Source organism: Paenibacillus sp. RS8 (assembly GCF_041956825.1).
In the GTDB taxonomy this organism is placed as follows: Bacteria; Bacillota; Bacilli; order Paenibacillales; family Paenibacillaceae; genus Paenibacillus_AQ.
Genome location: NZ_CP168131.1, coordinates 6,735,834 through 6,791,772, shown reverse-complemented (window position 1 = coordinate 6,791,772; position 55,939 = coordinate 6,735,834). Strand labels below are relative to the sequence as shown.

Genomic DNA, 55,939 nt, shown 5'->3' with positions numbered 1-55,939 from the left:
AGAACAAATACATGCTAAACTTGAAAGAAATGAATCGACGCATTATGATTAAAGCAGGAATCTTGCCGACTCATATCGAATGTACATCTTGGTGTACAAGCTGTAATCAGGATTTGTTCTTTTCTTATCGTAAAGAAAATGGGGTTACAGGTAGGATGACGAGCTGGATCGGAATAAAGGAGAGTTGAAAGTTGGCTTTAACACTGCAGGAGAGAATTGCTGAGGTAGAGGAACGTGTAGCACGTGCCTGCGCGGCAAGCGGCCGGGATCGAAATGACGTCAAGGTAATCGCAGTGACGAAATATGTTTCTCTGGAAATGGTGTCCTCCGTACTTACGGCAGGCCTAGAGCATATTGCCGAGAGTCGCTGGCAGGATGCTGAGCATAAATGGAAGGTTTTAGGGGACCAAGGGACATGGCATTTTATCGGGCATTTGCAAACCAATAAGGTTAAAGACGTTATTGGCAAGTTTCAATATATACACTCTTTGGACCGGATATCCCTGGCACAAGAATTACACAAAAAGGCGATTGCCGCAGATCAAGAAGTGAATGTCTTTCTTCAAGTGAACATCTCTGGAGAAGATACGAAATTTGGTCTGTCGCCTGAGGCAGTACCTGGATTTTTACGTGAAATTGCTAGTCTCGACCGTGTAAAAGTAATTGGACTAATGACAATGGCGCCTTTAGAAGGTGATCCGGAGCTTACCCGTCCTGTATTTCGCGGACTTCGTGAGCTGCGCGATGAGCTCAATCAACTTGCTTTGACACCTGAGCCGATTACGGAGCTATCGATGGGAATGTCGAATGATTTTGAGGTAGCGATACAGGAAGGAGCTACCTGGGTACGCCTAGGTACGGTGTTAGTAGGCCATTAGGAGGGATCGTGATGAGCGTTATGAACCGATTTATGAGTTTTTTGGGCTTGCAGGAGGAAGAAGAAGTTGTGGAGCGGGAGCAAATCCACGAAGAGGATGAGTATGAGCCAGCCCCTGTCGAAACCCGCAAAAATCAAAGGGGCAACGTTGTCAGTATCCATTCGCAGAAGAATGTAAAAGTTGTACTTTATGAGCCACGTTCGTACGATGAGGCTCAGGAAATTGCGGACCATCTCCGTTCTCACCGGACGGTAGTGATCAATCTTCAGCGTGTTCGCAATGATCAAGCGATGAGAATTATTGACTTTTTAAGTGGAACTGTTTATGCCCTTGGGGGAGGAATCTCTAAAATTGGGGGCAATATATTTATGTGCACGCCAGATACCGTTGAAATTCAAGGTGCTATCACGGAAATCCTCGGTGACGATCCAGAATATAACAGAATGAGGTGAATGAGCTTTGCTCCAAATTGATTCGATTATTGATATGCTTTTCAATATTTATTTTTACATGATTATTTTCTATGTACTGATGTCGTGGTTGCCAAACGTTCGTGATAATTTTATTGGTGAACTGCTAAGCAAGCTTGTTGAACCGTATTTAACACCATTTCGTCGGTTTATTCCGCCACTCTTCGGTACGCTTGATATTTCCCCGATCATTGCACTACTCGTCTTGGAATTTGCGGCAGGTGGACTCAAATCCATTTTGCACTTAATTTTTTAGGCAGAAGTGATGAAGACGGAAGTTTACGGGCATTTTCATCCCGATGAAAGACAATTTGTGGACAAGGCTTGGGAATGGGTTACCCATGCCGGAGAATATCATGAGACGAAACTGACCGAATTTCTAGACCCGCGCCAAGGCTTTATTCTGCAAAGTCTCGTCAACCGCCATCCTGATGTAATTGTCAGATGGGAGGGGGGGCATGCAGAGGCAGAACGAAAGCGAGCGCTCGTTGCTCCCGATTATCGTGATCTGGATCAAGAGGATATGGAGCTGAAGGTTCTTGCGATAACCTCTGGTGAACAGAAGTTTCTGGCGCTTGAGCATGGGGATTACATGGGTGCTATTCTAGGGCTCGGAGTAAAACGCGGTAAAATCGGGGACATTCATGTTCTGGATGATGGCTGTCATGTGGTGGTAGCTGCAGATATTGCGGATTATCTAGCTATGAATTTAACTGGAGTACACCGGATACAGGTGAGTACGGAGGTATTGCCACTTTCTTCCTTGCGTAATAGTGAGGTGAAGCTGGAAATGATGGATTTGACTGTAGCGTCCCTACGATTGGATGGCATTGCCGCAGATGTAACACGGCTTAGCCGCAGCAAAATTCTTGCTCCCATCAAGGCTGGACGCGTTCGGGTAAATTGGAAAGTGGAGGAAGACCCTTCCTGCGGACTTAAAGATGGTGACATGGTATCTATTCAAGGATTCGGTCGTTTCAAGGTTTTAGAAGTCGGTAGTTTGACGAAAAAGGGCCGATACCGTGTTCGAATTGGTAAATTTGTGTGAATCCCTTGCAGGAATCCGGCTTTACTTGTCGAAATTGATTATTTCGAGGGAATCAAACATTTTTAAAGCAGGACGCCGATATTTTATAGAAGAGGCGAACCATGAATGGCAGTTGGATCGTCGATATATATCCTCTGCCTTTACTTGAAGTACAGTCTTTCTTCTTTGTCTGCTGCACAGGTATGGTTCAGAGACTTAGAAGGTCCGAAATTTCTAGGAGGTGCACAGCATGCCATTAACACCGCTCGATATACATAACAAGGAGTTCTCTCGGAGACTTCGCGGTTATGATGAGGACGAGGTCAACGAATTTCTGGATCAAGTAATTAAAGATTACGAAAGTGTTATCCGTGAGAACAAAGAGCTGCAGAATCAGCTTTTGTCCATTCAAGAGCGTTTGGATCATTTTGTGAACATTGAAGAGAGTTTATCGAAGACGATCTTAGTCGCTCAGGAAGCGGCAGATGATGTGAAGAACAACTCCAAGAAGGAATCGCAGCTTATTATCAAGGAAGCGGAAAAGAACGCAGATCGGATTATTAACGAAGCGTTATCCAAATCCCGTAAAGTTGCTATTGAGACTGAAGAGTTGCGCAAGCAAGCTTCAATCTATCGTACTCGTTTCCGGACATTGGTGGAAGCTCAGCTGGAGCTGTTGTCACAGGATGACTGGAATGCCTTGGAGAGTCGTGAGGCGAGCGAGAACGTAACTTTTAAGGATGATGTTCTACATCGTATCTAATCATTGTGATGAATGCTGATTTGGTTTGTGAGTAGGAAGGATTTTGGACTTTTATAATTTCAAACCAGAATTGGCTAAATAGAGGGGGTTATTCCCTCTATTTTTATTTTCCGTTAAAATCGATCATAATAAAGGATCTTCCGCCATCGCAGGTATGCTCCTATTTGCGGATTTGGCAAGCGGTTGTTGACATTTAGACTCAAAAAGTCTATAAATAGAACATATCTGTATAATGTTTATATGTATTCGATGACGGGACAAGTACGACAAGGTAACGTTCTCCAGAGAGTCGGCGATTGCTGAGAGCCGATTGTTCGAACCCTGCCGGAAGATCTTCCCCTAGAAGTTAAGCTGAAGCGTTGATCGTGCGTAAGCTTAGCCGTCTGCCGGACGTTACACCGGACCTGTGCATGAGATTTACGCGCGGGACTGAGATTGTGCTGAATACACTCCCCTTAAGGATGTGCTCATGCGCAGAATTAGGGTGGTATCGCGAGCGTCGTCTCGCCCCTTTGGGGGTGGGATGACGCTTATTTTGTTGTTCCGGGGCGGGCCATCCCCCTAAATCCCCCTTGCTAAGGGGGACCCCAAGGGCTGCCGCCCTCTGGACACCCGCAAAGTAAAGCCTCGTGCAAATGGGTACGGTGGTGGAAGCGAACGGACTCATGTGGCTGAAGGAGCGGCCCTTCTTAGGCTCCCCTGGCGGGTTCGCCTGCGGGGCCTTCACGGCAAAAGCGGTGAGCGACCAGCTGCGCAAGATCGCGAATTGGCCCCCCGAGCCCCTGCTGCCCTGCGGGATCGCGGCTCGGGTGCCAAGAACAAAAGCACGTGCGACCAGCTGTGCAAGGTCGCTCAGAGACTAAATCATGAAAGGATTGACCATCACATGCAAAAAGTAGATGTCAGAGAAAAAGCGCGGGCAAGAGATGTCCGCATACTGAAGAAATGGAGCGACGAAAATACGTTCCGCAAATCCATGGAGAACCGTGAAGGACGTCCGAACTATGTATTTTACGAAGGTCCTCCTACAGCGAACGGTGCACCGCATATCGGGCACGTGCTGGGCCGTGTAATCAAGGATTTCATCGGTCGTTACCAAACGATGAAAGGCTATCGTGTGGTACGTAAAGCGGGCTGGGATACACATGGTCTTCCAGTAGAGCTAGGCGTGCAAAAGAAGCTTGGGATCTCCGGTAAACAAGAGATCGAAGAATATGGTGTAGAGAAATTCATTCAGGAATGTAAAGACAGCGTCTTCGGCTACGAGAAGCAATGGCGCGAGTTTACAGAGGGTATCGGATACTGGACGGATTTAGATAATCCTTACGTAACCTTGGATAACACATATATCGAAAGCGTGTGGAACATCTTGGCTACGGTGCATGACAAAGGGTTGCTCTATCGCGGACACCGCGTTAGCCCTTACTGCCCAAGCTGCCAGACTACCCTAAGCTCCCACGAAGTAGCTCAAGGCTACAAAACCGTCAAGGATCTTAGTGCGACTGCAAAGTTCAAACTGGATGACAGTGGAGACTACGTACTAGCTTGGACGACTACACCTTGGACATTGCCAGCGCACATGGCTTTAGCCATGAACCCTGACATGGATTATGTACGTGTACAACAAGAAGATGGTGTGTACATCGTTGCTAAGAATTTGGTGGAAGAAGTAATGAAAGGCGAGCACACCGTCCTTTCGACACATAAAGGTTCCGAGTTTATCGGCAAAACTTACGCTCCTCCTTTCGGATACATCAAAGCAGAGAAAAGCAATGTCATCGTAGGTGCTTCCTTCGTTACAGATTCCAGCGGTACAGGGATCGTACACATGGCACCAGCGCATGGTGAAGATGACTACAAGACTTGCCGCGAGAACGGTATCAGCTTCGTAAACGTGGTTGATAATTCCGGTAAGTATACCGATGTAGTGTCTGATTTTGCCGGGCGCTTCGTAAAAGATTGCGATTTGGATATCGTTAAAGCTTTGTCTGAAAAAGGATTACTTTACGGTAAAGAAAAATACGAGCACAGCTATCCGTTCTGCTGGCGTTGTGATACACCGCTCTTGTATTACGCAACAGACAGCTGGTTCATCAACACTACAGCGATCAAGGATCAGCTCATTGCTAACAACAACAGCGTAAATTGGTACCCTGAGCATGTACGCGAAGGCCGTTTTGGTAAGTTCTTGGATGAACTGGTGGACTGGAATATCAGCCGTAATCGTTACTGGGGTACACCGCTTAATGTTTGGGTATGTCAAGAAACGGGCAAAGAGTTCGCTCCACACAGCATTGAAGAACTGAGAGCGATGGCAATTGGTGATGTGCCTGAGGATATCGAGCTGCATAAGCCTTTTGTAGATAAGATCAAGCTACGTAGTCCTTTCAGTGAAGGTGCAGAGATGGTTCGCACACCGGAAGTTATCGACGTTTGGTTTGACAGTGGTTCAATGCCTTTTGCCCAAAGCCACTATCCATTTGAGAACGAAGATAAGCTGAATGATCAGTATCCAGCGGATATGATCTGTGAAGGGATCGACCAGACCCGTGGATGGTTCTATAGCTTGCTAGCAGTATCTACCTTGTTTAAAGGTAAAGCACCATATAAAGCGGTAATCGCTACAGGCCATATCCTCGACGAGAACGGTCAAAAAATGTCCAAATCCAAAGGCAATGTTATTGATCCTTGGGAAATCATGAATGAATACGGAACGGATGCTTTCCGTTGGGCGATTCTGTCTGACAGTGCACCGTGGAACAACAAACGGTTCTCCCGTGGTCTTGTAGGGGAAACCAAATCTAAAGTTGTAGATACACTGGTGAATACACATGCGTTCTTGACGCTTTATGCAGGCATCGATGGTTACGATCCAGCCGATCATCCTTTTAAAGTATCCGAACATAAGCTGGACCGCTGGATTCTATCCCGTCTGAACAGCTTGATTCTTTTGGTAGATAAAGGACTTGCGGTAAATGACTTCGTAAACACGTCCAAAGCGATTGAGAACTTTGTGGATGAGCTCAGTAACTGGTATATCCGTCGTTCCCGTGACCGTTTCTGGGGGAGTGGTCTAGGTGAAGATAAGCTGGATGCTTATCGTACACTGACCCATGTGCTTTTGACGACAGCCTCTTTGATGGCTCCATTTACACCGATGTTGTCTGAAGATATCTTCACGAACCTTGGCGGCGGAGAAAGCGTGCATTTAGCAGATTATCCGGTTGCTGATGAGAACTTGATCGATAAAGAGCTGGAAGAGGATATGGAAAGTGCAAGACAGATCGTTGAGCTGGCGCGTAACGTGCGTAACGAAACAGGCATTAAGAATCGTCAACCACTGTCTGAACTGATCGTTTCGATGAACCGTGACTTCCATTTGTCTGAGTATGAAGAGATCATCAAAGAAGAGATCAACATCAAGAACATCGTGCTGGAGACTAGTGATAGCGGATTTGTGGATTTCACACTTAAGCTGAATCTTAAGGTTGCCGGTAAAAAATACGGTAAAAACGTTGGCTTCCTGCAAGGCTTCCTGAAAGCTCTGGATAGTGACTCTACCCGCAAAGCGGTACAAGATGGCTCAATCACGATTGCGTCGCCAGAGGGAGAAGAGCTTGTAATCACTTCCGAAGAGCTACTCGTTGAAAAACAAGCCAAAGCAGGTTTCGCCGCAGCTTCTGGATATGGAATTACGGTTGCGCTCAATACCGAAATCACGCCTGAGCTTGAACAAGAAGGCTGGGTTCGTGAGATCATTCGTGCGGTTCAAGACTACCGTAAACGTCTGGATCTGCCGATCGAGAAACGGATCGCACTCACGCTGAATGTAGACGATGAGCTTAAAGCAGCAGTTACAGCATTTGAGAATGTATTGCGAGACAATGTACTTGTGACTACGGTTGATTTTGGCGGAGAACACGCTTTTGAAACGGTAGATGTTGGTGGTAAATCTATCGGTATCCATATTGGAGCGTAAATCTGCATTACCTGTCCCAAAACAGCATATACTAGCGGCACAAGTGTAAACGGAGAACTTCTGTTTATGCGGGAAATATAGTCTTTATATTTCGCCCGCAAAAAATAACGAGCCTCGTGCTCAAGGAGATTCATTCTCTTTGACCGGGCTCGTTTACTTTGTGGGCGAGTATAGACGTATGAGAGGAGCTGTGGCTGTGGAGGATCAGAAGAACAGAATCTCCGTCAAGACATCCGGCAACAAGAACAGCCCAGACATGGGAGCGGAGAAAAAGGTTATTCCTGAGGCAAACCCTGAGCGTTTAACAGCAGATCATCGTAATCCGGAAGATATTCCACTGGAAGAAAAAATGAATACAATGTATCGATTAACCTTTGAATGGGCCCATATTTTAGAAAAATCACGAATTTATAAGTATACAGAGCTGCTATATTCACCTTGGAGTCTCATTTGGCGAAACATCTTATATGGAACGGCTCGTGGAGTTGGGATCGCGCTAGGCTTTACTTTTTTTGCGGCAACGATCATTTATGTCCTTCAGGGGCTTGGAGCCTTGAATCTACCGATCATCGGAGATTATATTGCGGATATTGTACGGATTGTACAGCGTCAGCTGGAATTCAAATAGCTTGTTAAGGCGAAGCCGTCTTTATTTGGGTTGTAGGAGAGATTAGAGTCCGTTCCATTTTCTTAGGTGGATTTACCCAACCTTGAGCTTCTATGTTTTTCCCCAGTCCTGACCTTTCCTTCTTTAATCTTTGGAGAGGGCTGCGCTGCTTATTTTCCTCGTGTATGATGCGTAAGCCTCTCATTAATAATAAATATCGTCGGTCATCTTCATGACTGAGTTGTTGTACATTTTTGAAATAATCGTGATTCACTACGGTACACTCCTTGTATGTCGATTTCATCATGCGTTAGATCAGTTTAACATCTGAATCTGAACATTTTCTTAACAAAATGACATAGAGCATAAAAAAACAAAAAAACAGCGGGCATTCCACAATAAAATTGGAACCGCACGCTGTTCATTTTTCTAGTAGGGATAATGCTTTTACTCTTCGCCTTCGAGTGGATCAAGCATGTAACTTCCCTCGCTACTATCCTTATAGCGTTCGTAGCTGCGTCCCGGTACTACAATTAAATGGTTCCCTGTAATATCGGTGGCGATAAAGTTCTCCCAAGGCTCTACACAGCCTTCCAGCTCATCCGCTTCAATCTCCATATCGTTATAAGAGTCAATATTGCTGCCCTCCGCCATAGCGGGGGAATCGGAGTTGCCATAGCTTTCTACTATCTGCCAGGCATCTTCACCGTCAAAGCCGTTTTGATCCTCTCGCTCATCGAGACTGGTACGCCCAAATGGAGGAGACAAAAATTCTTCTTCAATTGGCCGAGTAAAAGGTGCATTTTGACGTGGGGCGTGCTCCTTACAGTAAAGTGTAGAAGGAATGGCAGATAAACGCTCAAAAGGGATCGGTTTACCGCTAGCCTTACATATCCCGTAGGTGCCTTCATCCATTGCGGAGAGAGCAGCTTCGATATCATCCAGCTCATGCTCGTCCCGCTCAAGCAGTGAAATATCCATAGAGCGATTATACAAATCGGTGGCTGCGTCCCCCGGATGGTTGTCATTCTCGGAAAGTTCTCCGGTGCCATCTCGCATGGATTCCTGTAAGCCGTAATTTTCATTATTCTGAAGCCTTTGCTGAATAGTATCACGATCTTTTTCTAATCGGGCGCGTAGCTCTGAGAGCTGCTGTACTGTCAGGTGCGTCATGATGAGTAAGCTCCTTTCTGTACTTTTTTAAGAATCCTTCCGACTTACCGATTTGCACCGGATGGTTCTTTGTTAGGTTGACCTGAGAGGCGTTATTTTAGCGATGGAAAATAGTCCCCAAGATTAAGCACCCGAGAGGTGTCACGCAATAGACGATCTTCTAAGGGCTGTGCTACAATATACAAGTCTTATAACAGTATTCGTACCGCATTTGGCGGGAAAAATAAGAACGGAGTGACAACTTCTGTGGTGTACTATTTGATTGCTCTTATTGTATTTTTGGTGGATCAGGGAACGAAGTATCTCATTGCCACACGTCTGGAGATTGGGGAACAGATTTCGGTAATTGGTAATTTCTTCCTAATTACTTCACATCGTAATCGCGGGGCTGCTTTTGGGATTCTACAAGGTCAGCAATGGTTCTTCTTTTTAGTTACGGTTGTAGTGGTTGCAGGTATCGTTTGGTACTTGAACAAAACTAGACATTCGCGGAAGATGCTATCGGTTGCCCTTGGGCTTGTTCTGGGTGGGGCGATTGGTAACTTCCTAGACCGGATGATCAGTGGTGAGGTTGTCGATTTCCTTCTGTTTAATTTTGGAAGCTATAGCTTCCCGATTTTTAACGTTGCGGATTCATGTATCGTCATTGGGGTTGGGTTGATTCTTTTGGACTCCTTCCGCGATCTTAAGAATGGTGAAGAAATCACGGAAATCAAAGAAGTAAAAGAAGCAAAGGAAGTAAAAGAAGGGAATGAATGATTTGAGTAAAGACGTCAATCACCAAGCGGCATCTACGAGCGAAGAAGAGAGGGACGTCACGGAGTGGACCGTTTCGGCGGAGAACGCGCGGGAGCGAATTGATAAATATATTACGGAATCTTGGGAAGAGGATATTTCTCGTTCTCAGGTACAGCTGTGGATCAGTGGCGGGCATGTTACGGTTAATGGGGCACCGGTTAAAGCTAACTATAAGCTCTCAGAAGGCGATAAAGTTTCCATTGTCGTACCAGAAGCAGAAGTGACGGACTTGATCCCAGAGAATATTCCTCTTGAAGTTGTATACGAAGACAGCGATGTCATTGTGATTAATAAGCCACGTGGAATGGTTGTGCACCCAGCAGCTGGTCATCCGTCAGGCACTTTGGTGAATGCACTGATGTATCATTGCAAGGATCTGTCCGGTATTAACGGTGAGATTCGTCCGGGTATTGTCCACCGTATTGATAAAGATACCTCTGGTCTTATTATGGTGGCTAAGAATGATGCCAGTCACGCATCGCTCGCAGCACAGCTTAAAGAGCACAGTGTAACACGCCGCTATATAGCTGTTGTGCACGGCAACTTGTCGCATGACAAAGGAACGGTTGACGCTCCGATCGGTAGAGATCCACATGATCGCAAGCTATACACTGTAACGGAAAAGAACAGCAAGAAATCTGTGACCCATTTTACGGTGATGGAGCGTTTCGGCGAATGTACACTGCTGGAGTTGCAGCTAGAGACTGGTCGCACGCATCAGATCAGAGTGCACATGAAATTCATAGGTCATCCGCTTGTGGGCGATCCGGTTTACGGTCGCAGCAAGGGAACAACTATGAATGGACAGGCATTACATGCGGCGGTGCTTGGATTTATTCATCCTACGACAGGTGAATATAAAGAATTCAGCAGACCTATTCCGGAAGACATGGAAGAAGTTCTACTCGCATTGCGCAGCAGATAAGTACAAATGAAGTGATAAATAGTCTATGGTATTGAACTCTGCTTTCCATCATATTTAATAACATAAGGATAAAGAGAAGGTTATGCCTTATTCTTTATCCTTATTTTTTATCACAGAAACGGATCTCTAGAAACATAAGCCATCCAAGGGACGGCGAAGCCGTTTCTTCTGAAATTAGAATAGATAGCCAGGAGATGAGATGAAAGTATGAGCATTGAACAATACCAAGACAGCTTCATTCAGACTAATTTTGCAGACCGCATTGGTGGTGCGAACTATGGCAAAGATACCTCGATTTATAAATTCGAGAAAATCAAACGTGCCAAAGCATCCGCTAAACAGGATTTTCCTGATATTGAATTGATCGACATGGGCGTAGGCGAGCCGGATGAGATGGCTGATGCCGGTATCGTGGCTAAGCTTGCTGAAGAAGCAGCTAAGGAAGAAAACCGTGGTTATGCGGACAATGGAATTGCTGAGTTTAAGACAGCCGCTGCCGAATATTTGCGGGAAGTATTCCGTGTGGAAGGTATTGATCCTGTTACAGAGGTAGTTCACTCTATCGGATCTAAGCCTGCGCTGGCGATGTTGCCTTCTTGCTTTATCAATCCGGGAGATATTACGATCATGACGGTGCCAGGTTATCCAGTGCTGGGTACACATACTAAATACTTGGGTGGACAAGTGTTTACAGTAGAACTGAAGAAGGAGAATAAATTCCTTCCAGATCTCAACGAAATTCCAGAAGAAGTTGCTCATAAAGCTAAGCTTCTTTACTTGAACTATCCAAACAATCCAACGGGCGCTAGCGCGACTCCTGAATTTTTTGCTGAAGTCGTTGCATGGGCTAAAAAATATGATGTAGTCGTTATCCACGATGCGCCATATGCGGCTTTAACCTATGATGGTTTGAAGCCACTTAGCTTCCTCTCTGTGCCGGGTGCGAAGGATGTTGGCGTGGAACTGCATTCCTTGTCCAAATCCTACAATATGACAGGCTGGAGAATTGGCTTTGTTGCCGGGAATCCTTTAGTTGTTAAAGCCTTCAGTGATGTGAAGGATAATAATGATTCCGGTCAATTTATTGCGATTCAAAAAGCTGCGGCTTACGGTCTTGCTCATCCAGAGATTACTGAAGCGATTGCGGCCAAGTATTCTCGTCGTCATAACCTGTTGGTTGATGCACTGAACAGCCTCGGCTTCCAAGCTGAGAAACCAAAGGGTTCTTTCTTCCTTTATGTTGCTGCGCCAAAAGGTGTCAAAGGCGGCCGCCGTTTTGAATCTGGTGAAGATTTCTCGCAATTCCTGATCCGTGAGAAGCTAATCTCCACTGTGCCTTGGGATGATGCAGGTCCGTTTGTACGTTTCTCCGTTACCTTTATTGCTAAAGGGGAAGAGGAAGAAAGACGTGTCATTTCTGAAATCCAAAGACGCCTAAGCGATGTGGAATTTGAATTTTAATTAATTGTTAGAAATTGAAGCTGCCTGGGGTAACCTTGGGCGGCTTTTCTTTATGTTAGAAGTTAATCCAGGAAGAAAATACGGAAATAAAAGCAATATCCATCGTTATGGCTTCCTCTTGTTGTTAATAGAAGCAAGTTTGGAAAGTGTTGTAGTTTAGGCAGATAAAGTTGACATGCAGGGTTTGTTCTGTCATAATTCTCATTAAATGAATAGCGCCTTTAATTCAGTCCTGTGAGGCTGGCAAGGTAACGTGAATCGAGGTTCGCGACTCTTAGAAAGGTATCCGTGTGTATACACCGGACTGTCTTTTTATGCGCGCGGCCATCATCTTCTTCATCTGCGGATTTCACTCCTTGCCTGTTATAGGCAAGGAGTTTTTTGATTTCCGGGAACTTGAACAGGCGAAACAAGTGGAGGGTGACAAGATTATGGTTACTGAGAAAAATGTAATTATGGACGAAACGGCGATCCGCCGGGCATTATCCCGTATTGCTCATGAGATTTTGGAGAAAAACAAAGGAATTGAGAATTGTCTGCTGGTGGGTATCCGGACAAGAGGCGTATATCTGGCACAGCGCATCGCTGAGCGGATCAAGGAAATTGAAGGCGTCGAGATTCCTTACGGCGAACTCGACATCACGCATTATCGGGATGACCGTGAAGTAGGAGGCAGTGAAGCGGTAGTGAAGAGTAACGTCATTATTACTTCCGGCAGTGATGGCATCCATGATAAGAAGGTCATTTTGTTCGACGATGTGCTGTACACCGGACGCACGATCCGCGCGGCGATGGACGCTTTGATGGATTGCGGACGCCCACGAATGATTCAACTGGCAGTACTGGCTGACCGTGGACACCGCGAGCTGCCAATCCGGCCGGACTACATCGGTAAGAATGTACCTACCTCAAAGCATGAGCAGATTGAAGTGGCGCTGAAGGAATACGACGGCAAAGACGAGGTCTACATTATTTCAAACCGGGAGGAACGATAACATCATGACGCTTACCAAGGTAAAGGAACGTAGTCTGCTGGGTATAAAAGAGCTTGATCGGTCGGAAATCACCCAATTGCTGGATAGAACAGCATACTGGGACAATCAAAGTGAGAAGCTAACCCCCATTTTGAACTCGCATTTTATTTCTAACATGTTTTTTGAGAACAGCACACGCACACGCTTCTCTTTCGAAATGGCAGAGAAACGACTGGGTGCACAAGTACTTAATTTTACGGCTGCAGCTTCTAGTGTAGAAAAAGGGGAGTCGATCTACGATACAGTACGCACACTGGAATCGATGGGGATCGATGCCGGAGTTGTGCGTTTGAAGCCTGCAGGTGTGCTGCAGCAGTTAGCTGAGAAGGTGTCCATACCGCTTATTAATGCGGGCGATGGCAACAATGAACATCCAACACAAGCGCTGCTTGATCTTTACACCATGACTAAAACGTTTGGAGATTTAAAGGGTCTCACGGTTTCTATTATCGGGGACATCATGCATAGCCGGGTAGCGCGCTCCAATCTATGGGGACTCACAAAGCTGGGAGCTAAAGTGCAATTCTGTGCACCGGAGAATATGAAGGCTCCTGAGCTTATGGAATACGCGCCTTATGTGACTATAGAGGAAGCCCTTAAAGCAGATGTAGTCATGATGCTTCGTGTGCAGCTGGAACGCCATTCTTCCGGAATCGTACTTTCCGCAGAGGATTACCGCAGACATTATGGTTTAACGGAAGAACGCGCAGCTAAGCTTGCAAAAGATACAATCATTATGCATCCAGCACCGGTTAACCGGAATGTCGAGATTGATGATGCAGTTGTAGAGTGCAGTCAATCAAGGATTTTCCCGCAAATGTCTAATGGGGTGCCGGTTCGGATGGCAGTTCTCGAAAGAGCTTTACTATAAAGTTCTAAGAATGATGATGTATAAGGACTAATAAATATACACAAACATGAATTTTTATTATATAATGATGAGAGGGCCCGCAGCTGGGATCTGAGGGTAAAGGTAGAATCATGACAGCGATTATTAGAAACGCCAGTGTATTGAATGAGGAAGGCTTGTTAGAGCGGAAACATATTGTACTTGAAGAAGGTGTTATCTCGACCATAATCGACGGAAATGAAGCTGCTCCAGAAGCGGGAGAGATCATTGATGCAGAAGGCAAGCTGCTCATTCCAGGACTCATTGATATGCATGTGCACTTACGCGAACCGGGATTTGAACACAAGGAAACCGTAGAAACCGGAAGTCGCTCGGCTGCCAAAGGCGGATTTACTACCATCGCTTGTATGCCTAATACCCGTCCGGTAACAGATACGCCGGAAATCGTACAATTTGTGAAAGACAAAGCGCGTGAAGCAGGACTTGTTAAAGTACTTCCTTATGCAGCCATTACGAAAAACGAGCTCGGACGTGAGCTGACTGATTTTGCGGCGCTTAAAGAAGCTGGAGCTATCGGTTACACCGACGACGGCGTGGGCGTCCAAAGCGCTCAAATGATGAAAGATGCAATGAACATCGCAGCATCGCTCGATATGCCAGTCATTGCTCACTGCGAGGATAACTCACTGGTTGAAGGCTGCTGTGTAGCCGAAGGTGAGTTCGCAAGAAAGCATGGCCTCAAAGGAATTCCAAATGAGTCGGAAGCCATCCATGTTGGACGCGATATTTTGCTGGCTGAAGCGACAGGCGTTCATTACCATGTATGCCATGTAAGTACTGAACAATCGGTGCGATTGATTCGCCAAGCGAAAGAAATCGGCATTAAAGTAACTGCTGAGGTGTGTCCGCATCACTTGCTGCTCTCTGAAGAAGATATTCCAGGCCTAGATGCGAATTGGAAAATGAACCCGCCGCTACGCTCCCGCCGCGATGTTGAGGCGTGTATCGAAGGTTTGCTTGACGGCACACTAGATATGATCGTTACGGACCATGCGCCGCATAGTGAGGAAGAGAAGGCTAAAGGTATGCAACTTGCACCTTTTGGTATCGTAGGATTCGAAACAGCTTTCCCACTACTGTACACAGCGTTTGTAGCAACTGGAAAATGGGATTTATCCTTATTAGTACAAAGAATGACCGCTGACCCTGCACGGGTATTCAGACTGAACACCGGTGTGATGGATATCGGAGCTCCTGCAGATTTGACACTGATTGACCTGGAGCAAGAGAAAGAAGTAGACCCAGGATCTTTCGCAAGTAAAGGACGGAATACTCCTTTTGGTGGCTGGAAGCTTAAGGGCTGGCCAGTAATGACATGGGTAGACGGCAAAGCCGTATGGACTGAGAAAAACTAGCGGACCGGTGGGGCGGAGTTGCTGATCTTAATGGATGCAGCGATTGAATACACGTACACTCCGGAAGGCTTGTAAGGCATAAGCATTAGACTACAGAAACATGAAGGAGTGGAATGGAATGCAGGCGAGATTGCTGCTGCAAGACGGAACTTTATTTACAGGTACCGCATTTGGCGCTGAGGGCGAAAAGACAGGCGAGGTTGTTTTTAATACTGGAATTACAGGATATCAAGAGGTGCTGTCTGACCCTTCATATTGCGGACAAATCGTTACAATGACTTACCCATTGATCGGGAACTACGGGATTACACGGGATGACTTTGAATCGGTTCGACCTTTCGTACACGGTTTTGTAGTGCGTCGTCATGAAGAAGTTCCTAGTAACTGGCGTGCTGAATATAGTGTGGACGACTTGCTGAAAGAATACGATATTCCTGGGATCAGCGAGATTGATACTCGGATGTTGACTCGGATTATTCGCCACTACGGAACAATGAAAGCAATCTTGACTACCTCTAACAAACGTGTAGAGGAACTGATGGAAATGATGGGAAATACTACGATTGAGGAATTGCGCAATCAGGTAGCTCGTACATCAACTGCAAGTTCGTACAGCAGCCCAGGCAACAAAGAAAGAATTGTGCTTGTGGATTATGGTGCAAAAGCTGGTATCCTACGTGAACTTAACGACCGTGGTTGTGATGTTGTTGTTGTACCACATGATGTAAAAGCGGAAGAAGTTCGCCGTCTGAACCCAGATGGTATCCTACTGTCTAACGGCCCTGGGGACCCGAAAGATGTGCCTCATGCTGTCAAGACGATTTCCGAATTGCTTGGCGAATATCCGATCTTCGGTATCTGCCTAGGTCATCAGTTGTTTGCGCTGGCTTGCGGAGCAGATACAGAGAAGCTGAAATTCGGTCACCGCGGTGGGAACCACCCTGTGAAGGAACTGGAAAGCGGACGCTGCTTCATCACTTCCCAGAACCATGGTTATACCGTCAATGAGGAATCTGTGAAGAACACTGAACTAGAAGTTACTCACATTAATAATAATGATAAGACTGTTGAAGGAATTAAACATACCCGTTACCCTGCATTTTCGGTGCAATATCATCCGGAAGCAGCGCCAGGACCACATGACAGCAGCTACTTATTTGATCGTTTCCTGCAAATGATTGCAGATCATAAAGCTAAGACACCTGTTGTTTCACGTCAAGCACAACTTGCGGCAAACGCCAGAATCACGGCGCCAAAAACTAACTTACAGCTTGAAGCCGTGAAAGGAGCTCTATAACATGCCAAAGAACGATAAGCTTAAAAAAATTCTAGTGATCGGTTCCGGACCGATCGTCATCGGTCAAGCCGCGGAGTTTGACTACGCAGGAACTCAGGCTTGCCAAGCCCTTAAAGAAGAAGGCGTGGAAGTCGTACTGATTAACAGCAATCCAGCAACAATTATGACAGATACAAATATCGCAGATAAAGTGTACATCGAGCCTATTACGCTTGAATTCGTAACTGCGATTATTCGCCAGGAGCGTCCGGATGGCTTGCTTCCAACGCTGGGCGGTCAAACCGGCCTGAACATGGCTGTAGAATTGGCTCGTGCAGGTGTACTTGAGCAAGAGAATGTTAAGCTTCTTGGTACACAGCTTGATTCCATCGAGAAAGCAGAAGATCGCGATTTGTTCCGTGATCTAATGCGTGAATTGGAACAGCCTGTACCGGATAGCACGATTATTACTACTGTAGATGAAGCAATGAAATTCGCTGAGGAAATTGGTTTCCCTCTGATTGTACGTCCAGCCTATACACTTGGCGGCACAGGTGGCGGGATCTGCGATAACGAAGAAGAACTGCGTGAAACCGTCAAAGCAGGTATTCGTTATAGCCCGATCGGACAATGTCTGGTTGAGAAGAGTATTGCCGGCATGAAGGAAGTTGAATATGAGGTTATGCGTGATGCTAATGACAACTGTATCGTTGTCTGCAACATGGAAAACTTTGATCCTGTAGGCGTACATACAGGTGACAGTATTGTTGTGGCACCTAGCCAGACGTTGTCAGATCGCGAATATCAAATGCTGCGTACAGCTTCGCTCAAAATCATCCGCGCCCTGAATATTGAGGGTGGATGTAACGTACAGTTCGCACTTGATCCACAAAGCTATCAATATTATGTAATCGAAGTAAACCCACGTGTCAGCCGTTCCTCGGCCTTGGCTTCCAAAGCAACTGGATATCCAATTGCCAAAATGGCTGCCAAAATCGCAATGGGTTACACGCTGGATGAAATCATCAATCCGGTTACCGGACAGACCTATGCATGCTTCGAGCCTACACTTGACTATATCGTAAGTAAAATTCCACGCTGGCCGTTCGATAAGTTCATTCACGCGAACCGTAAGCTGGGTACGCAAATGAAAGCGACAGGCGAAGTAATGGCGATCGGCCGTACTTTTGAAGAGTCGATTCATAAAGCGATTCGTTCCTTGGAAATTGGTGTACACCGTTTCCGTCTGCCAGGTGCAGAGACATTGGAAGAGAGCGTGCTGCGTGAACGTCTTGCGAAGCCTGACGATGAGCGTCTGTTCCTGATTGCTGAAGCTTTCCGTCGTGGTTACGGCTTGCAAGAGATCCAAGATATTACGAACGTAGACTGGTGGTTCCTCTCCAAAATTGAAGGTTTGATTAACTTTGAAGATGTGATTCGCGGTGAAGAAACGTTGTCTGCGGAAACTCTATACCAAGCGAAACGCAAGGGCTTTACAGACCGTGCAATTGCTGAGATTCGTGCAGAAGGACAAGCGGACGGCAAGTTTACTAAAGAAGCTGATGTGCGCGCGCTACGTTTGGAGCAAGGTTTAACACCTGTATTCAAAATGGTAGATACTTGTGCGGCTGAGTTCGAAGCTACTACACCTTACTACTACTCGACTTATGAGACTGAGAACGAAGTCATTCATTCTGACAAGCAAAAGGTTATTGTGTTGGGATCTGGTCCAATCCGGATCGGTCAAGGGATTGAGTTCGATTACTCTACAGTGCATGCAGTATGGGCTATTCAGAAGGCTGGATATGAAGCGGTTATCATCAATAATAACCCTGAGACGGTATCTACAGACTTCAATACTTCGGACCGGTTGTATTTTGAACCACTATTCTTCGAAGATGTTATGAACGTAATTGCACAAGAGAATCCGATTGGAGTTATCGTTCAATTCGGTGGTCAGACTGCGATTAACCTTGCGGCACCTCTAAGTGCTGCTGGTGTGAAGATTCTTGGAACTAGTCTTGACAGCATTGATGAAGCTGAGAACCGTAAAAAATTCGAAGCATTGCTGGCACGTCTTGATATCGCTCAACCGAAGGGTAAGACAGTTACAGACGTGGATCAAGCCGTAGAAACTGCACAATCCCTTGGATATCCGGTGCTGGTTCGTCCTTCCTACGTACTAGGCGGACGTGCAATGGAAATTGTATATAACGATACTGAACTGCTCAGCTACATGGTAGAAGCGGTGAAAGTGAATCCAGAGCATCCGGTATTGATTGACCGTTACATGTTAGGTAAAGAGGTTGAGGTAGACGCGATTTGTGATGGTGAGACAGTAGTTATTCCAGGTATCATGGAACATGTCGAGCGTGCAGGTGTTCACTCCGGTGACTCCATCGCTGTATATCCTCCGCAATATCTGGATGAAGGTCTGAAAGCGAAAATCGCCGAAATCACTATCAAGATCGCTAAGGAACTGAAGACGATTGGACTGGTTAACATCCAGTTTGTTATCTATCAGAACGAAGTGTACGTAATCGAAGTGAATCCGCGCTCCTCGCGTACGGTTCCTTTCCTGAGCAAGGTGACAGGAATCCCAATGGCGCATTTGGCAACCAAGATCATTCTCGGCAGCAAGCTGAAGGATGACGGTTATACAGAAGGTTTGTGGCCGGAAAGCGATTATGTATCGGTTAAAGTGCCGGTGTTCTCTTTTGCTAAACTGCGCAGAGTAGAACCTACACTCGGACCTGAAATGAAATCAACCGGTGAAGTTATGGGCCGTGATAAATTGTACGCCAAAGCTTTATACAAAGGTCTGATCGGAGCAGGGATGAAAATTCCAGCTACAGGCGCTATCATCGTTACGGTGGCAGATAAGGATAAAGCAGAAGCTGTAGAACTTATGAAAGGCTTCCACTCCATGGGTTACAAAATCATTGCTACTGGAGGCACGGCACAAGCGCTTGAAGAAGCAGGCCTCAACGTAATGAATGTGAATAAACTGGATGAAGGTGCGCCAAACATTCTCGACTTGATTCGTGGCGGGCAAGCCAACTTCGTCTTTAATACACTGACTAAAGGCAAAACACCAGAACGTGACGGATTCCGTATCCGCCGTGAAGCGGTTGAGAATGGCGTCGTATGTATGACTTCACTGGATACAGTAACTGCACTTCTCAGAATGCTGCAGACGATTAACTTCTCGTCACAGTCCATGCCTGCTTTTGTCGGACAATTGAACTAATCTCATAAAGATGCATAGGGCGGTTTGCGTTTACGCAGACCGTTCCGCTATGCCTAGGGTCTAATAAATAAAGGGTGTGGATGTATTCTGCACTGGATAGGAGCATAGTTATGGGAGTTGGAGATGTAGAGTGGAAAGCAATGGCGAATCGACTGATGATCGCCTTGGATTATCCTGATGTGACTGGAGCTAGAGCCTTGATCGATAAGCTTGAAGGCATTCCTTGCTATATGAAGGTAGGCATGCAGTTGTTCTATGCGGCAGGACCTGAATTTATTCAAGAGCTGAAATCTCGTGGCTATTCTGTGTTCGTCGATGTGAAAATGCATGATATCCCTAACACGGTCAAAGGTGGCGCTCAAAGTCTTACTACTCTTGGCGCTGATATGTTTAACGTACATGCGGCAGGGGGCGCAGCTATGATGGCGGCAGCACGTGAAGGAGCGGCTTCAGCAATCAGTGCTAATGCTGCACTTAAGATGCCTTTGATTATTGCAGTTACCCAGCTAACCAGTACGAGTCAAGAAGTGATGAATAATGAAATTGGGATCGCAGGTGAGGTAGCGGATACTGTGGTAAGATACGCTAAGCTGGCAGCCGATGCAGGTCTAGATGGTGTAGTGGCTTCGCCACAAGAATCTGCAGCTATCGCAGAAGCTTGCGGTCCAGCATTTTGCACGGTTACACCAGGTATTCGACCTGCAGGTGCTTCTCTGGACGATCAGTCCCGGGTTATGACACCTGGAAAAGCCATTCGTCAGGGTAGCCACTACCTTGTTGTAGGACGGCCGATTACAGCTTCACCAGATCCACGTCAAGCAGCACTAAACATTATTGAGGAGATGACCCTAGCATGAGCACATTAAATAGAAGCGAACAAGTAGCAAGTTATCTGTTGGAGATTGGAGCAGTAGCACTGCGTCCTCAGGAGCCTTTTACATGGACCTCTGGTATCAAATCGCCGATCTATTGCGACAACCGTCTGACTATGGCCTATCCAGAAGTTCGCAGCTATATTGCAGATGCCTTTGCTCAGCTTATTAAGAGCGAGTATCCAGACGCTGAAGTGATCGCAGGTACAGCAACCGCAGGTATTCCACACGCGGCTTGGGTAGCAGATAAACTTAATCTGCCAATGGCTTATATCCGTGATAAAGCTAAAGGCCACGGTAAACAGAATCAGATCGAAGGACTGATTAAGCTGGGACAAAAGGTAGTTGTTATTGAAGATTTGATCTCCACTGGCGGAAGCTCCATTAAAGCCGCTCAGGCCGTGCAAGAAGCAGGCGCAGAAGTATTAGCAGTACTTGCAATCTTCAGCTATGAGCTGGATCGTGCAGTGGATGCTTTTGCTGCAGCTGAAATGCCATTACAAAGCTTGTCCAATTACAGCACATTGATTGATGTGGCTCTTGCACAAGGCAAAATTGAATCGACAGACGTAGAATTACTGAAGTCTTGGAGAAAAGATCCGTCATCATTTGGTCTTTAATTTTTGAATAAATTGAGTATAGTTTTGGCGAGCCTCTCACTTTATAGTGGGGGGCTTTTTTTAACTGCATAGAGTGAGACTAAAAAGAGAGACACAACATACTCAACTGTCATCACAGACAGCAATAGCTGTACTTCGTGCACTTAAACTAACTTTTCTTAGAGGAATTGGGATGGCGTAAAGTAAGTTGTGTACCAAGATTTGGAGCCTAGTCAGGCAACAAAAAAGTAGGGTATTCTCGGGATTGTCGAAGTCCACTAAGAAAGGAACCCTACTCGATGACTATTCTACCCGAAAACATGTTAAATAATCTATTTGAAAATCTTGTCACCCAATTTGTAAAAGATAATCTAGAGTCCATTATGAAAGCGGAAATCCAGCAATTCATGACCAGTGAAGAAGCCGGGAACCACAACAGCCGCAACGGATACTACACCCGGGATCTACACACGAAATACGGAAATGTAGAGGATCTGGCCGTTCCTAGGGACCGTCAAGGAGCCTTCCAAACGCAGTTGTTCGAGCCCTACCAGCGGCGAGATGGATGGCTAGAGGAGGCTGTCATCCAGATGTACAAAAGTGGTATGGGAACGCGAGATGTGGCCCGGTTCATTGAAAGTATGTTCGGCAGCCACTATTCACCCACGACCGTTAGCAACATTACAGCTACGGTACTTGACGACATTCATCAGTGGCAGAAGCGCCCGTTAAACAAACGCTACTCCGTTATCTACCTGGATGGCCTATATGTGAAACTCAAGCGCAGCACCGTTAGCGGAGAAGTCGTTTATTTCGCCATGGGGATCGACGAAGACGGTCACCGCCAGATCCTTGGCTTTTACGTAGGCGGCCAGGAGAGCGCAAACGGCTGGCGCGAGGTGCTCAAAGACCTCTACGACCGTGGTGTCCAGGAAGTCTTGCTGGGCGTGTTTGATGGGCTTCCGGGACTCGATGCAGCGTTCCGTGAAACTTATCCGAAGGCGGATGTGCAGCATTGTATCGTCCACAAAGTGCGTTCGACCTTCCCGAAAATTCGGATTCAGCACAAAACGGAAGTCATTGAAGATCTGAAGACGATCTACACGGCTGCAGACCACGATCTGGCTCGGGCTGCGTTTGACACGGTGAAGGCCAAATGGGGCAAGCTCTACCCGAAAGAAATGCGGTCTTGGGAAGAACAGTTGCCAACGCTGCTGACCTTTTACAAGTATCCTGCGCTCATAAAGGAAGCCATCTACACGTCCAATCCAATTGAACGAATGAACAAGGAAATCCGAAAGCGTCTGAAACCCATGAATAGCCTCACGAATATGGATGCAGCAGAGAAAATTGTTTACCTCGACGTGATGGACTACAACGAACGCTTTAGCGAACGGGTCATTCGCGGTTTCGGCGATCTAGAAGTAAAGAAGAAACTAAATGAGATGTTTGAAGCACGATATCCACCGCAGGCAGAGTAAAACAAGTAGCTCGAATTCCCTTTTCCCTTGGGGCGGGGCCCCCGCCCCAAGGAACATCTGCACTAACTAACGAACACCCGAGAAGTTACCTTCTACTCTCTTACACAAACTTCTTGACGCTGCCGGAATTGGCACTATAGTTGCACTTTATGCAATTATAATCAGCTAGTTATTCGCCGGAAGCTCTTAGTAACGTGTTTTAACTGCATAGAGTGCACTTAAAAGTAGAAACAGAACATAATCACCACTAATAGATGCAGAAAGTGCAACTATCCAGTCGCAGAGGATGGAATTTTGCCGGTAACTGCACCTTTTGAAACCTCCTAGTAACATTTTTATAGGAATAATATGAAGAAATCGTAGTATAACTTTAAACGACCTGTAACTTCCCCTCCGGATTAAAGCTTTATACTGTTACTAGCATTATGGATTATTTATCCATAAGTTGTAGAAGGATCAAGTATTTTATAGGAGGATACAATAATGAATCATATAAACAACAATAAGCGACTGTGGCGCCGCTGGTTAAGCCTTGGAGTATGCGCTGCGCTGTTACTACCATTAATATCAGATGGGTGGAATACAGCTTGGGCTGAGCCTTCTAAGGCTTCAACGGAGCAGCGTGTATTGCGTATTGGGAGTCTATGGTCTGGGGAGGACGATTCTTTTTTTCGTCAACAGTTTACGGATATGTATGAATTGCAGCATCCAGAGATCAAGTTGGAGATTATTCCGGCTATAGATACGAATGAGCTTCGGTACATTAACACCTCCACAGACGCAAGCTCTGATAATTTAGAAAATATCCGAGCGATTATGGGCGGGGATAAGCCTGTTGATGTGATTGTCGGTGATAGCGCATTAGTGAAGAGTTTGGTAGATCATAATCTTGTCCAATCGCTGGAGCCGCTTATAGCGCGTGATCAGTATGATTTAAGCAATATGGCGCCTACAACGCTGAATGGAGTTCGTGAGCTAGGAAGAGGAAGTCTTTTTGCGTTGGCGCCGACCTTCTCATCTAGTGCGCTTTTTTATAATAAGGGAATCTTTGATGCTGCTGGTGTCGGCTACCCAACGGACAAGATGACTTGGAATGAACTGTTTGCGCTGGCAGATAAGGTGACGAAGAGATCAACAAATAAAGAAACACAGATATATGGGTTCTCGATGAACCGTTACTTAAGTGATCCATTCTGGGATATGCAGAGCTATGTCGCACCGCTAGAACTTACAATGTACGATAATAAAGGTCAGCATATGACTGTAAATACTACACAATGGCATCAGGCTTGGGCTACTTACAGTCAGTTGGTTAAAAAGCAAATTGTACCTGGGTTAAATGGGTTGGATTTTGCAGGAACAGAAGGAGATACCTATAGTCCAATCCAAGGGGATTTATTCCTCGCAGGAAAAGCGGCAATGGTCGTTGGGGAATACGGCTATCTCAATGATCTGGCAGTAGTGGAGCGTAATGCTGCTAAGATCAAGAATTACCATCCTTTCAAATGGGGGGTTGTTACTGTACCCACTTATCAAGAGAAGCCTGGTGTTGCCATTGGAACATGGCTTGGGAATATGATGGCTATAAGTTCTACGGCTACTAATAAAGAAGATGCTTGGGATTTGATTAAATTCGTCAACAGTAATGAGGTTGCCAAAATTAAAGCCCATAACAAGAGTGAACTGACTTCCCGCAAGGATTATATTACCGCTCAGACCCCTTCTGTAAACTTGGAAGCTTTTTATACGCTCCGACCATTACCTGCAACGGATCCTTTATTGATTAGTTTACAGATGCAGAAGCCTGGGATTAGCCGAATAAGCGATGTTGGGCGGCAATTATTCATTGATGTCTATCAGGGTAAGAAAACCGTCGAGAATGCACTCAAAGCTTGGGAGAAGCAAGGGAATACCATGCTGGATACACTTGAAAAAGATCCCACGGTCTATTTCGACTCGATCGGTGAATGACTCTGGAATATGCCCTAAGCCACCAGTTTTCTGGTGGCTTATTTTGTGGAACTTGGGCATGATAAGTTCAGAGCGGTGTATCATAAATTTGCGAAAAGGAGAAGAGGGCATCATGAATTGGATATACTTCGCGAAACTGTTCAGGACCAGATTTCAAGCAGGTTGTTTGGCTAAAAGATTGGAGCAAGACGGCTGGATATACGGTTATCATGACCCGCGTTTTGTAGAAATTTATCGATCCCGTAAGGGAAGGTACGGGGTTAGATTTCTGCCTTAAGAACTTTTATAAATTCTTCCTTGACGTAGACCCAATTTGTAATGTATATTATTTATTGTCGCTGTTTGAATATTTTTTCTGACGCGGGGTGGAGCAGCCCGGTAGCTCGTCGGGCTCATAACCCGAAGGCCGCAGGTTCAAATCCTGCCCCCGCAACCAATTTATTTACAACAGCAATTGTACATTCGGATATTTTTAGATCCGGGCCCTTAGCTCAGTTGGTTAGAGCGGTCGGCTCATAACCGATTGGTCGGGGGTTCGAGTCCCTCAGGGCCCACTTAGAGAAAACCCTTACTTTGTAAGGGTTTTTTGCTGTCTATAGGCTTTGTGATATTAAGAAAATAGAATAGATAAAGACCGGAATTTTGAGCTTGCTAACGGATTTGCTAACGGGAATTATTTTTCTGCAGTTTCGAGCTGTTTTTCAGCGTATTATTCAGTTCTGCTTCAATTTTGTCAATGGCCTCTTCCTGCATGATTGGGAGTAGGTGTGAGTATCGTTCGTTGAACATCGCTGGAGTCATACCCAGTCGTTCAGCAGCTACCTTTGGATTTATTCCGATCGCCAATAAGAATGATGCATGTGTATGTCGCTGCTCGTGGAATCTAATTTTTTTGACACTTGCTTTACGAACAAGTATGAACATACCTTCAGTAATTCGTTTTGGCTTTATATAACCTCCGCCAGCTAGCAACATACTAATTCATTATCCTCATATGAGTCTCCATATTCTTTTTTATAAGCCTCGATTTGCTGGTAGCGTTCCTTAAGGTCATCAATAATATTCTGAAAAAGTTTTACCCGTCGTATGGAATCATTCGTTTTCGGACGTTGAATGACTAAACCATCACGTGTCCAGTTGGCCGTCTGAATCACCTAGAGTTCTTTCTTTTCGAAGTCGATATCACCCCAGCCAATTCCAAGGATCTCACCATGTCTCATTCCAGTATAAATTGCCAATGAAAACACAATAGACTGGCGGGCGCCTCATCAAGCTAACGGGCAGTATAGTTTAACTTAAACTAAACTTTCCGTTTCCCGCAGTTAACATAAGGTGTAATCTGAAAGCACCTTTTTTTGAAGATGATACTCATCAAGAACCGTATTTATGAAGGAGTGACTTAATGCAAGCTATTAAATCTATAATAGATTGTCCAGAGCGTCATATAGAGTTTGTTGAATATGTTAAAGAAAAATGGCCAAACGTACAGAAGGTGGTACTCCCTAAAATTGACGAGAGTTTATCGGCTGAAGATGGTTTGCCATTAACATTTCTGCTATTAAAAAACGACAAAATAATTGGATTTTATCAATTGATTGAACAGGAATATATAATTCGAAAAGATTTATCGCCATGGATTGCTCCTTTGTTCATTGACGAGAATGAGCGAGGGCAAGGTTTAGGTTCAGTATTGTTGGAGCATGCCAGAAAAATGGTGGGGCAATTCGGATATACGAAGGTTTATATAACGACTGACCATATTCATTACTATGAGAAATATGGATTCAGAGAAATCGGTTTGGATAATTTCGAATGGGGACGACCCACCAAAATCTATGAGCACGATACTATAAAGTAATTTATCGCAACATGTTTTTTTGGGACTTAACTAACGGGAAACGATAGTTGAATCTACAGAGGGATGGTATCAAACATGGACTATGAAATCAAAATAGCGACCTTGGAACATAAAGAAATACTCAGCAACCTGTTACAATTCTATATTTATGATTTCTCAGAATTTATGGAGTTGCAGTTTGAGGCAAACGGTAAATATGGTAATTATCCAATTGATGAATATTGGTCTAAAGACCCCAATTATCCATATTTAATCAGTCTCAATGGGGAAATTATTGGATTTGTCTTAGTCAAATTAAAAAATCGGGAAGAAGATGACGCATATTTTTCTATTGCTGAATTTTTTATTGCGAAGAAGTATCGTAGGCTGGGATTAGGGAGATTGGTTGCTAAAGATATATTTGATATGCACCAGGGAAAATGGGAAGTTTACCAAATAGATAACAACAAGCCCGCTCAACTCTTTTGGAAAAAGGCAATAGAAGAGTATACAGGAGGTAAATTTACTGAACGAATTGAAGTAGGAAGAAGAACACAAGTATTCATTAGTTAATGATATTCAGGACTAGCAAGGGCTTACGCTAACGGGAAACGTGAGTCCAAAAACCAACAGTAGTCTAGGACTTTTTCTTACCAGTAATATATACATAATGTTCCAAATAATTTATATTAAGGTTATAGGGTTTGGGAGTAATGGCATTGCAATTTGGAAGAACCTCGCCGACATTGGCGAGGTTCTTATATTAATGGGGGTTGCTGGTTGATAAAAATGATAATTTTGTTGGTTATTCTTGTTATCGTTACTGCTGTTTTTGTATTCAAAGTTTTATCAAGAAAGAAGAGTTACCCTACCCAAAGTATAGTAATTGATCCACTTAAGATTACGATCCAGGACATAGACCGAATGGAAGACGGAACTGGCTTTGTAGAATATCTGTATCGTTTATTTTTGGCCATGGGTTATAGTGATGCATATAAAACGAAAGGAGGCAGAAATTTTGGATCTGACTTAGTGTTTACAGACGGGGAGGGGGTTCGAAATGTCGTTCAGGCAAAGCGTTATTCCTATCCAGTAGGGTTAGGAGCTGTTCAAGAGATCTATAGTTCCATGAGATATTACAGGGCAAAAAAGTCCATGGTAATATCCTCAAATCAATATACCTCAGCGTGTGAAGAACTTGCTAGTTATAACGCCGTAAGATTACATAGTAGAAGTGACCTTATAGAAATTATAAACTTTTTCAAGTCAGGGCAGATTGATAAAGCAAAGGATATCCTTGAGTCAGAGCCCAGGATTATACTGGATTCATGGGATAATAAAGTAATTAAGAAGGACTTCAAAGTTGAAAAACGATGGGTTGCGAAGAAATAGATAGTTCGTAGAACAAGGAGCTTTTATACTGATGAACAATGAAGATTTTCAATACAGAAATACATACTTTTTCGTAGGGAATCAAACGATTCTATGGATCACCATACTTGGCTTTGTGGTGTTAGGATTTGTATTGTTTTATTTGATTAAGAAATACATAAAGCAGAGAAAATGAGGCCAGGTATTCTAATACATAGGAGTGCTGTAATGAAGAAAATCTTCAAAGAATTTGGTGTCCATTTTTGTGCGGCAACAATTCTTCTAGGCATTTCATTATTGTTCAATGATTATGATGTTGAGGAACAACAATCTTTGTTGGTTGTAATGATGTGTGGAGCCCTCATATCTATTGGTGGATATAACTATTTGAAAAACAGAAAAGGTGTTGTTGTGATGATCGTAGGAGTTATTGTATTAGGATTAGCGCTTTGTAACTTATCTTTTTAGAAGTGATCATGTTGAGATTGTAGTTGTGCTTAAAAGCCCATAAAGAAACCAGGACAAACTCAATGGTCACATTGGTCACGAATTTGGTCACAAACTCATTTTAATTAAGTTTAATCAATATTAGATAATCCCAATAATAACAAGAATTCCTGAATAGAGTTTAAGGTATTTACCCCTTTCCTCTATATCAGTTTTTTAGAGCGGTCGGGTCATAACCGATTGGTCGGGGGTTCGAGTCCCTCGGGGCCCACTGTAAGGGTTTTTTGCTGTCTATAGGCACATAGATTCAAAGGGAAGAGAACTAGGAAGGCCCGAAATTCGAGTTTGCTAACGGATTTACTGATGCAAGATTTATCGTCATGCGCTTACCGCAGGGATAGTTTAAATCTTTTGAATGCACTAAAGAGCAGAGGGATTTATTAAATCATAAATAGAAATCTGACATTCAATTGAAGAAAGTGCTATAATTATTAAATCAGTGTGTAGAGATATTGGTCTTTTTATTGGGCCAAAAATATATGTCTCATGATACGTCTGCCATCTGAAATATGATTCACGGAGATGACAAACATGCATGGAGACACAAGACTGCCCAGAAACGGAAAAGAAGGTATATTATTTTTACTCATTATTTCAATCATTTCAGTAAACACTATTGCCCCTATTATTGTGGGATTGGAACGTGGCTTCAGTAAGGAAGTGTATATAGATACACTAAAGGTTATTCCGTTTATGTGGATGATCGTAGTTTTATCCGTAAGATTAGTTGCAGGGCCGATTGTTGGGAAAGTGATGCCGAAATTCATGGGACAAACCGATGGATTTAATGCTAGGGTGCTGTTGAATACTTTTTTGAATGTTACAGTGTTATCTATTTTACTATCGATTATCGGCACGTGGGTGGGGACGAAGCAAATAAGCCTAGAGCCACTTAAAAACTTTCTTCACATCTGGCCAAGAAACTTTGGTATAGCGTTTTGGATTGAACTATTGGTGGCGCAGCCGATCGCAAGATTTGCGATGAAAACATTACATGCTAGACAGGATCGTAAAACGGAAAATGTAAATGCGTAACTAGCTAGAATGTTGTAGAGTAGACGAATAACAAATTCAAGGAGCGTCCATGGTGGGCGTTCCTTTTTTGATTCCCTATGTTATAGCAACATTGAACAAGTAAAAGAGCCATCATAGGATTAACCTACAACGGCTCTTTTACACTATGTACTCTCTCTAAAAACAATTCTTCAAAAAAGCTTTGTAAATTTTTTCGTCTATCTCTATTAAACTCTTCTTTCCATCCTTGAACTGAACTGCAATGATATGAACTCCTTTGCTCTTAGCTGAAAGGCCAGCAAGCAAACCAACCGGTCCGAGTAGAAATCCGCCCACTAATCCTCTTCCTACAGCACTCACAGCACTTTTGGAATGAGTTTCGTCCATTATCTCATAATCCTCTACAGTGTTTTTGTCTAGTGTGATTGTTTTTAAAAAACCAGTTTGCAAATTTACAATTCCAAGAGTAGACATTATTACTTTACCTTCATAGTCACCAGCTATAACTTTATTTTTTGCACCCATCTAATCACTCCTTCTTAAACACATATATTAATCGACAAAATCATTCTACTACACAAAAACTTTTGGCGATATATGGATTTTTATTTAGAATCTGATATTCTGACATGGTAAAAGGCAAACCATATAGCCAACACAAAAAGGGCGCTGTCGCAAAGCCATGAAATGGTTTGGAAGCAGTGCCCTTTTTGCGTATCCAGCTAGACTTCTCTAATGGGTATAGCGACCGAAATGTTGTCGTAATCGTTGTCCCAATCGCTGTATGCTGGGTTTCCGACCAACATCCCTATAGTTTCATACTATCCCAGAGCTTCTGGAATGCCCCAGATTCGACTTCGAAGAATACCGGTGCCTGACCGTAACGTACAAGTCCTTGACCGAACAGCGTCAGCTCTACCCGGGCGTTGTCTTCCAACTGTAGATAGATGATCTTGCGCTCTTCGCTGTCGTAGATGCCTTGCTCGATAAGTGGCTCTGCTGCCAGTGGTTTAGCCGCGTTGAGTGCCGTCAGGAAGCCGCTAAACGCCTCGTCGACAGCAAGCGGTGTGTACTTCTGTAGTCCGTTGTTCCAGCTGTCGAAGCTTTCCCACTGAGCTGAAGTAATTCTGCCCTCAAGATTTAGCTTGCCGAACAGATCAGCACCGTTGTTTACGGTGATGCCGTTCGTATGTTCATACAGTTCGGCGAATACCTCGCCGTTGATTTCCGAATAGGACATAATCAGGAAATTGGAATCATATCCCTTCACAGAATAGATATCCGTCTCTCCGATGTTAGAAGCTAGCTCAATATATTTGTCTTTACCGCTCCATTCATCGATGCCGCCTGTAGTCCGTCCCAGCTTATCACCGCGCAGAGCGGGAGCGTCGGCGGCGTCGATGCGAGTTGCAGACTGTGTATAAATATTATCTTTATACACGACTAGAGCGATCATATCTGCCTTAACGCCAGACTTGGTATCCGGCAGTTCCAGCTTGGGGATGATAATGCTTCTGGACGTATCTGTGCTAGGATTGCCTGCATCACTTGGGCCCGGAGTTACCTGAGCGATCTGTCTTTGGGTGCTCTGACCGTTCAACTGCTGCCATATATTCGGTGCAGCCAAGCCGATTCCGGCAGCAAGCACGATACTTGCCGCGATATAAACCGTTTTGCGTGGACGTTTCCGCTCCTGCTGGTGCACCAGTTTGTCGATCAATTCTTTTTTCATCTCTTCACCTGGTTTCATAGAATCCACCGCTTTCGTATATAATGTTCGAAACTGATCTTCCTTCATTGTGATTCCGCTCCTTCCAGCTCTAGTTTTAGCAGTTGCCGTCCCCGCTGAAGTCTCATCTTCACGGCAGACTGACTAATCTGCAGAATCTTGCTGATTTCCTGGATGGGATAATCCTCGTAATAGTAAAGATGGATTACAGTTTTATACTTCATGGGCATCGCCATAACTAATTGCAATAGAGCCAATTCTTCGGGGTTGTCTACCGCAATCGGCTCAGCGCTTTCCAGCTTAACCTCACGCTTTCGCCAGCCTCTACCCAGTAATGTTTTGCAATGATTGGTGATTACGCGGATCAGCCATGCTTTCTGATGTTCAGCATCTTTGAACTTTGGCGCCTTTTCTATCAGTTTCATGAAGGTCTCCTGAGTAGCTTCTTCGGCATCTTGGCGGCTGCCTAGATGGACCAAGGCGATTCGGAACAGCATATCTGCGTAGATTTCGTAACTCTTTATCACATGATTTCCCGGCCGGGTCATGGATCGCTGCATGATTCTATGCCCCCTTTACCTATAACACCATTTAGGACGGCATTTGGTCACATTATGTTCCTGAGAAAATTTTGTTAGCCATATAGATCAAGGGTTAGGATCTAAAAAAACGCGGTTGTCTTAGTAGCCATAATCCTGACTGCTGAGACAATCGCGTTTTTATAATAGAAGTTCCCCCTTTACGGGAGACGATCCTCAATATGTTTATATGTATATTTTGGATCAGAACCTTTTACAGGAGCCATGCTGTATTGATGAATCAGATCCTTCTCTTTTCTATAAAAGTATCTTGCGTTAGGTTCATCTGCAAAGATAACCGTTGTGCTTACTACGGGAGCCTTACCAATCTGGGTATAGACTTTATAAAGATCTTCATTCTTATAATCTCTAGCATCTACCAGATAATGAATGATCTCATTGTTCATCTGATTTCGGAAGGAGTGAAGCGCTAAGGAAGCAACTCCATATAGAATAATGAGAGTAACAAGAATTATTTTTGTTCTTTTCTTCATTAATTTCCTCCATTTAGATAAAATGTATATATTATAAGATAATATATAAGTTTACACATTAGAAGGGAGGAAAGAAGATGACGCAGCAAGAGGAAAAAATACAGGAGTTGGAGCGACGTATTAAGGTACTAGAGAATTATTCAAGTCCAAAACTGCCAGGGCTAAGAATCTTATGGTTTATTATTTGGGGTGTTGTGGGTATATTCCTCATTCTAACTCTTATTGGTTTGATTCAATTTGTCGCATAACAGAGCTTATAATTACAAATAAGGCAGCAAATTTCCCGCCGATAGTTAAACCCGTGTAGGTAAATAATTGCCTGGGTATACTATACTTGCTGCCTTTTTATTATGAGCTTACACAAATCATCTTCAGTCGTCTTTGGGTTCTTGCAATAAAATGGAGAAGGTCCCTGTTTCATGATCCACTTCAATCGACTCGATCCCAACAAAATCCGGAATTTCGGGGTGTACTGCATCTACGTTATAATCTGGATGAGTCATCAATAATTCAATTACTTTAATGGCTTCCATATCGTTCCCCCTTGCGAGAAATTCCACCATAATCATTAATGGTCCTTCATTGCGACTACCCTTATTATCTCCGCAATCATTATTGAATATGTGTTAATCGTTCTTCGTTTCTTCCCATCACGGCCAATAATTGCCCCTGAAAAACACGTCTTTGGATCTGATCAATCCGCTGTAAAGCCAGCTCGTTTGGCACTTGAAATTCTGCTGCAAGATAGCTAATGGCTTCCTCTCGTTGTTCTGGCAATTTCAAACGGGAGATCATGGAGTAGGGCATAGCTGCATAAAGAATAAAACGCTCGGATTCATCCTCCTGTGCCCGCGTAAAATGTTCTGGCATCAATATATGATTGGTACCATGGCGGAGCAGGTGACAGAGCTCGTGGAGAAACTCTAGCCGCTGCAGGCTAGCTGGAAGCCGGTTATCGATAAACATGGTGTACATCCCCGCTGATGCTTCGATACTCTTGCTTCTTACATCCAAATAATGAACCCAAATATTAAGCCGTTCTGCAATATAGGCAATCGAAATTTGCGAAGGCTGAGTAAGGTTTAGACGTTTGTATAAATCTTCCGTCCACTTCTCCAGTGCAGTCATTTGATAATAGGATTTCATGTTATCCACATCATTCACCTCATTCAGAATCAATTATAGGATCGTATGTTCGCATAAATGAACAAAAGAAAAGCCCGAAGGCTATGTAAAGTAAAAAAATATAAGGACACATAAGAACGAGTGTTCTTGTGTGTCCTTAGCATAATGCAATTAAACACTAATATCAAGTGTTTTTCCTAAATTCGGAGCAACGCTTTTCCCCAGCATTTCCACCATCGTTTGACTCTGGGTTTCAGCCTGATTTTTGGCTATATTCATGACCTGTATCCCCACATTCTGAGCTAAGGATGCTTGGCTCATTGCCATTGATAATGCAGCTATATCCATATTGCACCTCCTTCGTGTATATCCTATTTATCGACCCTGCCCACTCCATTCATTAGGTGATTGGCATTTTGTTTGCCATTTCGCCCAAACGGCTTATCTCCTTCTTACATATCTTGTGCTGTAGTCATTAATCATTAGGAGGAATTAAAAATGGGAATGGAACATTGTGGTTGTAACGTAGGTCCAGTAGTAAGTCCAGCAAATGTTGGTCCGGTGTGTAGTCCTTTTACTTCAACAGGAGCAATTCTGGTACTCTTCATCTTGCTGGTTATCATCACTAAAGCTTGCTTATTCTAAGCTAGCTGATGCACATTGTAGCCCCATCCGGTGTATACCGGATGGGGCTATTCTTTTGGAGCATTGTTTCCGAAGCTCGTTATTTGAACATAAATTCTACGCGGGTTCCATCCGCATAATCTTCTAGCTGATTACCAACCCAGCTTCCTGCACCGCGATTATCTTTTGGCGTTATGTATTCAATGTCGGCCCCTTCGCCGCCTTCATCACACATGGCCATGGGCCATTCGTCGCGGTCGTAGCCTTTTTTGGTAGGGATCCCTCTTAAGGATTCTTTGCGGTTCTCTTCAGCCTGCTCACGGTTAATGGTACATGTGGCAGACTCCCCTTTGGCAATCGCATCCTGAATATGCTTGGCGGTCTCAGGATAACGATCTGATGGGAAGATGAGCTGAACAACTTCTGAATCGGATGTGGGGGATGCCGGGTCTTCGTTCTGTTCATACCAGTAACCGCCCAAAGCGAGTAACACAACAATGATGAGACTGGTGAGTAATTTCTGTATTTTCAAATCTGCTCCTCCTTTTTTGGAACTTAAAATAGTATATCTTATATCATAATGCAGTGCGATTTAATATACTTAGGAAAAATAAGAGGAGGACGGAATTGGATATGGAGTATTTAATTACGATTGAGGATCAGACGCTTATAGCCTCTGCTGAAGATATTATTACTAGACGTTATGAATGGGAAAGACACCATGTTGGAGCGGCGCTCCGTACGAAGACGGGGGAGATCTTTACAGCGGTACATGTAGAAGCTAGCATGGGGCGGATTACAGTTTGTGCGGAGGCGATGGTGATTGGCAAAGCGATATCTGAAGGCTACAAGGAATTTGATACGATTGTTGCCGTAAGGCATTCTGATCCGGATAGCGGGGAAAGAGAGATTAAAGTAGTCTCTCCCTGCGGGATGTGCCGTGAGTTAATTGCTGATTACGGGAAGGATTGCAAAGTTATTGTATCCGAGGAAGGCCGGTTAGCCAAATATGATATTACCGAATTACTACCGCTGAGATATACGAGGTAGTTTGGAATAAAGGAGCCGCTAGGCTCCTTTTTTTATTGAGCCGTGAATTTATTCAGCAGTTCCTTACACTGTCCTAAATTAATTTACAGCTTCATGTCCATTCGCTGAGTTCATGTCACTATTGTCCCCATACTATAACTTAAAAAAGTTAAAAGGATGTGAGAGTAGATGGAACAGCGCAACCTTCGAAATATGGTTGATTCGGCATCGAGGTTTGTGAACGATGTTCAGTGGCAAATAGCATATCGTAAATTGCAAATGACTCCGGCGGATTCGGAAACGGTAACCTCTGCTCAGAAATTGTTGAATACCCTTTATTTTTTGCAAGGAAAAGGATGGATTAGTGGACAACATGATTATTTGGAGAGCGCGGATGAGTTCAATGGGAAGCTGAAAAATACTAGCGGGCAATACGCCGCCCTTCACGGTTATGAGCTGGGAGCAATCAATAATCAAACGGCGGCGCTAATAGACAATCAGCGGGATTGGGTTGTTAGCAGTGCTATTCGTTGGTATAAAGCCGGTGGAATCGTAACGATTAGTTATCACGCCCAGTTGCCAGGGACAGCGCCGGCTTGGGCTAATGTATCTACGAGCATAAGCAACGCTGATTTTGACAAATATATAACTCCGGGTACGACTCAGTATAACGCACTGATCGCTGATCTGGATAAGATAGCCCTGTCTTTAAAAAAACTTAATGATGCAGGCGTTCCCGTGCTCTGGCGGCCGTATCATGAAATGAATGGTGGATGGTTCTGGTGGGGGCAGAAGAGCAATTACGTAGAACTCTGGAACCTTATGTTTGACCGTTTTACCAGCTATCATAAGCTGCATAATTTATTGTGGGTATGGAGCCCAAACGCCAAAAATCAATGGTGTGATGAGCCTGCGGAATACTATCCGAGCGGTGACAAAGTAGATGTACTGGCGCTAGACATCTATGACGGCGATTTCAAGGGAAGTCACTATGATAGTCTATGGGATCTTGGCCGAGGAAAGCTGATCGCGATTGGAGAGAACGGAGAGCTTCCTTCTCCTACACTACTGGCTAAATCGCAGCCGAATTGGTCTTATCAAATGACCTGGGGCAAGCTTCTTTATGAGAAAAACACCGATGCGGTGATTAGAGCCTTTATGAACGACAGCTTTGTATTCACACGAGATGAATATGCTGCTGAGGCAGCGATTGTGGCTGCTAAAGGAGATAGTGTGCTGCAAAGCGGGCTATGGGGGCAATATTTCAATAATATGACCCTTAGCGGGACTCCTGCGTTGACGCGAACTGATGCGAACATCCAATTTTCATGGAAACAGGGTTCACCCGATCCAGCCATTCGTGTCGATGCTTTCTCTATACGTTGGAGCGGTAAGCTGACGGCAGCTTATAGTGAGACTTATACCATTTACTCCTCCTCTGATGACGGGGTACGGGTGTGGATTGATGGAGGGTTAATCATTGACAGTTGGGTGAAGCAGAGTGGACAGGAGCGAAAAGGTAGTGTGAATCTGATTGCAGGCAAGCTGCACGAAGTAAAAGTGGAATACTATGAGAATGAGGGGGACGCGCGGATTGTATTGCAATGGGAAAGCCCTAGCCAGCCAAAGGGGATTATTCCAGCAAGTACGTTCTATCTTCCATAAAAAATATCTGCTTTGAGCGTCGAAACGTAAGCAAAAAAAAGCCCCGGATTTCGGGGCTTTTTTTAACTTAAAAACCAACTTAGATTTGTTCGCGGTAGCTAATGTTGTTGGCGATCTTCTCGTCTCGAACGGCTTTGCGCAGAACATCTTTGACGGTTTGGGCATCATGGATTTTTCGGAAAAGAAGCTGAGGCGCTGAGGCATCATCAGAAAATACAGTTAATGAACCAATGCCGAGCATCCGGTCCATGATAGATTGTGCTACGGATAAATCGCGTACGCGCAGTAATTCAATTTCTTCGACATTTTTACCGATAAGTCCGGTCTTTACCATAATGCGCTGGCTTGTAATGGTGTACGTAGTCGTGTTTAGGCGTACGATTCCTTTGAGGCGATCCGAGATGCTAGCCGGTTTACCTTTCCAGAGTACGACTTCTTGAGTAGCGTTTAGATTTGCTGATGGACGCCGGGCGGTCACTGGAGCGGTGCCGTCAATGCTAGATCCACATTCTCCACAAAATTTCACGCCCTGCTTATATTCTGAACCGCAGGTTGTGCAATAAGGCATAAAAACTCTCCTTCCCTAATTACAATTGAAATAATTATAACATAATAGTCATTTTACATAAATTTCATTTGCACTTTACACAAAGCGACATTATTCTGTTAAGTGGAGGGATAAATAAATGAAAAAAGTGTTACTAATAGGAACGCTAATGTTGACTGTCATCCTTAGCGCCTGCAGCAATAATAATTCAACTTCATCGGCGCCTGCCTCAGAGGAAGAAGTGCAGGAGACCGTGCAAAACTTCTACAATGAAATGTCTAAACTTGAGGAATTAGGAAAATCATCTTTAGCGGAGTTCAACGAAGCCATCGCTGGTTATTCAGCAGGAGAGCTTTCGGACAGGCAGCTAGAGAAGAAGATTAACGAATTCCAGAAAACTGCAACAGACCTATCTAATCAGGCTGAAAAGGTGAAGATCTCCTCTAGCTTGCCTGAAGATATTCGTAAGCTGCTTGAGGAGTCCAAAATTGCTTTTCAAAGTGCTTATGCTCTAAAAGAACAAGCTTCTCAAGGTGCTGATTCCACAGAGGTCACTGCTGAGCAGTTCCAGGAATTGAATCAGAACGCTGATGTAGCGATGCTGTACGGCATATCCAAGCTTAATGAAGCAAGAGAAGCAACAGGGCTTATCGATGCCGATGGTCAGTCCACCACTGAGTCAGAGAACGTTAAAGAATAGATCGGAATGTAGACGCTGTACAGTTTAACTGTCAGCGTCTTTTTGCTGCGATTTTGAGCTTAAGTAGAGGTAACACGGCCAATCCTATAAATAAGCCAGCTACAATTCCTTTTGTAAGGTCTGAGAGTGTATTACTTTGATATACGAGGGGGTATGTGCACAGGAATAACGCAGGGATTAGGATGAGAAGTGCAGTATTTTTTTTCAAGTGGAAAGCTCCTCTCGATCAGATATGTATTATTATACAACTTTTAGATAAAGAGGAAGATAGAAAAGTGGTATCTTTTTCCTGATTATTGATTATTCAGCGAAGGTATGGATATAATACAAACATACGTTCGTATATATAGGATAGTATAGATATTAGGGAGGGGTTACCATGGGCAAAAAGCTGGAGAAAAACGGACTGTGGGAAAGCAGTCGGATGATGCTGCCGGAGCACAAGGTAAGAATTATTAGGGATGAACGGGAGACGCTACGACGCATTAAGCCTATTCTGGATGAGCAGAAGCTGGAGGAAATCGAATGTACACTAGCCTTATCGTTACGAAGTCATGTGCGTGTGACTGTTGTGTTGTTTGACCCCTTTGAGAATACGACAATAAGTGGTTTTGTGACCTCCATTCACACCCACTCGCGTGAGTTTAAGCTGCAGTGGGCGGAGGAATGGAAGTGGATCAATGTGGATGACCTTGTTGAGGTTTACATCGTCTAATGCTAAGAATTGCTGCCTTCATTTTTTTCATAAGCAATTAGAGTTACGGTTGGGTTGCCGGTTAGATGTGCAATAGAAGCTTCGGCATTCCGAATAATTTCGAGTGCTTCATCCTGTTCGCTGAGTGCAGCAACTCTATAGCTATCGCTATGAATGTCCATATGTGTTCCCACCTTTCGCTAATATTTTGCCCTTTTTTGTGGAAATGATCCAAGGTGGAGAAGCCGTGAATAGCTACCTTTCAGGTTAGATCTCGGGGATACCGGGGTCTTTTTTTAAAATATAAGAAAGGGTTATTAGTACAAGCGAATGGGGAGTCGGGATCATTGATTATAGCAAGGGGTGATTCTATGCTGACTTTGGAACAAGTAAGGGATAAATCGACGGCGCGTCTTGTTGGGCTTCATCCTGTTTTGGCAGCAGGAGCGAAGGCTTTGATTCAGCAAAGCTATGCCAAAGGAGTGCCGATTGTGATTACCCAGGGATTACGCTCGATCGCAGAACAAAATGCCTTGTACGCACAGGGGAGAAGTAAGCCGGGGCCAATAGTTACTAACGCCAAGGGTGGAACCAGCTATCACAATTATGGCCTTGCGTTTGATTTTGCGCTTTTGCTGCCGGACGGAAATAGTCTATCCTGGGATATGAATCGTGATGGGGATAAAGATAAAATAGCGGACTGGCAAGAGGTGGTACAGGTGGGCAAACAGCTGGGGCTTGAATGGGGAGGAGACTGGACGTCTTTTAAAGATTATTCCCACTTGCAGATGACCTTCGGTTTAACCACAAGTCAACTTCGCGCAGGTAAACGTCCTACAACGGATCAGGTCAATGAAGCTTTAAAAAGGATAATCGGGGAGGATGACCAGGTGAACAAAGACGTTAAAGTAACGATAACCTTAAACGGTACTAAACTTACGGATGGTGTTCTTGATACCGGCGTAACATATGTACCCGTGCGTGCTCTGGCTGAGGCGCTTGGAGCAAAGGTTACGTATGATGCTGCGAGTAAGACGGTGAATGTAGTAAAAGAGTAGATCCATTTATGTATAGACAGTGCCATCCAAGGGGAAATTATCAGTGATCACTAACTATAAAGGGAGGCATACGTTGTGAACAAGCTGATAACAAGCCTTGCATGCTGCACTGTACTGTCACTGAGTGTAATGGGAGCTAGTTACGCTAATCCAATCGGGTCGGCAGCTTTAGGTGGTATCCCAAACGCGAATACGGGCATGGATGGTACCGTGAATAACACTCGGATGATGAATACGGAAGGCAATCTAATGAACGGCACCACGGGAACGATGAATCAGCATGAGAGCATTATGAGAGATAAGATCCGCACAGGGGAAAATTACAATCGTAACAACTATCACAACAATAATTACAATACAGAAAATTACACCCGGGATAACTACAACAGAAATACGGTAACTCCACTATCCAACACTACAACGGACGGTAGATATCGGGCAACCAGCACAACTACGAATACTGGGACTACCAGCAGAGGGTCTAACTGGGGCTGGCTCGGATTGTTTGGACTCTTGGGTCTTGTCGGAATGAGAAGCAGAAGTGACGAACGCAGATAATCGACATGCCTAATAACCCGTGTCGGCACACGCTGGAACGGGTTATTTTTATTGTGATAAATTATTTTTCAAAAAGGGATTGCGTGTTATCGAAATTCATGATATTATATTTCTTGTCGCGTTATACGTAAACATCGTATGAAGCAACAACACATAATATGCCGGGGTGGCGGAACAGGCAGACGCACAGGACTTAAAATCCTGCGGTACGTGAGTACCGTACGGGTTCGACCCCCGTCCTCGGCATCCTTGATTTAGAAGGGTTTTTTCCGGAAAACCTTTGTTTTTGAAACAGCTTGGGAGAGAACTTTTTATCGAGTTCTCTCCTGCAGTTCTCTCCTTTCTCCGAAGGAGAGAACGAGGAGAAGATCGCTTAACTCTCATAAATTATTGAGGGTAGTGCGATCTTTTTTTATTAAAAGACCAAAACACCACTCATTGTTGATGCCGAAGATACTTTGGAACTGTACTCAAGATGAGAATAAATGTTGGCCGTTGTAGAATAGTTGCTGTGTCCCAGCCATTCCTGAATTTCTTTCATACTGACTCCATTAGCGAGTAGGAGGCTTGCACAACTATGACGCAGGTCGTGATAGCGAATATGACGAAGACCTTTCTTTTTAAGAGTTCTAGTGAAGTTCTGTGTGATATAGCCAGGTTTAATTCGTTGTCCCAACTTATCCAGATAGATATACTCCTCGTAATCAGTGCAGTAGGATTTACCACATATGGATTTATTGAGAGCTTGAAGCTCACGAATACGCAGCAGTAATTCCTCAAAGGCAGGTACAAGAGGTAAGGTGCGGCGACTTGGTTTGTTTTTAGCCCGGTCCTTTTCAATGATGTGTTCCTGACCTTCAAAATAAACGGGAGTTACAGTATGCCTAATACTAATCGTTTTGTTTTCAAAATTTATAGCTGTCCATTTCAACCCAACTACTTCACTTCGCCGCAATCCATAAAAAGCGGCAAGAATGACTGCTAGCTCTATCAGTTCGCCTTTAACTTTTTCAAACAGAATATTAGTCTCTTGCTTGTTGTAAAAACTCCCTACAAAATCATTTTTCTTTGGTCTTTCAATCTTATCTGCCGGATTAGTGTTAATTAAATCATTTTTAAGCGCATACTTTAGCGCTTTGCGAATATTAGCGTGATAATGGAGAACCGTATTGGTTGTCATTCCATTTTCCTCTAACTCATACTGATAGTAATCTTGTATGTGACTTGGTAATAATTCTTTGAGAAGTAACCCTTTTTCTTCGAAGTAAGGAACGATATGATTAGTAATGACATTGTGGTACGAAGCATAGGTGATAAATTCAACCTGATGTTTCATCATTGCTAGCCACTGAAGCATGAAGACAGAAAATAGGGGGCCCTGATCGACTGGCTCTTCGGCTGGCATTTCTTTGATAATTTCTTCAACTATCAGTTCTTTCTCGTTAGCATTTAAAAGAAGAGTAAATTCCCTCCTTGTCTCTAATAGCAATGCTTCTGCTCGTTTTTTGTTTCCTTTCACCGTAAGTCCAGTAGGAATCCATTTTGGTTTTCTCTTACCTTCCTTATCTTTGCAATTCAAGACCATATAAAAAAGACCTTTTTTTTCTTGTAGGTGGCCTGCTACCATGAAAAAACCTCCTTCATAGCAGCCCGCATTGATCCTACCATTGACGTATTAATTATAACACGTTTGGAAAAGGTGATTCAATGTGGCAAAGTGGATAAGGGAGTTGTAGTAGTGGTACATGAAAAAAGATTAAGGTATAGAAGGATATTTATTTTTGGGATTTTATAAATTCGCCCAATTTTGAAATGTCTGATTTTATTATCTTGAAGTAACTTATAAGCAGTCTTGGTGCTTATGCCACCAAGCATTTCACACATTTCCGAAACATTTACTACATCTGGATATTTTCGAAATAAGGGATCATACGTCTCAATTTCATCTAAGGTCAAAAGAGTAGTTTGGTTCATAATATTCATCTCCATTCTGACCAACTTACTTTTTTAAGGGATCTAGGGGTAATTCATTAAGTGCATATAAATAAACTGGAAATGAGTTTGGGAATATATATCTCAAGTTGCCGATGGTTATGCGGCACATAGCTCTGATTTTCCGCAGAGACTCCCCCTCATCCGAGCAGGCTGCCCCCACTACAGTAACGTTGGCCGGGCAGAAGTATCATTATCCCTTTTGCAGATTATGGCGAATCAATTTCACCACGAAATAGATTTTAGCCAGAAGAAGTCAGTTCTATTTTGTATAATCAAGAAATCCTTGACTATACTCTTCTGCTATGTCGCTTCTGCTGTAACAGATGCAAAAGGAATGTACTTGAAATAAGTTATATAATTTTCAAGGAGCGATATTCACTTCATCGAAGACAGTTAATGTCTTCTGCAATATAAATAGTACATAAGAGTGGAAAAAGAAACTATCTTCGCTTTTTTTTTTGAGAATAATCCGAGTTATAGATAATTCTAAAACCCAGATTATTTTTATTTGTATCGGTTAAGATCGAATCGTCGAATAGCTAGAATAAACTCTATAATCAATTGTTGTTTACAATCCTCATTTATCTCGCCTTGATCACGGGAATATTTATTAATTAGTGGTTCATACCTTGCGATAAGATCCTCTATAGCTTGATGGTCTCCATTTTGAGCTAATTGAATTAATTCTAGCACTTCACGCATATACTCATCTCCTATTCTCCTTGTCTAAATTGATATTAATTTAAGTAAAGATTAGGAGGAGAGCGGTTTTTTATAGATTCAGGCCCTTTAGTCCATATATCTTCTAAGCCTGACCAATAAAAGTAATTTTGATTTAGTTATAGCTTGTCTAGTTACACCGAAAGTACTAGCGATCTCCTGGTCCGTCATATCTTTATAAAATTTCATATACAATACCTTTTTTTCTGTGGGACTCAATTTTTGTATAGCTTGAAATAGGGAAGCATATTCGACTGCATGTACAAAGGGGCTGTCAAAGATATTTAAAGTGATGTACAAATCAGATGAAGTTTCATCAAATGGTTTTAATGGTGCAGATTCATAATATAGTTTTTTGAAAAAATCACGGCTTGCATGACGAAGACAGGACTTTACATAACTACTGAAGCCCTTTTCAACTGCAATACGAGTTCTATTGTGAGCACTATTAATTTTAAACACCTCCTCTCAGGTATTAAATGGGAAGTATTTTACAAATAGGAAACCATTTCAATTAAAAAATAAAGCTGGATCGCTAAAGTGAATGTTTCTTAGAAAGGAGCCGCGGCTCCTTCACTAATGACAAAAAAGTCGTTGTTCTGTTGCTCGTGGCAACAAAACAACGACTTTTTCAGTGCTCTCCCATCTGGAGATGCCCCTTTGCTGTTCCTAAAATGATAATCCTAATAGCCGAAATAAATATTCTTATTAATGTTTTTATAATTTCGCGTGTTGAGTTCGGCGAACCGCGTTTTAATTAATTTGGCTTACATACGAAATACTATTCAGATTTTTGCATTTTAGAATCAATCGGTCTATTTCTCGTCTGAGACGGCAGATGACGTTCGTGTGCAAATGCAGTGGCTCTGTACGGAATTAAAGCGAGGCTATACCCGAATACAAGATGCCGAAATAGTCCAGAATTTTGATTGATATAGAGCTGGATTTTGGGAAGGTACAGTTGTTGAGGGGTGAGGATCAACTCTCCTTCAATCTTTTGGGGATTTAGCATCAGATTGTAAATAGGGGATGCCTCTTCTACTGCCTTATGGCCGGGCTATGAGCAAGTTCCAATATTTCCACACAATATCCAGTATATGTTGCACATCACATCCAGCAAGACACAGGAAACGATTTAAGTGCTCCCTCCAAGGGGGGCTGCTGTCCGCTTACTTCAAGTGCCGGTACTTTTCTTTTCTTGGAGATTGTGGATCCCGGAGACCACTGTTTTGCGAAGCTTAAGCTATGGTGTATGCCTTCGGCCCGGATCAAGTTGCGAGACCTTCTTTTTGAAAGAGCTCATTTAACGCTTTTATCGGCGATTATTTTCACATGGAGATGCTGTTCATGTAGTTGCTTAATGGAAGGAATATTCCCTTCGGTAGGCAGTTGGAATCATACCAGTCTCGCGTTTGAACACTTTGGTAAAGTAGTTGTAATCCGGGATGCCCACCAGGTCTGCAATTTGGTAAATGGACATATCCGTATCTCCCAGCAGCTTTTTGGAACGTTGAACTCTTACCCTCCGGATGTGCTCTGCGATTCCCATTCCGAAGCTTTGCTCTGATAGCTTGTACAGACGGGATTTGCTAATGCTGAATTTTCCACATAGAGCAGGTACCGACAGGTTACTCCGAATATGATTATTAATGTAATTATCGATTTCTTGTGCCAATGGATCCTTTTTCAAGACCAACTTCCTGGATAGATAGAGGTAGCTGGCGCTCATTTCCATGGTTCTGGCATAGGCCTCTATGACGTCTCTTGAGATGTTCTTCATGCACTGATAGGCAGTGTATATTGCGTCTTGATCCAAGTTATAGTTGCTTAAACCGGAACGGATAGTTTGCCAGAGTTCTTCCCGCGAATCACTATGAAGCACCTGTCCGAACATCATATACCCGATCACCAGATGATCCGCCTTGATGGGTACTAGGGTTTCTGCAAGCCCCGCGTGACAATGGTACGTGTACATACTCTGTTCTTTTTTACAACGTATAATGGCTTGTTGATCACACTGGATACAGGCTGCTTCCGCACGGGGATCGCTACGAATCAGGTGGCAGTACGTGGAATGTCGCGGCGGATAAACGACCAATTCATGAAACGAGTCATCAAAAATGCCTGTACGAATTTTCGTCAATGTATAGAAATCGCTCAGCAGATCTTTAAGATCTGCAAGGTTGAACATCAGACCCAAGGGATCATCTCCTAAAACAAAATTACTATTATTGGGGATAGAAATTACTATTATTGTACACGGAGCAAATGATAAGATCAATATTGAAAAGTCAACTTTTCTATTTTATGGAGGTGGGATAAATAGCGATTGCAGGGATCGATATTGGAACAACTGGATGTAAATGTACCGTGTATGACCAAAAAGGACAACTGCTTAGCGAGGTCTACAAGGAATACTGCAGTGCGCCGTCTAATAAACACTTGTTGGATGCATCATTGATATGGCAGTACACAAAGTCTGTCTTGCAGGAAGCAGCCAAACAAGCGAATGAACTGTTAGATGCAATAGGAGTCACATCATTTGGTGAAGCAGCAATATGGCTAGATCAACAGATGGTGCCCATGGCTCCTTCCATGTTGTATGCTGCTCCTTATGGAAAGGAACAATGCGACCGCTTGATCCGACATTTTGGCAGACAATATTTGAACCAAAGCACCGGATTAGCACCAACCCCGATGTATAGCCTACCGAAGTTAATGTACTTCGCTGAGCATAACCCTGAGTTAGTTAAGGAAGCCAGGGCCATCTGTTTATTCGCAGATTTCATCGTATATATGTTGAGCGGTGTCAGGCAAATTGATTACTCTTTGGCTAGCCGAACAATGGCTCTCGATATTAATTCCCTGGAATGGAACCATGAAATACTTACATTTGCTGGAATTGAACCCAACTTATTTCCGGTTCCTGTTCCGATCGGAAGCATCGCGGGCAAGATTCTAAGCTCGTTGGCGGAGGAGTTGGGGATTCATCCCGAAGCAATGATTGTATCCGGCTGCCACGACCAGATCGCAGCAGCGATTGGCACGGGGGCCTACCAACCAGGCATGGCTGTTGACGGCACGGGAACCGTAGAGTGCATCACCCCCGTACTGGGACAGGAAATCGTGAAGGAATCTCTGTATAAAGGAGGCTATGCCATTGTTCCCTTCCTGAACAGTCGTTACGTGACCTATGCGTACTCGTTAACGGGAGGAGCCTTACTGAAATGGTACCGCGATAACCTGGCTTATTGCGAAGCAAATGAAGCCCGAAAGCAAGGTGATAACCCCTATGAAGTGTTCAATAGTGAAGTCGATGCTTCGAAGCCTTCAGGACTGCTAGTGTTACCTCACTTCTCGGGAGCAGGGACACCATATACGGATCCGGAATCAAGAGGCGCCATCTTTGGATTGACCACCGAAACAACAAGCCGGGAAATTTATCAAGCGTTGATGGAAGGTGTAACTTTCGAAATGGCCTTAAATTTGGAACGATTATCGGAGGCGGGGATAGAGATCCATACCCTTCTGGCAACAGGCGGGGGAGCCTTGTCGCACATCTGGCTCCAGATGAAGGCTGACATTCTGAACAGGCCGATTGTTTCTTTGGGTGCTGCGCAATCTGGTACTTTGGGTTGCATCATGTTGGCAGGGGTAGCATGTGGAATTTACAGCTCATTGGAAGATGCGGAATCCGTCTATGTCAAGGTAAGGCATACTTATACTCCGGATTCGGGGAAACATGAGCACTACAATAAATGGTACAACAAATACAAAAAATGTTATGAAGCCGTCAAGAGTGTCATGACTGTGGATCAGGAGGTTTAAGTTTATGATAACCAAAAAGAAGACTAAATTTGCACTATTTTTCGGAAACCGAGGCTTTATGCCGGAATCGCTGGCTTTGGAAGCAAGAACGGAAGTGTCCAAGGCAGTGACTGACGCCGGATACGAATTCATCATAATGGATGAGAAAGCAACCCGGTACGGATCCGTTGAAACGAGGGAAGAAGGAAGAATCTATGCCCAGTGGCTGAAAGAACACGAGGGGCAGTATGATGGTGTGATTCTCTCTATGCCTAACTTTAGCAATGAGAACGGGGCCGTTTTGGCCTTGGAGGAATGCGGGAAGCCGATCCTGATCCAAGCCTATCCGGACGAAATAGGCAAGATGGGGTTTGATCAACGGAGAGACGCCTATTGCGGCAAGTTCAGCATTTTGGATGTCTTCCGTCAATACCGGGTACCCTTTACTGCGTTGAAGCCGCATGTCGTCCATCCGTCCACGGAAGCCTTCGCGCAGAATGTTCGGGATTTTGCAGCGGTCTGCAGAGTCGTTAACGGAATGAGGAAGTTTACGATCGGCTGCTTTGGAGCTCGGACCACCGAGTTTAAGACTGTCCGATTTGACGAGATCACCTTACAGAAGTATGGGATTACGGTGGAAACCTTCGACCTGTCGGAGCTGATCCATCGTGTCCAGTGTATGAAGGATGAGCGGCCGGAGGTTGTGGCAAAGCGGTTGATTCTACTCAATTATTCGGACTGCAGCAACGTTCCCGATGACAAGCTCACGATAATCGCAAAAATTAGTGTTGTTTTGGACGACTACATTGCCGAATATCATCTACAAGCCCTTTCGATTCGTTGTTGGACCGAGTTGCAAAGCATCTTGGGTGTCACACCTTGTGTGATCCTAAGTGAACTGAATGAAAGAGGTATTGTGGCTTCTTGTGAAATCGATATTTGTACCGCCATTAACATGTATTCCTTGCAGCTTGCGGCGGAAGAGCCGGCTGCGTGCCTCGACTGGAACAATAACTACGGGGATGATTCGGATAAAGCGATCTTGTTCCACTGCGGCCCCGTAGCCCAGAGCTTAATGAAGGGAAAAGGCACGGTAACGGATCATAAAATGGTCGCGAAAACAGCTCCGGGCTGCGGTTGGGGGAGCAACGAGGGACGAATTAGATCCTTCCCAATGACGTATTCCAACTGTATTACGGAGGATGGAATGCTTACCTTCTATGTGGATGAAGGAGAGTTCACTAACGATATTATTGAAGACAGATTCTTTGGCTGTGCCGGGGTCGCGCAGATTCCAGATTTGCAGAATAAACTGCTGACTATGGGTCGTGGCGGCTTTAGGCATCATACAGCGGTTGGGGTAGGACATTATAAATCGGTCCTGTATGAAGCTTTCAAGTATTATTTGGGCTATGAAATTCTAGAATTGGAGCGATAAGGATGTGGCTGTAACCGTGCCTACATCGGATACCAATCCCAAATAAGCGGAGAAAAGGAATATCGGCTGTTGAGAGGCAAGGTGACGGAATGTGTCTGAAGTACGAAAGCTAGGCCTCCATTTTCCTATCGTTGACAAGAGGCTGATATTTCTTAGTTGTTTTTTAAGCGGATAACTATGCCTATTTCTCACCTAGCGGTTACGTGACGCCCTCTTATTATGACAATAAAAGAGCAGGTTTTGTTAAATCCTTCACAGCGGGATTCTGAAGATCTGTGGATTAACTGTCGGATCTCCTTGTGAAGATGAAGAAGCGGCATTGCCCTTGCATAGAGAACCTTAAGCAATAGGCCTGCGGAGCAGATCTACTGTGTGGCATAGGAAGGAGAGATCATCATCCATGAGACCGTGAATCAGAAGGGATTCATTGCGAAGAAGCTCAGGCTATGCAGGAAGATCGCGTGCTCGAAACTGGTGAACAGAGTCTTAATTGAGGACCGTACTGAAAAAAGCGGTGATTGGGTCTCTCTCTTAATAATTCTGTAATACATGAACATATGTTATTCTTGCTGAGCGAGGAAATGTATATATTTATTTAATCCATAGGCATTACCCCAAGGAACGATCACCCCAACAGGGCATATAGACCTAGAACCCGATTTAGGAGATCAAGGTCCATTACGAATAGCGATGTTGTTACCATAAATTTAATTTTGAATAAAAAACGCTCCCAGAAAGGCTTAGTCGGTATAAGGACATTAAATTATTTTGTTCAGTCGAAAATGTTTGGGGTGAAGGATTACGTTCTGGGATTCGAGCCCCGAAACTGTCATCCGGATGGCAGGGAAGCGATGCGAAGAGAGAATACCCTGAAGTTTATCAGCCCAGGAGAATCTGTCACATATCACATGAAGACTGGTATGATCGATGGCATTCAATAGTGGGATACCTTGAAGGAGGCAAGTACATGTTGGTCTCATTGAAAGATATATTAATATTGGCAGAGGAACAAGATTACGCCGTCGGAGCCGTTAACACCCCTAATCTAGAGTGTATCATGGCTGTTATTGAAATGGCGGAGAAGTTGAATGTGCCGGTGATCATCAGCCATGCCCAAGTACATGAAGCTTTTATGCCCATCGAGAAAATCGGACCGATCATGCTACATTTTGCCAAGATGGCGACGGTCCCCGTATGCGTTCACTTGGATCATGGGGAAGATCTGGACTATGTGGAAAAGGCATTGAAGCTGGGCTTTACATCCGTTATGTATGACGGTTCTCTTCTTTCTTATGAAGAAAACGTTCGAAATACCGTTGAAGCCGTTCGACTGGCAAAGGTATATCAAGCAAGCGTGGAAGCGGAAATCGGGATTATAGGCGGTCGTGAAGCGGGGGGGAGCGATATGGGTGCGTCAATGGAAGATTTGTACACCGATCCCAATTTGGCGGACTGCTTCGTCAAGGAAACTGGGATTGATGCTCTGGCCGCATCTTTCGGTACCGCACATGGGTTCTATAAGACGAAACCAAAGTTGGATTTTGAGCGTATCGAAAAAATTAGAGATTTGGTAAGAATTCCTTTGGTTATGCACGGCGGTTCGGGGGTAAGTCCGGAGGACTACACCAAGGCGATTGGCAAGGGAATCCGGAAGATTAATTATTACTCTTATATGGCCAGATCCGGTGTGCAAAGCGTAGAAGAGCTGTTGAAAAAACAAAAAGTTGATTTTTATCATGATATTACAATTTCTGCCATAAATGGGATGAAGGCTGATATCGGTAAAGCCATGAAGGTGTTCTGCAAGATCTAAAAAATGGGGTGGTGTTGTTCTTTTTTGATTTTTATTGTATATCACATGAGTAATTCTAATGGAGATACTCTCTCGAACTTATTATTGAAAATTGTACGAAAATAAAAAGGATACGCGTATCGACCTGCTCGGGAATTTACCGGACATCCGCTTGTTTTCCAAAAGCGAATTTGTGCGTTCAGTAGATGCTCTTGGACGAAGACACCTATCCCTGACCCTGGCAGGTTCTGAGCGAAGTTCAGGAACTTGCTCAGAGAGAGGTTTTAACTTAATAACAGTGAAATAAAGATTCAGACGACCGGAGTGACCCTGAAGTCCTCCCTGTTAAGTGGATAGTGTAAAAACAAAAATAGTTAGTTTGACACCTCAGCTCGCATTACCAGAGCTGAGGTGTTTTCGTTTTGATGCTCGTCAGTATTCATTAGGTGACTAATTCATTTCACGCTTCCAGCTCTTTAAGCCGTAGCTTAAGATGTTCATGCTCCTCAAGTTCTTATATAGGCTTTTTGCGATCATAATTGCCCTGATGAGGTTCCTCACTGCCAGCTTGATATTTCCGAACCCATGCGTAAATTGCTGATAAGACACCGTACTTTTCAATCGCTTTCTGATAATCAAATCCATTAGCTAAACTTATGTTGACAGACGGATCGGTGAAGAATACGAATCAATATGTTCATGACGGCATTAATTTCGAGATCTAGCCCTGGGCTGTCATCATGAATCCGTCGCTAGAGGCTGCTGAGCCATATCGGAAAGAGGATGCGGAACGCAGTCCGCAGGGGCTAGGTCATAATGTCCATGTAAAGGCGACCTTGTTTTTACATTCAATTAGGGATTTTTAATATTATTATGCAAAAAAAGGTTGGCCGGGATCTCTACAATAGATCCTCTTTTATGAGTGGAAGTAACAAGGACGCTGTCAATAATCTAGTGTGTCGATTCTGGAAATTAAGAGATTTAGATGGAATGCATGGAAGGAACAAAGCCTAGCCGTTTGGAAATTAGAGAGGAGTTCTCCTTGACGAGTGCTTTCAGTTCATCCTGCTTTTCGAGTATTCGAGCGGTTGGCCCCGCCACGCTGATGGCTGCAATCACTTTACCCGTATAATTAAACACAGGTCCAGCAATGGAGCTCAAACCATCGTCGTATTCCTCACGATTGACAGCAATGCCAGTCTGTCTGATTTCGTTGAGTTCCTGCAGGAACTGCTGATGATCCGTAATCGTAGTTGCAGTGTATTGCTGCAACCCCTTCTCGCTGACGATCTTATCGACAGTTTCATTTGAAAAGTAAGCCATTATGGCTTTCCCGAGACCTGTACAATGAACGGGGTTCCTTGAGCCAAGAATGGCTTTCATAATAACTGAGGCGCTTCCATCTACCTTATAGATATAGATGATCTCGCCTTCAGAATATACAGCGAGGAATGAGGTTTGGCCCGTTTGAGCAGCGAGTTCTTGCAGATGGGGTATTGCAGCTTCCACCAGATCAATGTTATGAAGTCCTGCGATACCGACTTCGATGGCTTTTAGTCCCACGAAATATTTCTCTGTAGAAGGCTCCTGCATAACAAATCCCGCTTTCTGCAGTGTTTCTAATATGCGATGTGTCGTACTTTTAGCGAGGTGAGTTGTTTTCGACAATTCGCCGATTCCGACTCCCCCCTTTATTAATGAGAGATGCTCAAGTAGGAATAGTGCACGTTCTAACGTAGAGTTCGTTTTATTCTTTTCAATGCTCAAAGGAAGCCCCTTCTTTCATTATATCTCTATTTCGTCATATTAACTAATGATTTGATATCAGTCAAACTCATTAGGACGTGTATGTAAAACCTAAGCGAGCCACACCAAAATCGAAGCGAGCATTAAAAGTGCCTTAAATGTAAATTTCAACTTATCATAGCGGGTTCCCAATCGGTGATTATGCTTCACTTTATTGAAATAACAACTAATGAGATGGCGTTCGATATATATTTCTTTATCCCTTTCCCGTTGCCTTCAGCAGTTTTCTAGCAGAAATCACCAGCACGGCAGATTGTACCTTTAGGAGTTAAAGGATTCGGTTAGTTTCGTAAGCACGATCGGCCAACACATGCATTTTCATTAATTCATTTGGCTAAGCATCTCGTAGCCGCTACAGAGTTGTGGCACAGACCGCCGAGCAGCACAAAGCGCAGAGGATTGCCCAAGACATCGACATCCGCTTGAATTTGGTCGTTGATCCCGCCTTGGGATCGCCCTACGCCTGATGAAGGCTTATCGTTTGCACCCGCTCCATGCTGATGGACATAGATGATCGTCGCATTAATCATACTAATTTCAAAGTTGGGTTCAATTGAGACATGTTCTTGTATTCAATCCCAAATGCCGGTGATTTGCCAGCGGCGAAAACGGCTGTAAAATGTAGGCCAGGAACTATAGTATTCCGGTAAATTCCGCCATGGTCCCCTGTTCGTAAGACCCAAAGCATTGCGTTTATTTAATACGTTGGTTTTTCGGGGAGACACCCTCCTTGTGGTTTTTGTACCGGGGGGGCAGCGGGCCTTTGATCTGTTTCCGTTGGTCATCACGTATTTCGTATCGTCTCATTATACCTACTCTTACGCATTTTTAAGGTTTATGGTTTGCATACAGGACCAATACCGACAGTTACCTTGTGACTTTGGCGGAGCAAAAGGGGCATAAGAAGTATGGACTTCATTGGCACCGGGATTGATAGCCGTCACTATTGTACTGGAGAACGGCAGTGAGGGTATTGGTAAGATTTATACTGTAGGCATCTGCAGAAGAGCGATCTGCCAAATGATTGAGCATAAAGTAAAATATGAGGCTCTTTCGGCTAGGATAAGATGCCAGCCTGTATTGTGAACCATTAGTATGAGATAAATTTGAAGGTTCAATATTATGTGGGTAGAGGGGAAGTTGCCTCGTTCGCGTGCCATTATCGAATATTGTCATATGAAATCTTCGTGGTAAGAACTGTAGCGAATATTTATGGAAGTTGTTTAGTGACCAGTCCTATCTTAAATGAAACTTCTGCAGGAGAGATTTGTCTCGATTTCACAAAAGATAAGCTTCTTCACAGTATGAATGAATATAATTGGGCATTTTGCATAATTCAATTTTCGATACAAAATCATAGTCAGGCCAACATCCAAAGCTCCATTTTTTGAGTTTTGGGTTGCAAATGGGCAGGCGGACAGAATTTCAATGAATCTGAAATTTTTAAGCGGCGTTCTGTACTCGTTGCCTCGCGATGGCCAGAGCAGAGGCAAGTAACACAATCGCCTTTAAATATTGGTGGGTAGTGACTTTTTGAATCTCCAATACATGGAGTTGGTCTGCGGTTAATTAGGTCTTAATTCGAGAATTGCATCGTTCCACACTGGTTCGTTTATTGAAAAGTTCCTTCCAGCCTCGGCTTTCCCGATGTGGCAGAGCATAACGCCGGAGATCCGTTTGACTGTTGATTTTAACCACCATTCCATAATTGGAGGACGAACAAGCAGCCGTGCCCAAAGGACAATCCACTTGACCTGTCGCATGTGGACAACGGAATTTTAAATGTACCTTTTCCTGTCTCCAATACGTCATGGGAAATCCCATGGAACAACAGGGCGTGCCTTTGCGGGTAATTCCTGCTGGCGCTTCCTTTTCATTCCGCAGATTCAGTAGAATGATAGCTTGGGCCTTGACGTTCCGGGCCGACTCGTAGTTTTTATTTGGTCATAGCCCGTATCCAGCATGAAGAATTTTGCTTTAGATCTTGCATTGGTAAGCATCATGAGCGCAGGCCCTTTGTCTCCATCGTTCACATGGGCAGGCGTCACCTTGAGCGCCATTAGAAGTTCACTTTTGGTATCTACGACCAGATGTAACTTGTAACCAAACCATTTGACTTTGTTGCCAAAGGTATCAAACTTTGACCCCAGTTGGCGTTGCCAGTGAGTTCACTTTTTCGCTTGGGTCCCTTTTTCTCGTAAGCGTGAATAGCTGCGCTATCAATAGCTACATGAGTTCCGTCGATGATTCCAAGCTTCTTGGCACTTGGACCACAAGGTCCTCAAATAACTGCCGGGCAAGCTTTTATGAGTCAGTTCGGCAAAAACTCGGCTTAACGTCGAAATGGAAGGAGCAGAGATGTCCAGCCGAAGTCCACATTGATAACGAAAACGAAGGTCAAGCTCCAGTCTGCGTGCAAGACCGGTGAACGTATCGATGTTCTCCAAGGGAGCCGCAAGTAACGCGCGAAGAATACCTTGTCGACAGTGTCCCTCCGATCATCGGGGCGAAAGATTTCTCAATTCTTTGGCGTAAGGTCGTAAGTCCAATGCACTGAAAAAGATGGGCAGTCGTTCTTCGGATTCGATTTTTTGAAGCTCTTCAAAGGAAAATAGACTTTCTTGGAGAATATACAAAAGGGGCTTCCTCCTCTTGAGTGTTTTGGTTTAGTCACCAAAAAACTTCTCCAAGTTGGGGTGAAGTCCTTTTTTATGCTCAGAACCCCCTTGTGCAACCAGGATGCAAAATGCTCAAATACAAAACGGGAATGAACGATCGCTCAAACTCATGTAGTCCCTAAGCTGATGAACAAGTATCAGCAGAATGAGAAACAACTTGACTTCCAATTCAATCTGAGAGCTGTGTTAGGAAGATTAATAGAGAATACGTTGACGTATAACCCCTCCAATTGTATACTCAAAAAAATGGAACATCGTTCTGAAATCTTGAAAATGACTCTTGTTCTTCTATTATTATAAATTCATAGTACTGGAGGTTATAGAATGTCGAGAGTTGTAAAGGATTTAAGCGGAAAGCTCTGGCAGATGGAGAAAATGAGAGTAGGCGAAGGGGAACGCGAGGGGTTTCATCTCCTTCCAGCAGAGCGTCAAGGCGTTATTTTCAGTTGGAATTACGCATCTGTTCCAGGGGATGTGTACACCGACCTTCAGAGGGCGGGCGAATTAGAGGATCCTTATTTCGGAAGAAATATGCATAAGGCGAAATGGGTGCAGGAATACGAATGGTGGTACATTCGGAGGTTCAACGTTTCAGAAGAGATGAAGGGCAAGAAGGTTCATTTAGACTTTGAAGGCGTCGACTATAGCTGTACTATTTGGCTGAATGGAAATCTGTTAGGCAGTCATGAAGGTATGTTCTCGCCGTTCTCCTTCGAAGTTAGTGAGTATTTGAATTTTGACAAGTGGGCTGGCGGTTCGAATCAGCTTACGATTAAGCTCGATCCTCCTCCGAAAAACTTCCGCAAAGTCGGTGGCAAGAAGGTGAACTTCTCCGGCGATTATTTCACTGGATTAGTACCTTTTGGTATATGGCGACCGGTTCGTCTAGTTGCAACAGAGGCTGTGCGCGTTCTCAATCATCGTATCGAATCGGACCTAAAGGATTCAGGCGCAACTGTACATGTGCAGATAGAGCTTCACAATATGACTCCTGAGAATCAGACTGTTCAGCTTCAAATTGCAATGAACGGTCACAACTTCACCTCGGAGACAATCAATCGTACATTGGAGACTATTATTGAATCCGGCACGAGTAACGCGAAGGTTAGTGTAGAGATTGCGGATGCTAAGCTGTGGTGGCCGTGGGACATGGGGACGCCTCATCTATACAATATTGAAATTACAGTCCTGAAGAATGGTATGGAGCTCGATCGTGTGGAGGACAGAATCGGTATCCGGACGGTTCATATGGAGCAGAATCCGGGCTTCACGCCGGAGGAATCCGAATATCCATGGACATTTGTTATCAATAGCAAACGCCAGTTCCTGCGCTCTGCATGCTGG

The 55,939-nt window shown here is 44.1% G+C and carries 65 protein-coding genes, 3 tRNA genes and 1 other annotated feature (2 of these 69 only partly in view); of the genes, 43 read left to right on the top strand and 25 right to left on the bottom strand.

Annotation, left to right across the window (positions count from 1 at the left end; all coding sequences use genetic code 11):
• The 8 genes from pgeF to ACDZ28_RS31810 form a co-directional block, all read left to right on the top strand.
• Positions 1-188, top strand: the end of a protein-coding gene (pgeF, locus tag ACDZ28_RS31845) for a peptidoglycan editing factor PgeF (RefSeq protein ID WP_375103691.1). 670 nt of this gene lie to the left of the window's left edge; the window shows 188 of its 858 coding nt (coding positions 671-858); the start codon falls outside the window, past its left edge; it ends in the stop codon at positions 186-188.
• Positions 189-191: 3 nt separating this feature from the next.
• Complete coding sequence (locus ACDZ28_RS31840; RefSeq protein WP_339287656.1) at positions 192-878, top strand: YggS family pyridoxal phosphate-dependent enzyme; 687 nt, start codon at positions 192-194, stop codon at positions 876-878.
• An 11-nt stretch (positions 879-889) separates the two neighbouring features.
• Positions 890-1,330: a cell division protein SepF gene (locus ACDZ28_RS31835; protein WP_042130218.1), complete on the top strand. Its 441-nt coding sequence runs from the start codon at positions 890-892 to the stop codon at positions 1,328-1,330.
• A 34-nt stretch (positions 1,331-1,364) separates the two neighbouring features.
• A complete protein-coding gene (locus ACDZ28_RS31830) occupies positions 1,365-1,604 on the top strand; it encodes a YggT family protein (protein WP_042132388.1) in 240 nt (79 codons plus the stop codon).
• Between the two features lie 9 nt (positions 1,605-1,613).
• A complete protein-coding gene (locus ACDZ28_RS31825) occupies positions 1,614-2,396 on the top strand; it encodes an RNA-binding protein (protein WP_375103690.1) in 783 nt (260 codons plus the stop codon).
• A gap of 229 nt (positions 2,397-2,625) precedes the next feature.
• The gene (locus ACDZ28_RS31820; RefSeq protein WP_042130215.1) at positions 2,626-3,138 is read left to right on the top strand and encodes a DivIVA domain-containing protein; all 513 of its coding nucleotides are present in this window, start codon (positions 2,626-2,628) and stop codon (positions 3,136-3,138) included.
• A gap of 240 nt (positions 3,139-3,378) precedes the next feature.
• Positions 3,379-3,653, top strand: a binding site (T-box leader).
• A 371-nt stretch (positions 3,654-4,024) separates the two neighbouring features.
• A complete protein-coding gene (ileS, locus tag ACDZ28_RS31815) occupies positions 4,025-7,117 on the top strand; it encodes an isoleucine--tRNA ligase (RefSeq protein WP_375103689.1) in 3,093 nt (1,030 codons plus the stop codon).
• A 256-nt stretch (positions 7,118-7,373) separates the two neighbouring features.
• Positions 7,374-7,745 carry a DUF5665 domain-containing protein gene (locus tag ACDZ28_RS31810; RefSeq protein ID WP_375105457.1) on the top strand — a complete coding sequence of 124 codons (372 nt, stop codon included), beginning with the start codon at positions 7,374-7,376 and terminating at the stop codon, positions 7,743-7,745.
• A gap of 426 nt (positions 7,746-8,171) precedes the next feature.
• Here ACDZ28_RS31810 and ACDZ28_RS31805 read toward each other — a convergent pair whose 3' ends face one another.
• Positions 8,172-8,897, bottom strand: a complete 726-nt coding sequence (locus tag ACDZ28_RS31805) for a TraR/DksA C4-type zinc finger protein (RefSeq protein WP_375103688.1) — start codon at positions 8,895-8,897, stop codon at positions 8,172-8,174.
• 246 nt (positions 8,898-9,143) lie between these two features.
• Here ACDZ28_RS31805 and lspA point away from each other — a divergent pair, with 246 nt between their 5' ends.
• The 16 genes from lspA to ACDZ28_RS31725 all read left to right on the top strand — a co-directional run bounded on the left by lspA (position 9,144) and on the right by ACDZ28_RS31725 (position 25,383).
• Complete coding sequence (lspA, locus tag ACDZ28_RS31800) at positions 9,144-9,656, top strand: signal peptidase II (protein ID WP_042130207.1); 513 nt, start codon at positions 9,144-9,146, stop codon at positions 9,654-9,656.
• A complete protein-coding gene (locus tag ACDZ28_RS31795; protein ID WP_339287654.1) occupies positions 9,649-10,620 on the top strand; it encodes an RluA family pseudouridine synthase in 972 nt (323 codons plus the stop codon). The genes lspA and ACDZ28_RS31795 overlap by 8 nt, the downstream gene beginning before the upstream one ends.
• A gap of 207 nt (positions 10,621-10,827) precedes the next feature.
• Positions 10,828-12,081, top strand: a complete 1,254-nt coding sequence (locus tag ACDZ28_RS31790; RefSeq protein WP_375103687.1) for an LL-diaminopimelate aminotransferase — start codon at positions 10,828-10,830, stop codon at positions 12,079-12,081.
• Between the two features lie 4 nt (positions 12,082-12,085).
• Positions 12,086-12,241 carry a hypothetical protein gene (locus ACDZ28_RS31785; protein WP_375103686.1) on the top strand — a complete coding sequence of 52 codons (156 nt, stop codon included), beginning with the start codon at positions 12,086-12,088 and terminating at the stop codon, positions 12,239-12,241.
• 271 nt (positions 12,242-12,512) lie between these two features.
• Positions 12,513-13,076, top strand: coding sequence for a bifunctional pyr operon transcriptional regulator/uracil phosphoribosyltransferase PyrR (gene pyrR / locus ACDZ28_RS31780; RefSeq protein WP_042130202.1), 564 nt, complete (start codon positions 12,513-12,515; stop codon positions 13,074-13,076).
• Positions 13,077-13,080: 4 nt separating this feature from the next.
• Positions 13,081-13,986: an aspartate carbamoyltransferase catalytic subunit gene (locus ACDZ28_RS31775; protein WP_339287648.1), complete on the top strand. Its 906-nt coding sequence runs from the start codon at positions 13,081-13,083 to the stop codon at positions 13,984-13,986.
• Positions 13,987-14,096: 110 nt separating this feature from the next.
• Positions 14,097-15,380, top strand: a complete 1,284-nt coding sequence (locus tag ACDZ28_RS31770) for a dihydroorotase (RefSeq protein WP_375103685.1) — start codon at positions 14,097-14,099, stop codon at positions 15,378-15,380.
• Between the two features lie 118 nt (positions 15,381-15,498).
• Complete coding sequence (gene carA, locus ACDZ28_RS31765) at positions 15,499-16,677, top strand: glutamine-hydrolyzing carbamoyl-phosphate synthase small subunit (protein WP_042130198.1); 1,179 nt, start codon at positions 15,499-15,501, stop codon at positions 16,675-16,677.
• A 1-nt stretch (position 16,678) separates the two neighbouring features.
• Entirely contained in the window at positions 16,679-19,906 is a 3,228-nt protein-coding gene (gene carB, locus ACDZ28_RS31760; RefSeq protein WP_042130197.1) for a carbamoyl-phosphate synthase large subunit, read from the top strand.
• 110 nt (positions 19,907-20,016) lie between these two features.
• Positions 20,017-20,763, top strand: coding sequence for an orotidine-5'-phosphate decarboxylase (pyrF, locus tag ACDZ28_RS31755; RefSeq protein ID WP_375103684.1), 747 nt, complete (start codon positions 20,017-20,019; stop codon positions 20,761-20,763).
• Positions 20,760-21,398, top strand: a complete 639-nt coding sequence (gene pyrE / locus ACDZ28_RS31750; protein ID WP_375103683.1) for an orotate phosphoribosyltransferase — start codon at positions 20,760-20,762, stop codon at positions 21,396-21,398. Before pyrF ends, pyrE begins: the two co-directional genes overlap by 4 nt.
• Positions 21,399-21,676: 278 nt before the next feature.
• Complete coding sequence (locus ACDZ28_RS31745) at positions 21,677-22,858, top strand: IS256 family transposase (protein ID WP_375102427.1); 1,182 nt, start codon at positions 21,677-21,679, stop codon at positions 22,856-22,858.
• Positions 22,859-23,341: 483 nt separating this feature from the next.
• The gene (locus ACDZ28_RS31740) at positions 23,342-24,829 is read left to right on the top strand and encodes an ABC transporter substrate-binding protein (protein WP_375103682.1); all 1,488 of its coding nucleotides are present in this window, start codon (positions 23,342-23,344) and stop codon (positions 24,827-24,829) included.
• Positions 24,830-24,941: 112 nt separating this feature from the next.
• The gene (locus ACDZ28_RS31735; RefSeq protein ID WP_019909365.1) at positions 24,942-25,106 is read left to right on the top strand and encodes a hypothetical protein; all 165 of its coding nucleotides are present in this window, start codon (positions 24,942-24,944) and stop codon (positions 25,104-25,106) included.
• Positions 25,107-25,188: 82 nt separating this feature from the next.
• Positions 25,189-25,265 (top strand) — tRNA-Met (locus ACDZ28_RS31730).
• 44 nt (positions 25,266-25,309) lie between these two features.
• Positions 25,310-25,383 (top strand) — tRNA-Ile (locus ACDZ28_RS31725).
• 109 nt (positions 25,384-25,492) lie between these two features.
• Here ACDZ28_RS31725 and ACDZ28_RS31720 read toward each other — a convergent pair.
• Genes ACDZ28_RS31720 through ACDZ28_RS31710 form a run of 3 tightly spaced genes read right to left on the bottom strand, consistent with a single transcriptional unit; the run spans position 25,493 to position 26,049 of the window.
• The gene (locus ACDZ28_RS31720; RefSeq protein WP_375103681.1) at positions 25,493-25,753 is read right to left on the bottom strand and encodes a hypothetical protein; all 261 of its coding nucleotides are present in this window, start codon (positions 25,751-25,753) and stop codon (positions 25,493-25,495) included.
• Positions 25,754-25,794: 41 nt separating this feature from the next.
• On the bottom strand, positions 25,795-25,983 hold the full coding sequence (locus ACDZ28_RS31715; RefSeq protein ID WP_375103680.1) for a hypothetical protein: 189 nt from the start codon (positions 25,981-25,983) through the stop codon (positions 25,795-25,797).
• Positions 25,984-26,049, bottom strand: a complete 66-nt coding sequence (locus tag ACDZ28_RS31710; protein ID WP_375105456.1) for a hypothetical protein — start codon at positions 26,047-26,049, stop codon at positions 25,984-25,986.
• Between the two features lie 182 nt (positions 26,050-26,231).
• Here ACDZ28_RS31710 and ACDZ28_RS31705 point away from each other — a divergent pair, with 182 nt between their 5' ends.
• The 5 genes from ACDZ28_RS31705 to ACDZ28_RS31685 all read left to right on the top strand — a co-directional run bounded on the left by ACDZ28_RS31705 (position 26,232) and on the right by ACDZ28_RS31685 (position 29,579).
• Positions 26,232-26,687, top strand: a complete 456-nt coding sequence (locus ACDZ28_RS31705; RefSeq protein ID WP_375103679.1) for a GNAT family N-acetyltransferase — start codon at positions 26,232-26,234, stop codon at positions 26,685-26,687.
• A gap of 75 nt (positions 26,688-26,762) precedes the next feature.
• Positions 26,763-27,239: a GNAT family N-acetyltransferase gene (locus tag ACDZ28_RS31700; RefSeq protein ID WP_339287641.1), complete on the top strand. Its 477-nt coding sequence runs from the start codon at positions 26,763-26,765 to the stop codon at positions 27,237-27,239.
• A 216-nt stretch (positions 27,240-27,455) separates the two neighbouring features.
• Entirely contained in the window at positions 27,456-28,058 is a 603-nt protein-coding gene (locus tag ACDZ28_RS31695; RefSeq protein WP_339291432.1) for a restriction endonuclease, read from the top strand.
• 207 nt (positions 28,059-28,265) lie between these two features.
• Complete coding sequence (locus tag ACDZ28_RS31690; RefSeq protein ID WP_042130186.1) at positions 28,266-28,505, top strand: hypothetical protein; 240 nt, start codon at positions 28,266-28,268, stop codon at positions 28,503-28,505.
• Between the two features lie 570 nt (positions 28,506-29,075).
• On the top strand, positions 29,076-29,579 hold the full coding sequence (locus tag ACDZ28_RS31685) for a hypothetical protein (RefSeq protein WP_375103678.1): 504 nt from the start codon (positions 29,076-29,078) through the stop codon (positions 29,577-29,579).
• 156 nt (positions 29,580-29,735) lie between these two features.
• Here ACDZ28_RS31685 and ACDZ28_RS31680 read toward each other — a convergent pair whose 3' ends face one another.
• The 4 genes from ACDZ28_RS31680 to ACDZ28_RS31665 all read right to left on the bottom strand — a co-directional run bounded on the left by ACDZ28_RS31680 (position 29,736) and on the right by ACDZ28_RS31665 (position 32,359).
• Positions 29,736-30,083, bottom strand: coding sequence for a hypothetical protein (locus ACDZ28_RS31680; protein WP_042130183.1), 348 nt, complete (start codon positions 30,081-30,083; stop codon positions 29,736-29,738).
• 283 nt (positions 30,084-30,366) lie between these two features.
• Positions 30,367-31,356 carry a hypothetical protein gene (locus ACDZ28_RS31675; RefSeq protein ID WP_375103677.1) on the bottom strand — a complete coding sequence of 330 codons (990 nt, stop codon included), beginning with the start codon at positions 31,354-31,356 and terminating at the stop codon, positions 30,367-30,369.
• Positions 31,353-31,847: an RNA polymerase sigma factor gene (locus ACDZ28_RS31670; RefSeq protein WP_375103676.1), complete on the bottom strand. Its 495-nt coding sequence runs from the start codon at positions 31,845-31,847 to the stop codon at positions 31,353-31,355. The genes ACDZ28_RS31675 and ACDZ28_RS31670 overlap by 4 nt, the downstream gene beginning before the upstream one ends.
• Positions 31,848-32,026: 179 nt before the next feature.
• The gene (locus tag ACDZ28_RS31665; RefSeq protein WP_375103675.1) at positions 32,027-32,359 is read right to left on the bottom strand and encodes a DUF3139 domain-containing protein; all 333 of its coding nucleotides are present in this window, start codon (positions 32,357-32,359) and stop codon (positions 32,027-32,029) included.
• Positions 32,360-32,436: 77 nt separating this feature from the next.
• On the opposite strand from ACDZ28_RS31665, the gene ACDZ28_RS31660 reads away from it, so the two are divergent.
• On the top strand, positions 32,437-32,607 hold the full coding sequence (locus ACDZ28_RS31660; protein WP_375103674.1) for a hypothetical protein: 171 nt from the start codon (positions 32,437-32,439) through the stop codon (positions 32,605-32,607).
• 123 nt (positions 32,608-32,730) lie between these two features.
• On the opposite strand, the gene ACDZ28_RS31655 is transcribed toward ACDZ28_RS31660, so the two are convergent.
• The 3 genes from ACDZ28_RS31655 to ACDZ28_RS31645 form a co-directional block, all read right to left on the bottom strand.
• Positions 32,731-32,928, bottom strand: a complete 198-nt coding sequence (locus ACDZ28_RS31655; RefSeq protein ID WP_156114851.1) for a hypothetical protein — start codon at positions 32,926-32,928, stop codon at positions 32,731-32,733.
• A gap of 43 nt (positions 32,929-32,971) precedes the next feature.
• Positions 32,972-33,505, bottom strand: a complete 534-nt coding sequence (locus ACDZ28_RS31650; RefSeq protein ID WP_375105455.1) for an ImmA/IrrE family metallo-endopeptidase — start codon at positions 33,503-33,505, stop codon at positions 32,972-32,974.
• A 150-nt stretch (positions 33,506-33,655) separates the two neighbouring features.
• Positions 33,656-33,832 carry a YjfB family protein gene (locus tag ACDZ28_RS31645; RefSeq protein ID WP_076098563.1) on the bottom strand — a complete coding sequence of 59 codons (177 nt, stop codon included), beginning with the start codon at positions 33,830-33,832 and terminating at the stop codon, positions 33,656-33,658.
• A 150-nt stretch (positions 33,833-33,982) separates the two neighbouring features.
• Between ACDZ28_RS31645 and ACDZ28_RS31640 the strand changes: the two genes are divergently transcribed.
• On the top strand, positions 33,983-34,129 hold the full coding sequence (locus tag ACDZ28_RS31640; RefSeq protein WP_156114850.1) for a hypothetical protein: 147 nt from the start codon (positions 33,983-33,985) through the stop codon (positions 34,127-34,129).
• 79 nt (positions 34,130-34,208) lie between these two features.
• Here the strand turns inward: ACDZ28_RS31640 and ACDZ28_RS31635 are convergent, their stop codons facing one another.
• A complete protein-coding gene (locus tag ACDZ28_RS31635; RefSeq protein ID WP_339291428.1) occupies positions 34,209-34,634 on the bottom strand; it encodes a NucA/NucB deoxyribonuclease domain-containing protein in 426 nt (141 codons plus the stop codon).
• Positions 34,635-34,741: 107 nt separating this feature from the next.
• Here ACDZ28_RS31635 and ACDZ28_RS31630 point away from each other — a divergent pair, with 107 nt between their 5' ends.
• Positions 34,742-35,158 carry a cytidine deaminase gene (locus ACDZ28_RS31630; RefSeq protein WP_076117456.1) on the top strand — a complete coding sequence of 139 codons (417 nt, stop codon included), beginning with the start codon at positions 34,742-34,744 and terminating at the stop codon, positions 35,156-35,158.
• A 168-nt stretch (positions 35,159-35,326) separates the two neighbouring features.
• Complete coding sequence (locus ACDZ28_RS31625; protein WP_375103673.1) at positions 35,327-36,802, top strand: glycosyl hydrolase; 1,476 nt, start codon at positions 35,327-35,329, stop codon at positions 36,800-36,802.
• Between the two features lie 79 nt (positions 36,803-36,881).
• Here ACDZ28_RS31625 and ACDZ28_RS31620 read toward each other — a convergent pair whose 3' ends face one another.
• The gene (locus ACDZ28_RS31620; RefSeq protein ID WP_341114448.1) at positions 36,882-37,370 is read right to left on the bottom strand and encodes a PH domain-containing protein; all 489 of its coding nucleotides are present in this window, start codon (positions 37,368-37,370) and stop codon (positions 36,882-36,884) included.
• A 118-nt stretch (positions 37,371-37,488) separates the two neighbouring features.
• Here ACDZ28_RS31620 and ACDZ28_RS31615 point away from each other — a divergent pair, with 118 nt between their 5' ends.
• Positions 37,489-38,049 (top strand): hypothetical protein, encoded by a 561-nt coding sequence (locus ACDZ28_RS31615; protein ID WP_042130173.1) that lies wholly within the window; start codon positions 37,489-37,491, stop codon positions 38,047-38,049.
• A gap of 379 nt (positions 38,050-38,428) precedes the next feature.
• Positions 38,429-38,764 (top strand): YolD-like family protein, encoded by a 336-nt coding sequence (locus ACDZ28_RS31610; protein ID WP_042130171.1) that lies wholly within the window; start codon positions 38,429-38,431, stop codon positions 38,762-38,764.
• A 2-nt stretch (positions 38,765-38,766) separates the two neighbouring features.
• On the opposite strand, the gene ACDZ28_RS31605 is transcribed toward ACDZ28_RS31610, so the two are convergent.
• Positions 38,767-38,925 (bottom strand): hypothetical protein, encoded by a 159-nt coding sequence (locus ACDZ28_RS31605; protein ID WP_197069706.1) that lies wholly within the window; start codon positions 38,923-38,925, stop codon positions 38,767-38,769.
• 165 nt (positions 38,926-39,090) lie between these two features.
• Between ACDZ28_RS31605 and ACDZ28_RS31600 the strand changes: the two genes are divergently transcribed.
• From ACDZ28_RS31600 to ACDZ28_RS31590, 3 genes are all read left to right on the top strand, one after another.
• Complete coding sequence (locus ACDZ28_RS31600) at positions 39,091-39,801, top strand: M15 family metallopeptidase (RefSeq protein ID WP_375103672.1); 711 nt, start codon at positions 39,091-39,093, stop codon at positions 39,799-39,801.
• Between the two features lie 75 nt (positions 39,802-39,876).
• Positions 39,877-40,359 carry a hypothetical protein gene (locus ACDZ28_RS31595; RefSeq protein ID WP_076117207.1) on the top strand — a complete coding sequence of 161 codons (483 nt, stop codon included), beginning with the start codon at positions 39,877-39,879 and terminating at the stop codon, positions 40,357-40,359.
• 160 nt (positions 40,360-40,519) lie between these two features.
• A tRNA-Leu gene (locus tag ACDZ28_RS31590) sits at positions 40,520-40,605 on the top strand.
• A gap of 169 nt (positions 40,606-40,774) precedes the next feature.
• On the opposite strand, the gene ACDZ28_RS31585 is transcribed toward ACDZ28_RS31590, so the two are convergent.
• The 5 genes from ACDZ28_RS31585 to ACDZ28_RS31565 form a co-directional block, all read right to left on the bottom strand.
• Positions 40,775-41,986, bottom strand: a complete 1,212-nt coding sequence (locus ACDZ28_RS31585; RefSeq protein ID WP_375103671.1) for a tyrosine-type recombinase/integrase — start codon at positions 41,984-41,986, stop codon at positions 40,775-40,777.
• Positions 41,987-42,063: 77 nt separating this feature from the next.
• Entirely contained in the window at positions 42,064-42,243 is a 180-nt protein-coding gene (locus ACDZ28_RS31580) for a helix-turn-helix domain-containing protein (RefSeq protein ID WP_375105454.1), read from the bottom strand.
• A 615-nt stretch (positions 42,244-42,858) separates the two neighbouring features.
• The gene (locus ACDZ28_RS31575; protein ID WP_301877880.1) at positions 42,859-43,056 is read right to left on the bottom strand and encodes a helix-turn-helix domain-containing protein; all 198 of its coding nucleotides are present in this window, start codon (positions 43,054-43,056) and stop codon (positions 42,859-42,861) included.
• Positions 43,057-43,143: 87 nt separating this feature from the next.
• A complete protein-coding gene (locus ACDZ28_RS31570; protein WP_367620506.1) occupies positions 43,144-43,536 on the bottom strand; it encodes a sigma-70 family RNA polymerase sigma factor in 393 nt (130 codons plus the stop codon).
• A gap of 895 nt (positions 43,537-44,431) precedes the next feature.
• Positions 44,432-45,265 carry a PocR ligand-binding domain-containing protein gene (locus ACDZ28_RS31565; RefSeq protein WP_375105453.1) on the bottom strand — a complete coding sequence of 278 codons (834 nt, stop codon included), beginning with the start codon at positions 45,263-45,265 and terminating at the stop codon, positions 44,432-44,434.
• A gap of 131 nt (positions 45,266-45,396) precedes the next feature.
• Here ACDZ28_RS31565 and ACDZ28_RS31560 point away from each other — a divergent pair, with 131 nt between their 5' ends.
• The 4 genes from ACDZ28_RS31560 to ACDZ28_RS31545 all read left to right on the top strand — a co-directional run bounded on the left by ACDZ28_RS31560 (position 45,397) and on the right by ACDZ28_RS31545 (position 50,132).
• Entirely contained in the window at positions 45,397-46,902 is a 1,506-nt protein-coding gene (locus ACDZ28_RS31560) for an L-fuculokinase (RefSeq protein WP_375105452.1), read from the top strand.
• A gap of 4 nt (positions 46,903-46,906) precedes the next feature.
• The gene (locus ACDZ28_RS31555) at positions 46,907-48,319 is read left to right on the top strand and encodes an L-fucose/L-arabinose isomerase family protein (protein ID WP_375103670.1); all 1,413 of its coding nucleotides are present in this window, start codon (positions 46,907-46,909) and stop codon (positions 48,317-48,319) included.
• A 713-nt stretch (positions 48,320-49,032) separates the two neighbouring features.
• The gene (locus ACDZ28_RS31550) at positions 49,033-49,260 is read left to right on the top strand and encodes a DUF4432 family protein (RefSeq protein WP_375103669.1); all 228 of its coding nucleotides are present in this window, start codon (positions 49,033-49,035) and stop codon (positions 49,258-49,260) included.
• Positions 49,261-49,286: 26 nt separating this feature from the next.
• Positions 49,287-50,132, top strand: a complete 846-nt coding sequence (locus tag ACDZ28_RS31545) for a ketose-bisphosphate aldolase (RefSeq protein ID WP_375103668.1) — start codon at positions 49,287-49,289, stop codon at positions 50,130-50,132.
• 960 nt (positions 50,133-51,092) lie between these two features.
• On the opposite strand, the gene ACDZ28_RS31540 is transcribed toward ACDZ28_RS31545, so the two are convergent.
• The 6 genes from ACDZ28_RS31540 to ACDZ28_RS31515 all read right to left on the bottom strand — a co-directional run bounded on the left by ACDZ28_RS31540 (position 51,093) and on the right by ACDZ28_RS31515 (position 54,364).
• Positions 51,093-51,878 carry an IclR family transcriptional regulator gene (locus tag ACDZ28_RS31540; protein ID WP_375103667.1) on the bottom strand — a complete coding sequence of 262 codons (786 nt, stop codon included), beginning with the start codon at positions 51,876-51,878 and terminating at the stop codon, positions 51,093-51,095.
• A gap of 365 nt (positions 51,879-52,243) precedes the next feature.
• Positions 52,244-52,447 carry a hypothetical protein gene (locus tag ACDZ28_RS31535; RefSeq protein ID WP_375103666.1) on the bottom strand — a complete coding sequence of 68 codons (204 nt, stop codon included), beginning with the start codon at positions 52,445-52,447 and terminating at the stop codon, positions 52,244-52,246.
• Between the two features lie 42 nt (positions 52,448-52,489).
• Positions 52,490-52,702, bottom strand: coding sequence for a transposase (locus ACDZ28_RS31530; RefSeq protein WP_375103665.1), 213 nt, complete (start codon positions 52,700-52,702; stop codon positions 52,490-52,492).
• Between the two features lie 780 nt (positions 52,703-53,482).
• A complete protein-coding gene (locus ACDZ28_RS31525; protein ID WP_375103664.1) occupies positions 53,483-53,680 on the bottom strand; it encodes a hypothetical protein in 198 nt (65 codons plus the stop codon).
• A gap of 123 nt (positions 53,681-53,803) precedes the next feature.
• A complete protein-coding gene (locus ACDZ28_RS31520) occupies positions 53,804-54,007 on the bottom strand; it encodes a hypothetical protein (protein ID WP_375105451.1) in 204 nt (67 codons plus the stop codon).
• 129 nt (positions 54,008-54,136) lie between these two features.
• Positions 54,137-54,364, bottom strand: a complete 228-nt coding sequence (locus ACDZ28_RS31515) for a transposase (RefSeq protein WP_375103663.1) — start codon at positions 54,362-54,364, stop codon at positions 54,137-54,139.
• Positions 54,365-54,919: 555 nt separating this feature from the next.
• Here ACDZ28_RS31515 and ACDZ28_RS31510 point away from each other — a divergent pair.
• Positions 54,920-55,939 carry the start of a glycoside hydrolase family 2 protein gene (locus ACDZ28_RS31510; RefSeq protein ID WP_375103662.1) on the top strand. It continues 1,341 nt past the right edge of the window, so 1,020 of the gene's 2,361 nt are visible here — the first part of the coding sequence; the start codon lies at positions 54,920-54,922; its stop codon lies off the right edge, out of view.

Bases quoted from the DNA above. Each gene is read 5' to 3' on its own strand.
- ACDZ28_RS31835 (WP_042130218.1), top strand. From the start codon at position 890: ATGAGCGTTATGAACCGATTTATGAGTTTTTTGGGCTTGCAGGAGGAA.
- ACDZ28_RS31830 (WP_042132388.1), top strand. From the start codon at position 1,365: ATGCTTTTCAATATTTATTTTTACATGATTATTTTCTATGTACTGATG.
- ACDZ28_RS31825 (WP_375103690.1), top strand. From the start codon at position 1,614: ATGAAGACGGAAGTTTACGGGCATTTTCATCCCGATGAAAGACAATTT.
- ACDZ28_RS31820 (WP_042130215.1), top strand. From the start codon at position 2,626: ATGCCATTAACACCGCTCGATATACATAACAAGGAGTTCTCTCGGAGA.
- ileS (WP_375103689.1), top strand. From the start codon at position 4,025: ATGCAAAAAGTAGATGTCAGAGAAAAAGCGCGGGCAAGAGATGTCCGC.
- ACDZ28_RS31810 (WP_375105457.1), top strand. From the start codon at position 7,374: ATGGGAGCGGAGAAAAAGGTTATTCCTGAGGCAAACCCTGAGCGTTTA.
- ACDZ28_RS31805 (WP_375103688.1), bottom strand. From the start codon at position 8,897: ATGACGCACCTGACAGTACAGCAGCTCTCAGAGCTACGCGCCCGATTA.
- ACDZ28_RS31795 (WP_339287654.1), top strand. From the start codon at position 9,649: ATGAATGATTTGAGTAAAGACGTCAATCACCAAGCGGCATCTACGAGC.
- ACDZ28_RS31790 (WP_375103687.1), top strand. From the start codon at position 10,828: ATGAGCATTGAACAATACCAAGACAGCTTCATTCAGACTAATTTTGCA.
- pyrR (WP_042130202.1), top strand. From the start codon at position 12,513: ATGGTTACTGAGAAAAATGTAATTATGGACGAAACGGCGATCCGCCGG.
- ACDZ28_RS31775 (WP_339287648.1), top strand. From the start codon at position 13,081: ATGACGCTTACCAAGGTAAAGGAACGTAGTCTGCTGGGTATAAAAGAG.
- ACDZ28_RS31770 (WP_375103685.1), top strand. From the start codon at position 14,097: ATGACAGCGATTATTAGAAACGCCAGTGTATTGAATGAGGAAGGCTTG.
- carA (WP_042130198.1), top strand. From the start codon at position 15,499: ATGCAGGCGAGATTGCTGCTGCAAGACGGAACTTTATTTACAGGTACC.
- carB (WP_042130197.1), top strand. From the start codon at position 16,679: ATGCCAAAGAACGATAAGCTTAAAAAAATTCTAGTGATCGGTTCCGGA.
- pyrF (WP_375103684.1), top strand. From the start codon at position 20,017: ATGGGAGTTGGAGATGTAGAGTGGAAAGCAATGGCGAATCGACTGATG.
- pyrE (WP_375103683.1), top strand. From the start codon at position 20,760: ATGAGCACATTAAATAGAAGCGAACAAGTAGCAAGTTATCTGTTGGAG.
- ACDZ28_RS31745 (WP_375102427.1), top strand. From the start codon at position 21,677: ATGACTATTCTACCCGAAAACATGTTAAATAATCTATTTGAAAATCTT.
- ACDZ28_RS31740 (WP_375103682.1), top strand. From the start codon at position 23,342: ATGAATCATATAAACAACAATAAGCGACTGTGGCGCCGCTGGTTAAGC.
- ACDZ28_RS31735 (WP_019909365.1), top strand. From the start codon at position 24,942: ATGAATTGGATATACTTCGCGAAACTGTTCAGGACCAGATTTCAAGCA.
- ACDZ28_RS31720 (WP_375103681.1), bottom strand. From the start codon at position 25,753: ATGTTCATACTTGTTCGTAAAGCAAGTGTCAAAAAAATTAGATTCCAC.
- ACDZ28_RS31705 (WP_375103679.1), top strand. From the start codon at position 26,232: ATGCAAGCTATTAAATCTATAATAGATTGTCCAGAGCGTCATATAGAG.
- ACDZ28_RS31700 (WP_339287641.1), top strand. From the start codon at position 26,763: ATGGACTATGAAATCAAAATAGCGACCTTGGAACATAAAGAAATACTC.
- ACDZ28_RS31695 (WP_339291432.1), top strand. From the start codon at position 27,456: ATGATAATTTTGTTGGTTATTCTTGTTATCGTTACTGCTGTTTTTGTA.
- ACDZ28_RS31690 (WP_042130186.1), top strand. From the start codon at position 28,266: ATGAAGAAAATCTTCAAAGAATTTGGTGTCCATTTTTGTGCGGCAACA.
- ACDZ28_RS31685 (WP_375103678.1), top strand. From the start codon at position 29,076: ATGCATGGAGACACAAGACTGCCCAGAAACGGAAAAGAAGGTATATTA.
- ACDZ28_RS31680 (WP_042130183.1), bottom strand. From the start codon at position 30,083: ATGGGTGCAAAAAATAAAGTTATAGCTGGTGACTATGAAGGTAAAGTA.
- ACDZ28_RS31675 (WP_375103677.1), bottom strand. From the start codon at position 31,356: ATGAAGGAAGATCAGTTTCGAACATTATATACGAAAGCGGTGGATTCT.
- ACDZ28_RS31670 (WP_375103676.1), bottom strand. From the start codon at position 31,847: ATGCAGCGATCCATGACCCGGCCGGGAAATCATGTGATAAAGAGTTAC.
- ACDZ28_RS31665 (WP_375103675.1), bottom strand. From the start codon at position 32,359: ATGAAGAAAAGAACAAAAATAATTCTTGTTACTCTCATTATTCTATAT.
- ACDZ28_RS31660 (WP_375103674.1), top strand. From the start codon at position 32,437: ATGACGCAGCAAGAGGAAAAAATACAGGAGTTGGAGCGACGTATTAAG.
- ACDZ28_RS31655 (WP_156114851.1), bottom strand. From the start codon at position 32,928: ATGATTATGGTGGAATTTCTCGCAAGGGGGAACGATATGGAAGCCATT.
- ACDZ28_RS31650 (WP_375105455.1), bottom strand. From the start codon at position 33,505: ATGAAATCCTATTATCAAATGACTGCACTGGAGAAGTGGACGGAAGAT.
- ACDZ28_RS31645 (WP_076098563.1), bottom strand. From the start codon at position 33,832: ATGGATATAGCTGCATTATCAATGGCAATGAGCCAAGCATCCTTAGCT.
- ACDZ28_RS31640 (WP_156114850.1), top strand. From the start codon at position 33,983: ATGGGAATGGAACATTGTGGTTGTAACGTAGGTCCAGTAGTAAGTCCA.
- ACDZ28_RS31630 (WP_076117456.1), top strand. From the start codon at position 34,742: ATGGAGTATTTAATTACGATTGAGGATCAGACGCTTATAGCCTCTGCT.
- ACDZ28_RS31625 (WP_375103673.1), top strand. From the start codon at position 35,327: ATGGAACAGCGCAACCTTCGAAATATGGTTGATTCGGCATCGAGGTTT.
- ACDZ28_RS31620 (WP_341114448.1), bottom strand. From the start codon at position 37,370: ATGCCTTATTGCACAACCTGCGGTTCAGAATATAAGCAGGGCGTGAAA.
- ACDZ28_RS31615 (WP_042130173.1), top strand. From the start codon at position 37,489: ATGAAAAAAGTGTTACTAATAGGAACGCTAATGTTGACTGTCATCCTT.
- ACDZ28_RS31610 (WP_042130171.1), top strand. From the start codon at position 38,429: ATGGGCAAAAAGCTGGAGAAAAACGGACTGTGGGAAAGCAGTCGGATG.
- ACDZ28_RS31605 (WP_197069706.1), bottom strand. From the start codon at position 38,925: ATGGACATTCATAGCGATAGCTATAGAGTTGCTGCACTCAGCGAACAG.
- ACDZ28_RS31585 (WP_375103671.1), bottom strand. From the start codon at position 41,986: ATGGTAGCAGGCCACCTACAAGAAAAAAAAGGTCTTTTTTATATGGTC.
- ACDZ28_RS31580 (WP_375105454.1), bottom strand. From the start codon at position 42,243: ATGTGTGAAATGCTTGGTGGCATAAGCACCAAGACTGCTTATAAGTTA.
- ACDZ28_RS31575 (WP_301877880.1), bottom strand. From the start codon at position 43,056: ATGCGTGAAGTGCTAGAATTAATTCAATTAGCTCAAAATGGAGACCAT.
- ACDZ28_RS31565 (WP_375105453.1), bottom strand. From the start codon at position 45,265: ATGTTCAACCTTGCAGATCTTAAAGATCTGCTGAGCGATTTCTATACA.
- ACDZ28_RS31555 (WP_375103670.1), top strand. From the start codon at position 46,907: ATGATAACCAAAAAGAAGACTAAATTTGCACTATTTTTCGGAAACCGA.
- ACDZ28_RS31545 (WP_375103668.1), top strand. From the start codon at position 49,287: ATGTTGGTCTCATTGAAAGATATATTAATATTGGCAGAGGAACAAGAT.
- ACDZ28_RS31535 (WP_375103666.1), bottom strand. From the start codon at position 52,447: ATGATTAATGCGACGATCATCTATGTCCATCAGCATGGAGCGGGTGCA.
- ACDZ28_RS31530 (WP_375103665.1), bottom strand. From the start codon at position 52,702: ATGACCAACGGAAACAGATCAAAGGCCCGCTGCCCCCCCGGTACAAAA.
- ACDZ28_RS31525 (WP_375103664.1), bottom strand. From the start codon at position 53,680: ATGCGACAGGTCAAGTGGATTGTCCTTTGGGCACGGCTGCTTGTTCGT.